General features: G+C 69.9%; 55 protein-coding genes (1 of these 55 running past the window's edge). 38 read left to right on the plus strand and 17 right to left on the minus strand.

The window, feature by feature from the left end; all coding sequences use genetic code 11:
* The coding region (locus tag HZZ10_RS09270) for an alpha/beta fold hydrolase (RefSeq protein ID WP_179913289.1) at positions 1 to 1,010 on the minus strand (1,010 nt) is incomplete at its 3' end.
* A 165-nt stretch (positions 1,011 to 1,175) separates the two neighbouring features.
* Between HZZ10_RS09270 and HZZ10_RS20045 the strand changes: the two genes are divergently transcribed.
* Complete coding sequence (locus HZZ10_RS20045; protein WP_179913290.1) at positions 1,176 to 2,372, plus strand: sensor histidine kinase; 1,197 nt, start codon at positions 1,176 to 1,178, stop codon at positions 2,370 to 2,372.
* Complete coding sequence (locus HZZ10_RS09280) at positions 2,369 to 3,037, plus strand: response regulator transcription factor (RefSeq protein ID WP_179913291.1); 669 nt, start codon at positions 2,369 to 2,371, stop codon at positions 3,035 to 3,037. The genes HZZ10_RS20045 and HZZ10_RS09280 overlap by 4 nt, the downstream gene beginning before the upstream one ends.
* 336 nt (positions 3,038 to 3,373) lie before the next feature.
* Here the strand turns inward: HZZ10_RS09280 and HZZ10_RS09285 are convergent, their stop codons facing one another.
* From HZZ10_RS09285 to HZZ10_RS09295, 3 genes are all read right to left on the minus strand, one after another.
* Complete coding sequence (locus HZZ10_RS09285; RefSeq protein WP_179913292.1) at positions 3,374 to 4,675, minus strand: MFS transporter; 1,302 nt, start codon at positions 4,673 to 4,675, stop codon at positions 3,374 to 3,376.
* A gap of 317 nt (positions 4,676 to 4,992) precedes the next feature.
* Positions 4,993 to 6,084 (minus strand): inositol-3-phosphate synthase, encoded by a 1,092-nt coding sequence (locus HZZ10_RS09290; protein ID WP_056134570.1) that lies wholly within the window; start codon positions 6,082 to 6,084, stop codon positions 4,993 to 4,995.
* Positions 6,081 to 6,764 carry a PadR family transcriptional regulator gene (locus tag HZZ10_RS09295; RefSeq protein ID WP_056136301.1) on the minus strand — a complete coding sequence of 228 codons (684 nt, stop codon included), beginning with the start codon at positions 6,762 to 6,764 and terminating at the stop codon, positions 6,081 to 6,083. The genes HZZ10_RS09290 and HZZ10_RS09295 overlap by 4 nt, the downstream gene beginning before the upstream one ends.
* A gap of 420 nt (positions 6,765 to 7,184) precedes the next feature.
* Between HZZ10_RS09295 and HZZ10_RS09300 the strand changes: the two genes are divergently transcribed.
* From HZZ10_RS09300 to rplI, 5 genes are all read left to right on the plus strand, one after another.
* Positions 7,185 to 9,875, plus strand: coding sequence for a transglycosylase domain-containing protein (locus tag HZZ10_RS09300; protein WP_179913293.1), 2,691 nt, complete (start codon positions 7,185 to 7,187; stop codon positions 9,873 to 9,875).
* Between the two features lie 275 nt (positions 9,876 to 10,150).
* Positions 10,151 to 10,438, plus strand: a complete 288-nt coding sequence (gene rpsF, locus HZZ10_RS09305) for a 30S ribosomal protein S6 (RefSeq protein ID WP_056134550.1) — start codon at positions 10,151 to 10,153, stop codon at positions 10,436 to 10,438.
* A gap of 62 nt (positions 10,439 to 10,500) precedes the next feature.
* On the plus strand, positions 10,501 to 10,998 hold the full coding sequence (locus HZZ10_RS09310) for a single-stranded DNA-binding protein (RefSeq protein ID WP_056134547.1): 498 nt from the start codon (positions 10,501 to 10,503) through the stop codon (positions 10,996 to 10,998).
* A gap of 86 nt (positions 10,999 to 11,084) precedes the next feature.
* The gene (gene rpsR / locus HZZ10_RS09315) at positions 11,085 to 11,321 is read left to right on the plus strand and encodes a 30S ribosomal protein S18 (protein ID WP_012868730.1); all 237 of its coding nucleotides are present in this window, start codon (positions 11,085 to 11,087) and stop codon (positions 11,319 to 11,321) included.
* Positions 11,322 to 11,338: 17 nt separating this feature from the next.
* Positions 11,339 to 11,788 carry a 50S ribosomal protein L9 gene (gene rplI, locus HZZ10_RS09320; protein ID WP_056134544.1) on the plus strand — a complete coding sequence of 150 codons (450 nt, stop codon included), beginning with the start codon at positions 11,339 to 11,341 and terminating at the stop codon, positions 11,786 to 11,788.
* Positions 11,789 to 12,196: 408 nt separating this feature from the next.
* On the opposite strand, the gene HZZ10_RS09325 is transcribed toward rplI, so the two are convergent.
* On the minus strand, positions 12,197 to 13,549 hold the full coding sequence (locus HZZ10_RS09325) for an MATE family efflux transporter (protein WP_179913330.1): 1,353 nt from the start codon (positions 13,547 to 13,549) through the stop codon (positions 12,197 to 12,199).
* Between the two features lie 329 nt (positions 13,550 to 13,878).
* On the opposite strand from HZZ10_RS09325, the gene dnaB reads away from it, so the two are divergent.
* The 3 genes from dnaB to glsA are packed head-to-tail and all read left to right on the plus strand — an operon-like array spanning position 13,879 to position 18,235.
* Entirely contained in the window at positions 13,879 to 16,482 is a 2,604-nt protein-coding gene (gene dnaB, locus HZZ10_RS09330; RefSeq protein WP_179913294.1) for a replicative DNA helicase, read from the plus strand.
* Between the two features lie 30 nt (positions 16,483 to 16,512).
* Entirely contained in the window at positions 16,513 to 17,181 is a 669-nt protein-coding gene (locus HZZ10_RS09335) for a hypothetical protein (RefSeq protein WP_179913295.1), read from the plus strand.
* 52 nt (positions 17,182 to 17,233) lie between these two features.
* Positions 17,234 to 18,235 (plus strand): glutaminase A, encoded by a 1,002-nt coding sequence (glsA, locus tag HZZ10_RS09340; protein ID WP_179913296.1) that lies wholly within the window; start codon positions 17,234 to 17,236, stop codon positions 18,233 to 18,235.
* 126 nt (positions 18,236 to 18,361) lie between these two features.
* On the opposite strand, the gene HZZ10_RS09345 is transcribed toward glsA, so the two are convergent.
* The 6 genes from HZZ10_RS09345 to HZZ10_RS09370 are packed head-to-tail and all read right to left on the minus strand — an operon-like array spanning position 18,362 to position 26,366.
* Complete coding sequence (locus tag HZZ10_RS09345) at positions 18,362 to 18,913, minus strand: hypothetical protein (RefSeq protein ID WP_179913297.1); 552 nt, start codon at positions 18,911 to 18,913, stop codon at positions 18,362 to 18,364.
* A complete protein-coding gene (eccCa, locus tag HZZ10_RS09350) occupies positions 18,910 to 22,845 on the minus strand; it encodes a type VII secretion protein EccCa (protein WP_179913298.1) in 3,936 nt (1,311 codons plus the stop codon). Before eccCa ends, HZZ10_RS09345 begins: the two co-directional genes overlap by 4 nt.
* The gene (locus tag HZZ10_RS09355) at positions 22,842 to 23,732 is read right to left on the minus strand and encodes a hypothetical protein (protein WP_179913299.1); all 891 of its coding nucleotides are present in this window, start codon (positions 23,730 to 23,732) and stop codon (positions 22,842 to 22,844) included. The genes eccCa and HZZ10_RS09355 overlap by 4 nt, the downstream gene beginning before the upstream one ends.
* Positions 23,732 to 25,045 carry a type VII secretion integral membrane protein EccD gene (gene eccD / locus HZZ10_RS09360; RefSeq protein ID WP_179913300.1) on the minus strand — a complete coding sequence of 438 codons (1,314 nt, stop codon included), beginning with the start codon at positions 25,043 to 25,045 and terminating at the stop codon, positions 23,732 to 23,734. The genes HZZ10_RS09355 and eccD overlap by 1 nt, the downstream gene beginning before the upstream one ends.
* On the minus strand, positions 25,042 to 25,554 hold the full coding sequence (locus tag HZZ10_RS09365; RefSeq protein ID WP_056134520.1) for an OCRE domain-containing protein: 513 nt from the start codon (positions 25,552 to 25,554) through the stop codon (positions 25,042 to 25,044). Before HZZ10_RS09365 ends, eccD begins: the two co-directional genes overlap by 4 nt.
* Positions 25,551 to 26,366 (minus strand): FHA domain-containing protein, encoded by an 816-nt coding sequence (locus HZZ10_RS09370; RefSeq protein ID WP_179913301.1) that lies wholly within the window; start codon positions 26,364 to 26,366, stop codon positions 25,551 to 25,553. The genes HZZ10_RS09365 and HZZ10_RS09370 overlap by 4 nt, the downstream gene beginning before the upstream one ends.
* 247 nt (positions 26,367 to 26,613) lie before the next feature.
* Here HZZ10_RS09370 and HZZ10_RS09375 point away from each other — a divergent pair, with 247 nt between their 5' ends.
* The 25 genes from HZZ10_RS09375 (at position 26,614) to HZZ10_RS09495 (ending at position 49,735) form a co-directional block, all read left to right on the plus strand.
* A complete protein-coding gene (locus HZZ10_RS09375; protein ID WP_056134513.1) occupies positions 26,614 to 26,958 on the plus strand; it encodes a hypothetical protein in 345 nt (114 codons plus the stop codon).
* Positions 26,959 to 26,970: 12 nt separating this feature from the next.
* Positions 26,971 to 27,279, plus strand: a complete 309-nt coding sequence (locus tag HZZ10_RS09380) for a hypothetical protein (protein WP_056134510.1) — start codon at positions 26,971 to 26,973, stop codon at positions 27,277 to 27,279.
* Between the two features lie 3 nt (positions 27,280 to 27,282).
* On the plus strand, positions 27,283 to 28,317 hold the full coding sequence (locus HZZ10_RS09385; RefSeq protein WP_056134508.1) for a DUF6177 family protein: 1,035 nt from the start codon (positions 27,283 to 27,285) through the stop codon (positions 28,315 to 28,317).
* Position 28,318: 1 nt separating this feature from the next.
* On the plus strand, positions 28,319 to 28,654 hold the full coding sequence (locus tag HZZ10_RS09390; RefSeq protein WP_056134503.1) for a hypothetical protein: 336 nt from the start codon (positions 28,319 to 28,321) through the stop codon (positions 28,652 to 28,654).
* Positions 28,655 to 28,665: 11 nt separating this feature from the next.
* A complete protein-coding gene (locus HZZ10_RS09395) occupies positions 28,666 to 29,031 on the plus strand; it encodes a DUF6507 family protein (RefSeq protein WP_056134501.1) in 366 nt (121 codons plus the stop codon).
* Between the two features lie 10 nt (positions 29,032 to 29,041).
* Entirely contained in the window at positions 29,042 to 31,957 is a 2,916-nt protein-coding gene (locus tag HZZ10_RS09400; protein WP_179913302.1) for a hypothetical protein, read from the plus strand.
* Between the two features lie 46 nt (positions 31,958 to 32,003).
* Positions 32,004 to 32,927 (plus strand): hypothetical protein, encoded by a 924-nt coding sequence (locus HZZ10_RS09405; RefSeq protein WP_179913303.1) that lies wholly within the window; start codon positions 32,004 to 32,006, stop codon positions 32,925 to 32,927.
* A 156-nt stretch (positions 32,928 to 33,083) separates the two neighbouring features.
* Positions 33,084 to 33,428 carry a hypothetical protein gene (locus HZZ10_RS09410; protein WP_056134513.1) on the plus strand — a complete coding sequence of 115 codons (345 nt, stop codon included), beginning with the start codon at positions 33,084 to 33,086 and terminating at the stop codon, positions 33,426 to 33,428.
* 12 nt (positions 33,429 to 33,440) lie between these two features.
* Positions 33,441 to 33,749, plus strand: coding sequence for a hypothetical protein (locus HZZ10_RS09415; RefSeq protein WP_056134510.1), 309 nt, complete (start codon positions 33,441 to 33,443; stop codon positions 33,747 to 33,749).
* 173 nt (positions 33,750 to 33,922) lie between these two features.
* Complete coding sequence (locus HZZ10_RS09420) at positions 33,923 to 34,237, plus strand: DUF6507 family protein (RefSeq protein ID WP_179913304.1); 315 nt, start codon at positions 33,923 to 33,925, stop codon at positions 34,235 to 34,237.
* 133 nt (positions 34,238 to 34,370) lie between these two features.
* The gene (locus HZZ10_RS09425) at positions 34,371 to 36,332 is read left to right on the plus strand and encodes an HNH/ENDO VII family nuclease (RefSeq protein WP_179913305.1); all 1,962 of its coding nucleotides are present in this window, start codon (positions 34,371 to 34,373) and stop codon (positions 36,330 to 36,332) included.
* 39 nt (positions 36,333 to 36,371) lie between these two features.
* On the plus strand, positions 36,372 to 36,917 hold the full coding sequence (locus HZZ10_RS09430) for a hypothetical protein (RefSeq protein WP_179913306.1): 546 nt from the start codon (positions 36,372 to 36,374) through the stop codon (positions 36,915 to 36,917).
* A 45-nt stretch (positions 36,918 to 36,962) separates the two neighbouring features.
* Entirely contained in the window at positions 36,963 to 37,283 is a 321-nt protein-coding gene (locus HZZ10_RS09435; RefSeq protein WP_308507543.1) for a DUF2185 domain-containing protein, read from the plus strand.
* A 142-nt stretch (positions 37,284 to 37,425) separates the two neighbouring features.
* Positions 37,426 to 38,349 (plus strand): hypothetical protein, encoded by a 924-nt coding sequence (locus HZZ10_RS09440; RefSeq protein ID WP_179913308.1) that lies wholly within the window; start codon positions 37,426 to 37,428, stop codon positions 38,347 to 38,349.
* Between the two features lie 121 nt (positions 38,350 to 38,470).
* Positions 38,471 to 39,955 carry a DUF2185 domain-containing protein gene (locus HZZ10_RS09445; protein WP_179913309.1) on the plus strand — a complete coding sequence of 495 codons (1,485 nt, stop codon included), beginning with the start codon at positions 38,471 to 38,473 and terminating at the stop codon, positions 39,953 to 39,955.
* 151 nt (positions 39,956 to 40,106) lie between these two features.
* Positions 40,107 to 42,317, plus strand: coding sequence for an NADP-dependent isocitrate dehydrogenase (locus tag HZZ10_RS09450; protein ID WP_179913310.1), 2,211 nt, complete (start codon positions 40,107 to 40,109; stop codon positions 42,315 to 42,317).
* A 178-nt stretch (positions 42,318 to 42,495) separates the two neighbouring features.
* Entirely contained in the window at positions 42,496 to 43,134 is a 639-nt protein-coding gene (locus tag HZZ10_RS09455) for a Type 1 glutamine amidotransferase-like domain-containing protein (protein ID WP_218928625.1), read from the plus strand.
* 496 nt (positions 43,135 to 43,630) lie between these two features.
* A complete protein-coding gene (locus tag HZZ10_RS09460; RefSeq protein ID WP_179913311.1) occupies positions 43,631 to 43,897 on the plus strand; it encodes a GlsB/YeaQ/YmgE family stress response membrane protein in 267 nt (88 codons plus the stop codon).
* A 153-nt stretch (positions 43,898 to 44,050) separates the two neighbouring features.
* Positions 44,051 to 45,325 carry a M18 family aminopeptidase gene (locus HZZ10_RS09465; protein ID WP_179913312.1) on the plus strand — a complete coding sequence of 425 codons (1,275 nt, stop codon included), beginning with the start codon at positions 44,051 to 44,053 and terminating at the stop codon, positions 45,323 to 45,325.
* Positions 45,326 to 45,422: 97 nt separating this feature from the next.
* The gene (pdxY, locus tag HZZ10_RS09470) at positions 45,423 to 46,265 is read left to right on the plus strand and encodes a pyridoxal kinase (RefSeq protein ID WP_179913313.1); all 843 of its coding nucleotides are present in this window, start codon (positions 45,423 to 45,425) and stop codon (positions 46,263 to 46,265) included.
* A gap of 57 nt (positions 46,266 to 46,322) precedes the next feature.
* A complete protein-coding gene (locus tag HZZ10_RS09475) occupies positions 46,323 to 47,099 on the plus strand; it encodes an alpha/beta hydrolase (protein WP_179913314.1) in 777 nt (258 codons plus the stop codon).
* Positions 47,100 to 47,149: 50 nt separating this feature from the next.
* Complete coding sequence (locus HZZ10_RS09480; protein ID WP_179913315.1) at positions 47,150 to 47,791, plus strand: nucleotidyltransferase domain-containing protein; 642 nt, start codon at positions 47,150 to 47,152, stop codon at positions 47,789 to 47,791.
* The gene (locus HZZ10_RS09485) at positions 47,788 to 48,177 is read left to right on the plus strand and encodes a hypothetical protein (protein WP_179913316.1); all 390 of its coding nucleotides are present in this window, start codon (positions 47,788 to 47,790) and stop codon (positions 48,175 to 48,177) included. The genes HZZ10_RS09480 and HZZ10_RS09485 overlap by 4 nt, the downstream gene beginning before the upstream one ends.
* A 93-nt stretch (positions 48,178 to 48,270) precedes the next feature.
* Positions 48,271 to 49,146 (plus strand): tetratricopeptide repeat protein, encoded by an 876-nt coding sequence (locus HZZ10_RS09490; RefSeq protein WP_179913317.1) that lies wholly within the window; start codon positions 48,271 to 48,273, stop codon positions 49,144 to 49,146.
* Between the two features lie 4 nt (positions 49,147 to 49,150).
* On the plus strand, positions 49,151 to 49,735 hold the full coding sequence (locus tag HZZ10_RS09495) for a 1-acyl-sn-glycerol-3-phosphate acyltransferase (protein ID WP_056134470.1): 585 nt from the start codon (positions 49,151 to 49,153) through the stop codon (positions 49,733 to 49,735).
* A gap of 5 nt (positions 49,736 to 49,740) precedes the next feature.
* Here HZZ10_RS09495 and HZZ10_RS09500 read toward each other — a convergent pair whose 3' ends face one another.
* Positions 49,741 to 50,805: an ABC transporter ATP-binding protein gene (locus HZZ10_RS09500; protein ID WP_179913318.1), complete on the minus strand. Its 1,065-nt coding sequence runs from the start codon at positions 50,803 to 50,805 to the stop codon at positions 49,741 to 49,743.
* Between the two features lie 113 nt (positions 50,806 to 50,918).
* Between HZZ10_RS09500 and HZZ10_RS09505 the strand changes: the two genes are divergently transcribed.
* From HZZ10_RS09505 to HZZ10_RS09515, 3 genes are all read left to right on the plus strand, one after another.
* Positions 50,919 to 51,593, plus strand: coding sequence for an ABC transporter permease (locus HZZ10_RS09505; protein WP_179913319.1), 675 nt, complete (start codon positions 50,919 to 50,921; stop codon positions 51,591 to 51,593).
* Positions 51,590 to 52,276 carry an ABC transporter permease gene (locus HZZ10_RS09510; RefSeq protein ID WP_056134467.1) on the plus strand — a complete coding sequence of 229 codons (687 nt, stop codon included), beginning with the start codon at positions 51,590 to 51,592 and terminating at the stop codon, positions 52,274 to 52,276. Before HZZ10_RS09505 ends, HZZ10_RS09510 begins: the two co-directional genes overlap by 4 nt.
* Positions 52,277 to 52,386: 110 nt before the next feature.
* Positions 52,387 to 53,409, plus strand: coding sequence for a glycine betaine ABC transporter substrate-binding protein (locus HZZ10_RS09515; protein WP_228087335.1), 1,023 nt, complete (start codon positions 52,387 to 52,389; stop codon positions 53,407 to 53,409).
* Positions 53,410 to 53,488: 79 nt separating this feature from the next.
* Here HZZ10_RS09515 and HZZ10_RS09520 read toward each other — a convergent pair whose 3' ends face one another.
* The 5 genes from HZZ10_RS09520 to HZZ10_RS09540 all read right to left on the minus strand — a co-directional run.
* Positions 53,489 to 54,085 (minus strand): hypothetical protein, encoded by a 597-nt coding sequence (locus HZZ10_RS09520; RefSeq protein ID WP_179913320.1) that lies wholly within the window; start codon positions 54,083 to 54,085, stop codon positions 53,489 to 53,491.
* On the minus strand, positions 54,082 to 54,654 hold the full coding sequence (locus HZZ10_RS09525; RefSeq protein ID WP_056134457.1) for a TerD family protein: 573 nt from the start codon (positions 54,652 to 54,654) through the stop codon (positions 54,082 to 54,084). Before HZZ10_RS09525 ends, HZZ10_RS09520 begins: the two co-directional genes overlap by 4 nt.
* 9 nt (positions 54,655 to 54,663) lie before the next feature.
* Positions 54,664 to 55,122, minus strand: a complete 459-nt coding sequence (locus tag HZZ10_RS09530) for a hypothetical protein (protein WP_056134454.1) — start codon at positions 55,120 to 55,122, stop codon at positions 54,664 to 54,666.
* 73 nt (positions 55,123 to 55,195) lie between these two features.
* Positions 55,196 to 56,395: a toxic anion resistance protein gene (locus HZZ10_RS09535; RefSeq protein ID WP_179913321.1), complete on the minus strand. Its 1,200-nt coding sequence runs from the start codon at positions 56,393 to 56,395 to the stop codon at positions 55,196 to 55,198.
* Between the two features lie 138 nt (positions 56,396 to 56,533).
* Positions 56,534 to 57,218, minus strand: the 3' portion of a protein-coding gene (locus HZZ10_RS09540) for an Abi family protein (RefSeq protein ID WP_179913322.1). The gene runs 176 nt beyond the window's last position; 685 of the gene's 861 nt are visible here — the last part of the coding sequence; the start codon falls outside the window, past its right edge; its stop codon occupies positions 56,534 to 56,536.

Genomic DNA, 57,218 nt, shown 5'->3' on the forward strand with positions numbered 1-57,218 from the left:
GCCGGGTGGGTCGCCTCCCAGGTGCGGAAGGTGTCGGCGATCTCGGGGGCGTGGGTGTGGTGCAGGTAGTGCTCGCCGTCGAGGGGGACCACGGTCCCGTCGTCGGCCTCGGCCGCCTGCTGCTCGTGGAGCGGGAGCCAGTCCGGGTTCTTCTCGTTGTGCGCCACCACGAAGAGCAGCAGCGGCAGGTCGGCCGGGAAGGTCGAGCCGACAGCCCGTTCGAAGTTCGTGGGGATGTGCGCCATCTCGTCGCGGTAGGTCGAGGAGAGGGAGTTCTTGTTGCTGAGCATGCGCATCTGCTCGCGCACGTGGTCGCTGTAGACAGGGCCGTCCGTGGCGTCGGAGCCGCGCGAATCGGCTGATGCCCTGGTGCCGTCGGAGCCCTCGGTGCCCTGAGCACCGTCGAGACCGTCACCGGCGACTGCCGACAGCACCCGCACCAGGCCGAGCGACTTCGCAGCGCCCATGAGGCCTGTCGGGAACCGTGTGTCCATCCCGGGCTGGCCCGGCACGCTCGAGTCGATCCCGACGAAGGCCGTCACCTCGTCCGGGTACCGCGTCGCATACTCGATGCTGTAGAGCCCGGCGATCGAGTGGCCCATGAGCACGTAACGGTCGACGTCGAGGGCCTGGAGCGCCTCGTGCACCTCCGACACGATGTTCTCCGTGGTGCGCGGCACGTCGGTGCCGTCGCTCAGGCCGTAGCCGAAGGGCTCGACGACGACCACCCGGTGGTCCTCGGCCAGGTCCGTGACGAGCGGGCCGAAGTCGAGCACCGGGGAGGCCGTGCCGAAGCCCGGCAGCAGGACCACGTCGAGAGGGCCGTCGCCGGTCACCTGGACGTTCATCTGCCGACCGTCGACCGTCACGGTCTGCCCGTAGGACTCGATGCGGTCCTTCTCCCGTCCTGTCGCGACCACGTTCACGACAGTCGTCGTCGCCAGACCGACCGCGAGCACGGCACCCACGGCCGTCACCGACAGCAGCAGTCTCTTCACAGGCTTCTTCACACGCACCTCTCCCGGGGCGCACCCTGCGCCCCACGGAACAGCATCGGCCGCCAGCGTCCTGGGCGCGTCAGTCCCGCGTGGACACCTGGCGTACCGCGCTCGTCGTACGTCGACGTCACTCCCGCGGGCGATCCGGTCCGAGGTGGGGGACGGGATACTGGGTGGGTGACCCAGCCCCGAGCGCCCCGACAGTCCGGCTCGGCCGCCCGGGCGCGAGACGTCGCTGCAGTCCTCGTGGTCGTCGTCTTCGGTGTCCTTCCCTTCCCCGACGAGGCCTTCAGAGCCGGCGGGCCCGTGCTGGCCGTCGCCCTGCTGCCCGTCCTGGTGCTCCCGTCCCGGCGCAGCCGACCCCTGCTCGCGCTCGCGGTGTCTGTCGGGTGCGTCGTCGTCGTCGCCCTGGCCGGGACCTTCGCCCCGAGTGCGCTGCTGGCCGTCGCGATCACCGCCTTCTCGGCGGCTGACCGCACCCGCAGGCCCGTCGCGGTCGTGAGCGTCCTCTCGGCAGCGCTCGCTGTCTTCCTGGTCGCGGCGGTGCCTCTCGACGGCGACCTGCTCGACCCCCGGGTCCTGCAGTTCGTGCTCTTCGTCGTCCTCGGCGGTGCCCTCGGCGACGCGAGCAGGTCGCGGCGCGAGGCCGAGACGTCGCGCCAGCAGGTCCTCGACGCCGTGACAGAGCGTGCCGAGCGAGCCGAGCGGGACCTGGACGACGAGGCCCGTCGACGCGTGACGGAAGAGCGTGTGCGGATCGCGCGGGACCTGCACGACGTCGTCGCCCACCAGATCGCGGTCATCAGTCTGAGCGCCGGGGTCGCGTCGTCGTCGATGGAGACCCGGCCCGAGCGGGCGCGCGAGGCTCTCACGACGATCCGGAGCGCCTCCCGGACCGTGCTGACCGACATCGGCGGGCTGATGGCCCTGCTGCGCGCCGACGACGCCGACGACCTCCGCGACCTGCACCCCCAGGCCGGGCTGGCCCAGGTCGACGAGCTCGTGGCGCGCTTCGCCGGCGTCGGGCTGCGGGTCGACCTGGACCGAGCGCCGGGCGTCGTCGAGACCGCCGCGCTCTCGCCCGTGAGCGACCACGTCGCGTACCTCGTCCTCCAGGAAGGTCTCACCAACGCCCACAAGCACGGGACCGGTGACTCGGCCGCCGTCGTGCTGAGGAGCAGGGGAGGGACCCTCGATCTCTCCGTCACGAACCCTGTGCGTCCCGGAGCCAGCCCTGAGAGCCTGGACGGTCATGGACTCCGCGGGCTCCGTGAGCGGGTCGCGTCGGTCCGGGGCCGCGTCGAGACCTCCCAGGCCGGCGGCCTGTTCAGGCTCGACATCTCCGTCCCCGTCGAGAGCAGGGCGGCGCTGTGATCACCGTCCTCGTGGTCGACGACCAGCCCCTGGTCCGCCAGGCGGTGCGCGACATCCTCACCGACAGCGGTGACATCGCTGTGGTCGGGGAGGCCGCCGACGGCCACGAGGCCGTGCGCGCTGTTGCTGCGACCTCCCCTGACGTCGTCGTGATGGACATCCGCATGCCGCACCTCGACGGGATCGCTGCGACAGCGCAGATCTGCGCGGGCCCGTCGGCCGGCACCACCCGGGTGCTCGTCCTGACCACCTTCGAGGACGACGAGTACGTGGTCGCTGCGCTGCGGGCCGGAGCCAGCGGTTTCGTCGGCAAGGGGGCAGAGCCTGACGACATCGTCCGCGCTGTCCGCACGGTCCACCTGGGGGAGGCACTGCTGTCCTCGGCCGCCACCACGGCGCTCGTGCGCAGGTTCGTGCAGCAGCACGTCCCCCGAGACGACGCGTGGCAGGACGACGGCCTCGACCGCCTGACCGGGCGCGAGCGCGAGGTGCTCCTGCTCGTCGCCGCGGGGCAGACCAACCAGGAGATCGCGACAGGCCTCGTCATCTCGACGCACACAGCCAAGACCCACGTGAACCGCATCATGACCAAGCTGGACGTCCGCGACAGGGCGCACCTGGTGATCCTCGCCTACGAGTCGGGGCTCGTGGCACCCCGGCGGTGACCCGGTGACCCGGCGGTGAGCCAGCGGTGCATCGTTGGCCCGTTGGCCCGTCGGCCCGGCGGCTCACGAGGTCGGTCTGACGCCCGCGAGGTCGTCCCGGAGACCTCGACGTCGTACCGACACGCCAGATCTGTCTGCCCGCGTCCAGTCCCCGGCGTGTCTGGACGACCTCGTGGCAGGAGGGACGACCTCGTGAGGCAGGTCGCGGCACAGCAGGGCAGGACACGGCACGGCACGGCACGGCACGGCAGGGCAGGACACAGCACAGCACAGCACAGCACGGCAGGGCAGGGCAGGGCAGGACACAGCACGGCACGGCAGGTGAGGTGGTGCGGGTCAGGCACCTGCGGGTGACGTCGGTCGGGGGGAGCGCAGCCCACGAGCCCCGAAGACCGCGGCCGTCGTGAGGTACCCGAGCGCGAGCACGGCGAACACCGGGCGCGAGTACCCCGAGTCCGGCAGCGTCACCGCCGCGATCGCCGCAGCCGCGATGAAGGCCGAGTTGTAGACGACGTCGTAGAGCGCGAAGGCCCGCCCCCGGAACTCGTCAGGGGTGTCCCGCTGCACGATCGTGTCGACGGCGATCTTCGCGCCCTGCGCGGCGAGGCCCAGCAGCGCGGCGCAGACCAGCAGGACTGGCAGCCGCACGGACGTCAGCAGCACCAGCTGCGCAGCCCCCGCCAGCAGCAGGCACAGCACGACCCACACCTGCGACCCCGTCCGCCGGGCCAGCACAGGGGTCGTCAGCACTGCAGCGCCGAAGCCGACCGCGGAGGCCGCGAGCACCGACGCGAAGACCGCGAGCCCCGCATCCGGGTCACCCGGGTCGGCCAGCAGGTTCCGCGACAGCAAGATGCTCGCCACGAAGGTGACCCCGTAGAAGAGCCTGTGCACGCCCATCACCGCGAGGGCCTGTGCTGGCGTGCCGATCTGCCCGAGCGCCCGCCCGCCCTCGACCAGCCCACGACCCAGACGGGCCAGGCGCTCGCGGACCACGTCGGCGTCCGCGAGCTCGCCCGGGCCCAGGCTGTCGGTGCCGAAGCGGGCCGCGACAGCCGCGGCGCACGCGAAGAAGACTGCCGCCGCGCCGAGCGACGCCGCGTCCTTCGACGGTCCCGCTGCCATCACGAGGCCGAGCAGGAGCCCGACCAGACCACCGAGCGCGGCGGCGCCCGCACCGAAGGTGGGCACCACGGAGTTGACGGTGAGCAGCTGCTCCCGCGGCACCACCCGCGGCAACGACGCCGCGAGGGCCGCCAGCACGAACCTGTTGAGCGACAGGTTTGCCAGGGCCAGGACGTAGACGACGGGACCGATGCCCCACAGCAGGACCCACACGCCGATGAGCAGCGTGACGCCGACCCGAGCGACGTTGACGCGGACGAGCACCTGGCGGCGGCGCCAGCGGTCCAGCAGCACCCCGGCCCACGGGCCGACCACGGTGAACGGGGCGAGCAGCACGGCGAAGGCCACGGCGATCGAGCCGGCCGTGCCCTGGCTCTCGGGGGAGAAGAAGAAGAGCGTCGCGAGCCCGACCTGGAACATGCCGTCGCCCGCCTGCCCCACGAGGCGCACGGCGAAGAGCCGTCGGAAGTCGCGGCCGCGGAGAAGGCCTGCGAGATCCTGTGGGACTGACATGCGGGCAAGCCTAGGGGAGACGAGAGAAGACCCGGGGCCTGGGTGAGGCTCGGGTCTTCGGGGGGAGGGGAGCGCGGGGTGACGGGCGTGCCTGGGCTTGGTCTGTCGGGTGCGGTATTGCGCTGTCTCTTCGGTCGCGCTGCCCCTGCGCTCCGCTACGGCCGGGAGCCCCAGGCGAAAAGCATGCCTGGGGCGCTTGGCCTGTCGGGTGCGGTATCGCGCTGTCTCTTCGGTCGCGCTGCCCCTGCGCTCCGCTACGGCCGGGAGCCCCAGGCGAAAAGCATGCCTGGGGCTCCCAACCTTCGCTGCGCTTCGGGTCAGCGCTCGTTGGTACCAGCGATGAAGGCCTCGAGCTCGACGCGGCCCTTGGTGTCTTCCATCTGGACCGGCGGCGACTTCATGAAGTACGTCGACGCGGAGAGGATCGGGCCACCGACGCCGCGGTCCTTGGCGATCTTCGCGGCACGGACGGCGTCGATGATGATGCCGGCCGAGTTGGGCGAGTCCCAGACCTCGAGCTTGTACTCGAGGTTGAGGGGAACCTCACCGAAGGCGCGACCCTCGAGGCGGACGTAGGCCCACTTGCGGTCGTCGAGCCAGGCGACGTAGTCCGACGGGCCGATGTGGACGTTGCGGTCGGAGGTCTTGCCACCGAGAGGTCCGTCGAGGTTCGACGTCACGGCCTGGGTCTTGGAGACCTTCTTGGACTCCAGGCGCTCACGCTCGAGCATGTTCTTGAAGTCCATGTTGCCGCCGACGTTCAGCTGGTACGTACGGTCCAGCACGACGCCGCGGTCTTCGAAGAGGCGGGCGAGCACGCGGTGCGTGATGGTCGCGCCGACCTGCGACTTGATGTCGTCGCCGACGATCGGGACGCCGGCGTCCTCGAACTTCTTGGCCCAGACGGGGTCCGAGGCGATGAAGACGGGGAGCGCGTTGACGAAGGCGACGTTCGCGTCGATCGCAGCCTGCGCGTAGAACTTCGCAGCCTTCTCCGAGCCGACGGGGAGGTAGCAGACGAGGACGTCAGCCTTGACGTCCTTGAGGGTCTGGACGACGTCGACCGCTGCAGCGTCCGACTCCTCGATGGTCTCGCGGTAGTACTTGCCGAGGCCGTCGAGCGTCGGGCCGCGCAGCACGTTGATGCCTGTCGGCGGGACGTCGGCGATCTTGATGGTGTTGTTCTCCGACGCCTGCGTGGCGTCGGCGAGGTCGAAGCCGACCTTCTTCGCGTCGACGTCGAAGGCAGCCACGAACTCGAGGTCCGAGATGTGGTACGGGCCGAACTGGACGTGCATGAGACCGGGGACGGTCTCGTTCTTGTCGGCGTTCCTGTAGAACTCGACGCCCTGGATCAGGGAGGTCGCGCAGTTTCCAACGCCAACGATGGCGACGCGGATGGCAGTCATCCTCGCTCCTTGCTGTCTGTGTCGCGACCGAGGTCGTCGACAACGTATGGATTGATCTGATCTGGTGCTGCAGGTTGTGCGTCCGCCGTCAGGCTGGCGCCCGGGGTCACCCCCGTGGTCCGGGCACGACGACGGTCGCGCTCGGTGTTGATGAGGCCGTCGAGCCATCGAACTTCACGTTCGACCTGCTCGAGGCCATGTCGTTGCAGCTCGAGGGTGTACTCGTCGAGCCTGTCCCGGGTCCGTGCGGACGAGTCACGCACGTTCTCCAGGCGCTCGTTGAGCCGGCTGCGCCGACCTTCGAGGATGCGGATCCTGGTCTCGGCGTCTGTCTGCCCGAAGAACGCGAACCTCACGTCGAAGCTCTCGTCCTCCCACGCGGCCGGACCTGACGACGCGAGCACGGACTGCAGGTGCTCCTTGCCGTCGGCCGTGAGCGTGTAGACGATGCGCGCCCGCTTGCCCGAGAGTGCGTGCGGGGGAGCCTCGTCCGACGCGGCACCGACGATGAGACCGCGTGTCACGAGAGACTTCAGGCACGGGTACAGCGACCCGTAGGACAGCGCCCGGAACGAACCGAGGACCAGGTTGAGGCGCTTGCGCAGCTCGTAGCCGTGCAGCGGGGAGTCGTTGAGGAGGCCGAGCACGGCGGTCTCCAAGACGGACGACTTGCTGCGCACAGACACCTCCTGGATACCCTCGTGAGCTCCCACGAGCACCCAAGACGGGACTCGATGTATCGGATCGATACATCGGAAGACTAGGCACATCGACACTGTCGCGCAAGGGTGGCTGTTCTCCGGCATGCCTTCTCCGGGCCGGCCCAGGCCGGGTGAACCCTGAGTCTGCGCGGCTGCCGCCGGATGTGAAGGAGACGGGGAACTGGTGGGCGGGCGTGGCACAGAACTGGGTCGGCGACGCCCTATCGCGTGAACTCGAACGGCCCAGCCTCTACAGTTCACGGTGGGCTCGTGCGCTCCCGCCCCACCGGTGAGGCCAGACGTCCCGCCGGGCGCGCCAGGTGCGCGGCCCACCAGCAGACCTGGACCGGCCCTCCGCCGCGGTCTGCTCACATCGACAGCCGTAGGAAAGGTCCGCGCGTGGCAAGCTCGACTGGACGACCTCAGCAGGGTCCGTCAGGCACGACGCCTGTCCGGGTCTCCGCGACCTCCCGTGCGACCGGGACCCCGGGCGCAGCACGCCCCGCCGCAGCGCCGGCTGCCGGCGCGAAGGGCGCGACCACGCCCCAGCGCGCCGCAACGAGCGCTCGCCCAGGCTCGATCCCGCCGGCGGCGGCAGGGAAGACCTCCCCGGCGAGGACCGCCGCGTCGGCGAGGACCAGTACCGCGACGAAGACCGGCGCAGCCACCACGGCCCGCACGTCCGCGAAGAGCGGCGCAGCTGCTGGGGGCAAGGGCGCTGCAGGCGCCGGCTCGGGCGGCAAGGGCGGTGGCGGCGGACGTCGCCGGTTCTTCAACTACCCGCGGTACGGCAAGGGCCCGATCCGCCGCTGGATCCCCTCGTGGCGCTTCGTGCTCGGAGCGATCCTCACGGGCATCGCCCTGGTCTGCGGCATCGTCATCGCCGCCTACGTGAGCCTGGCCGTCCCCACCCCCGACTCGGTGACCCTCCCCGAGAAGTCCACGGTCTACTACGCGACCGGCGAGCCCATGACGGTCTTCGCCGACCAGGACCGCGAGATCATCCCGGGCGACCAGATCCCGCAGCACGTGCGCGACGCCGCCGTGGCCGCCGAGGACCGCTCGTTCTACGACAACTCCGGGATCGACCCCAAGGGCCTCACGCGTGCCTTCATCGGCAACGTCAAGGCGGCCCTCGGTGACGGTCGGGTGACAGGTGGTTCGACCATCACGCAGCAGTACGTCGAGCGTTACTACACGGGCGAGACGACGACGAGCTACGCGGGCAAGTTCAAGGAGATGCTCCTCGCGGTCAAGATCGACCGGCAGGAGAAGAAGGAAGACATCCTCGCGAACTACCTCAACACCATCTACCTCGGACGCGGTGCGTACGGCATCCAGGTGGCGGCGACCAAGTACTTCGGCATCCCGGCCTCGGAGCTGACGGTCTCGCAGGGCGCGCTCATCGCCGGGATCATCCCGTCCCCGTCGAACTGGGACCCGCAGTCCAACCCCGAGAAGGCTCAGGAGCGGTGGAAGTACGTGCTCGACGGCATGCTCGCCGAGGGGTTCCTCACCCAGGCGGAGTACGACGAGGCCAGCGCGACCTTCCCCGAGACCATCCCCTATGAGCAGACCAACCGGAAGGAAGGTCCGCAGGGGTACCTCATCGACATGGTCGAGCGTGAGCTCGCGGCCCTGCCCGAGCCGATCACCCGCGAAGACCTCGACAGCGGAGGGCTGACCGTCCGCACGACGATCGACTACGGGATCCAGTCGATGGCCGTCGACTCTGTCAACGCCATGCCGCAGGACAGCGCGCCGAACCTCAAGAAGTCCGTCGTGACGGTGGACTCCACGACGGGCGGCTACCTCGCGGTCTACGGGGGAGCGGACTATCTCGCCTCGCAGTTCAACAGCGCGACGATGGACGTGGCGCAGGCCGGTTCGACGTTCAAGCCCTTCACGCTCATGGCCGCCCTCCAGGAGGGCAAGACGCTCAAGGACACCTTCGACGGGAACTCCCCCAAGGTCTTCCGCGACTACGACAACTACAAGGCGACGAACTTCGCCGACACCAGCTATGGGCGGGTCTCGCTCGAGAAGGCCACCCAGGACTCCATCAACACGGCGTACCTGGAGCTCAACGACGAGATCGGACCGCAGCTGACGGTCGACGCAGCCGTGGCCGCAGGGATCCCGGCCGACTCGGTCGACCTCGACCCTGTCCTGTCCAACGTCCTCGGCACGGCTTCGGTGCACCCCGTCGACATCGCCCGTGCCTACACGACCTTCTCGACCAACGGCGAGTCGCGCACCCCGCACATCGTCGCGACAGTCACCAAGAAGGTCGACGGCGAGGACGCCGTGGTCTACACGGCGAACACGACGGCCGAGCGCAAGTTCACGCCCGAGAACACCGCCGAGCTGACCTACGCGCTCACGCAGGTGGTCGAGAAGGGCTCGGGCAAGGCCGCCTCTGAGCTCGGCGTCCCGATCGCGGGCAAGACCGGGTCGACCAACGAGAACAAGTCAGCGTGGTTCGTCGGGTACACCCCGCAGTTCGTCACCGTGGTCTCGCTGTTCCAGTCTGGGCCCAACGGCGAGCAGGAGAGCATCACGCCCTTCGGCGGCTACCGGAACGTCACGGGTGCGACAGTGCCTGCGGACCTCTGGACCGACTACATGGGCAAGGTGCTCGCGGGACGTCCCGTGCTCGAGTTCCCCGAGCGGCCGTCACCCCCGAAGCCGACGGCCACACCGACGCCCACCCCTGAACCGACGACGGAGCCGCCAGCACCCACGACGGGTCTCGTCCCGGACGGGCTCGTGGGGAGCTCGGCCGACGCTGCCTCGGGTGCGATCGCGGCTGCGGGGCTGACCCCCTCGGTGTCCGAGCAGTTCGACCCGAGCGCGCCCGGGACCGTCATCAGCATCAACCCGGGTTCCGGGAGCGAGGTACCGCTCGGGTCGACGGTCGCGGTCGTCGTGTCGAAGGGGCCGGAACCGGCACCTGAACCGGCACCGTCGACCCCAGCGCCGGCGCCGTCTCCCGAGCCGCCTCCCGCGCCTGAGCCGACGACGGAGCCGGAGCCGGAGCCGTCGCAGCCAGGCGCTGACGACGGCGCCGGGCTGCTGCCTGGAGGGTGACGCGTCTGGTCGCGCGCACGGCCCGCTCGACCTCGGTCGGGCGGGCCGTGCGCGTCTCACGGGACGCGCAGGTGCCTCGCTCCTAGGTCCAGGCGGGGGTTCCCGGCGGGACCTCGGGCGGGTACCATTGGACACTGTTGTGTGCGTCCGGCTGCCCGCCATCGGGCAGGAGGCGCACACCGAGCGGCCGGGACTCGTCCCGGCCGTACGTACGCACTAACCCTCCTGTCACGGAAAGACCGTGACCGCTGAGTCCGTAGGAGGTGGGTTCACACATGCGTCAGTACGAATTGATGATCATCCTCGATCCCGAGATCGAAGAGCGCACCGTCGCTCCGTCGCTCGACAAGTACCTCACGGTCATCTCGACCGAAGGTGGATCGGTCGACAAGGTCGACATCTGGGGCCGCCGCCGTCTGGCGTTCGAGATCCAGAAGAAGACAGAGGGCATCTACGCGGTGGTCGACTTCACCGCCACGCCTGCGACTGCCAAGGAGCTGGACCGTCAGCTCGGCCTCAACGAGGTCGTCCTGCGGACCAAGATCCTGCGCGCAGACGTCTGAGCACACGCTGAAGCACCTGCACGACCTCGCACGACCCGCACGGAATCGAATGGAGAGAAGCAATGGCTGGTGACACCGTCATCACGGTGGTCGGGAACCTCACGGGCGACCCGGAGCTCCGCTTCACCCCGTCCGGGGCTGCGGTCGCGAACTTCACGATCGCGAACACGCCTCGGACCTTCGACCGCCAGAGCAACGAGTGGAAGGACGGCGACACGCTGTTCATGCGCTGCTCGATCTGGCGTGAGGCTGCTGAGAACGTCGCGGAGTCCCTCACCAAGGGAACCCGCGTCATCGCTCAGGGCCGACTCGTGCAGCGCTCGTACGAGACCCGTGAGGGTGAGAAGCGCACCGTCGTCGAGCTTCAGGTGGAGGAGATCGGTCCTTCCCTGAAGTACGCGTCCGCGAAGGTCACCCGAGCCCAGCGCTCGGGCGGCGGTGGCGGAGGCGGCTTCGGCGCCAGTTCTGGTGGACAGGCACAGGCAGACGACCCGTGGGCGACCGCAGGTCCGGCGTCGTCGAACAGCGCAAGCTCGTTCGCCGACGAGCCGCCGTTCTAGTCCCCACCCCGTAGATCGCCTCCGGTCTCGTCCCCGCGCCACGCGCGCGGACGTCTGGAGCACCCTTGAGTGAAGGAGCAACCGCAATGGCAAAGCCCGTTGTGCGTAAGCCGAAGAAGAAGTCCAACCCCCTGAAGTCGGCGAAGATCGAGACCGTCGACTACAAGGACACCGCGCTGCTGCGTAAGTTCATCTCGGACCGCGGGAAGATCCGCGCCCGTCGTGTCACCGGTGTGTCCACCCAGGAGCAGCGTCAGATCGCGCGTGCAGTCAAGAACGCACGCGAGATGGCTCTTCTCCCCTACTCGTCATCTGCACGCTGAGAAGGGGCTGAAGACACATGGCAAAGCTGATTCTTACCCACGAGGTCACCGGCCTCGGTGAGCCTGGCGACGTCGTCGACGTCAAGGACGGGTTCGCCCGTAACTACCTCGTCCCGCGCAGCCTGGCCACCCCGTGGTCCAAGGGTGCCGAGTCGCAGGTGACCGCGATCCGCAAGGCCCGCAAGGCCCGCGAGATCGCCACCCTCGACGAGGCCAAGGCCACGCGTGACTCGCTGCAGTCGAAGCCTGTCGTCGTCAAGGCGAAGGCCGGCAACGGCGGTCGCCTCTTCGGCGCCGTCACCACGGCCGAGATCGCTGACGCGGTCGCTGCCCTCGGTGGCGTCACCGTCGACAAGCGCAAGATCGAGATCACCCAGCCGATCAAGTCGACCGGAGACTTCTCCGTGTCGGTCCGCCTGCACCCTGAGGTGTCGGCGAAGATCGCTGTGAAGGTCGTCGAGGCCTGAGCATCTGACGAGCGCCCCCTCGGGGCGTGAGCCTGCAGCTCGTGCACGACGCGAAGGGCCCGGACCTCCTCGGAGGACCGGGCCCTTCGCCGTGCTCGGGGGCTGGCTGTCAGAGACCGACGACCCGTCGGAGCCCTGCCTCGACGGCGTCCATGAGGTTGCCCGGGAGGATGGTGCCGGTCGGGTCGATGTCTGTGCGGTCGACGGTCATCGGCTGCGACACGGTGACGACCGAGTCTCTCGGCAGACCGGAGGCCATGCACGTGAGACGCCGAGGTCGCACGCAGCACCTCCGGGTCGCACGCATCGTCACGAGGTCGTGCAGACACGCCGGATCAGGGTCTTCTGGGGCGGGTCCTGGCGTGCTCGTGCGACCTCGTGGTCGTCTGTGCGACCTCGATCAGGGAGTCAGGCGCCGGCGACCATCCAGCGGTCGGAGCGGGCGCGCAGGCCTGTCGTGACGGCGCGGGCGAGCATGAAGACGCCGGCGAAGGCGAGCCACAGCCACGCGAGACCGGCTGGACCCTCGGGAGCCCACGCGCGGACGGCGAGGGCGACAGGGGCGTAGACGACCACGGTGAGCATGCCAGCCCATGCGAGGTAGCGACCGTCGCCCGCGCCGATGAGCACGCCGTCGAGCACGAAGACCCAGCCGGCGAGCGGCATGAGCGCCCCGGCGACCACCATGCCGAGCGTGATGGCGACCCGGACCTCGTGGTCGGTCGTGAAGAGCAGCGCGAACCACCAGCCCCCGGCGGCGATGACCACGCCGATGGCCGCTCCGGCGCCGACCCCCCACTGGAGGGTGCGACGCAGGATCGCCCGGGTCTCGGAGACGTCGCCGGCACCGAGCCTGTGCCCGATGAGTGCCTGCGCGGCGATCGCGAGGGCGTCGAGGGCGAAGGCGGCCAGACCCCACACGCTGTTGAGCACCTGGTACCCGGCGAGGTTCACAGCCCCGAGGCCCGTCGCGACGAAGACCGTGAGCAGGATGGCGAGCCGCAGCGAGAGGGTCCGGACGAAGAGGGGTACCCCGGCGCGGGCGTTGGCGAGGATGCCTCCGGAGGTTGGGCGCAGCGAGGCACCGGCTGCTCGTGCTCCGCGGACCACGACGACCGTGAGCACGGCGCCCATCGTCAGCTGGGTGGCGGCGGTCCCCGCAGCCGATCCGGCGATGCCGAGCCCGAGCCCGTAGACGAGCACGACGTTGAGGACAGTGTTGGTCACGGCCCCGCCCACTGCGACGTACAGCGGGGTGCGGGTGTCCTGGAGGCCGCGCAGCACGCCTGTCGACGCGAGGACCACGAGCATCCCGGGGAGGCCTAGGCTCGACCAGCGCAGATAGGTCACCGCGTGCCCGGCGACGGCGCCGTCGGCGCCCATCGCGCTGATCGCCCAGGGGGCGGAGAGCCACAGCGCCGTCGCGAGGACGACACCGAGACCTGCGGCCAGCCACATGCCGTCGACACCGGACTGGAGCGCCTCGGCGCGGTGACCTGCACCGACCCTGCGGGCGACCGAGGCCGTCGTCGCGTAGGCGAGGAACACGCACAGCCCGACGAGGGTCAGCAGGATCGTCGACGCGACGGAGAGCCCCGCGAGGTGCGCCGTCCCCAGGTGGCCGACGACCGCGGAGTCGACGAGGACGAAGATCGGCTCGGCGACGAGCGCCCCGAGAGCGGGCACGGCGAGCGCGAGGATCTGACGGTCGAGGGGACGACGGGGTCCGCGGTGCTCACGGGGCGCAGCACTGTCCGCCACGTGGTCCCTCCCAGGGTCGAGGCATGGATATGTGGACAACGAATCTTCTCATCCACAGGCAGATCGGCGGAATTCCGGGGCTGAGAGCCTGATATTCGGCTGAGATCCGCGGTTGTCCCCAGTTATCCCCATGGTTATGCACACTGTGGATGACCAGCAGCCAGCACCTGAGGAAGTTATCCCCAAGGGTGGGGACAAACCTGTGGATGACGTGGTTGATCGAGGGACTGGAGGCGCGTACGGTGCAGGCGGCAACCACCGACGAAGACCCCGTGTCGGTGGCGAGGCGTAGACCTGAGACCTCGCCCGCACAGCAAGGACGGACCACCATGTCGATCGACGAGCTTGACACCGGCTACAGCTCTTCCAGCCAGGGCTCGGGGTCGTCAGGACCGGGGTTCGACCGCACCCCGCCCCAGGACATCGCCGCAGAGCAGAGCGTCCTCGGCGGCATGCTGATCTCGAAGGACGCCATCGCCGACGTCATCGAGCAGCTCAAGGGCACAGACTTCTACAGGCCTGCGCACGAGGCCATCTACGACACGATCCTCGACCTCTACGGCCGCGGTGAGCCTGCTGACGCCATCACCGTCGTGGCTGAGCTCACCAAGCACGGCGAGATGGGCCGCATCGGCGGGGCCCCGTACATCCACACCCTCATCTCGATGGTGCCGACGGCCGCCAACGCGGGCTACTACGCCCGCATCGTGCGCGAGCGGGCTGTGCTGCGCCGCCTCGTGCAGGCCGGGACGCGCATCGTCCAGCTCGGCTACGCGACCGACGGCGGTGATGTCGACGAGCTCGTCAACAACGCGCAGGCCGAGGTCTACGCCGTCACCGAGACCCGGTCCTCCGAGGACTACGCGGTGCTCGGCGACGTCATCGGCGGAGCCGTCGACGAGATCGAGGCCGCAGGCCACCGCGGCGAGGGGATGGTCGGCGTCCCGACAGGCTTCGCCGACCTCGACAGGTTGACGAACGGTCTGCACCCCGGCCAGATGATCGTGCTCGCGGCACGTCCGGCTATCGGAAAGGCGCTCGCGCTCGACACTCCGCTCCCGACCCCCACGGGCTGGACCACGATGGGAGAGGTCCAGGTCGGCGACCAGCTCCTCGCCGCCGACGGGACGCCGACTGTCGTGGTGGCTGCGACAGAGGTCCTTGTGGACAGGCCGTGCTACGAGGTCGTCTTCGACGACGGGACGACGATCGTCGCCGACGCCCAGCACGAGTGGTCGACGAGCGACCGTGCGTCCCGTCGCAAGCACGGCCTGCTCGGGACCGTGCGGACCACCGAGGAGATCGCGTCTTCGGTCCGGTGCGCGACGGCGGACCGCCGTGCGAACCACGCCGTAGTGACAACAGGAGCCCTTCAGCTCCCTGAAGCAGACCTTCCGCTCCACCCTTACGCGTTGGGCGTGTGGCTCGGCGACGGGCACTCGGCATCCGCCAGGTTCACGTCGGCCGACCCGGAGATCGCGATGCGCCTCGAGGGTCTCGGTCTCGTCGCCCAGCGTCGGACAGGTGCCGTCGGCCGTGCTGAGCTCTACACGCTCCAGCTTCCGGCTGAGGCGCCCGTCGCAGAGCGCCTGTGCGCTGTCTGCGGTGTCTCGTTCGTGCCGCGCACCTCGCAGGTCAAGACCTGCGGTCGGTCCTGCGGTGGCCGGGCGAGTGCCTACTCCGCGCCCATGCCGAACCCGACCTGCCCGGACTGCGGCGCCCCGAGCACAGGGCTGCGCCGTTGTCAGGACTGCCACAACGCCCGGGGGACCGTCGCCGGGATCCTGCGGACGCTCGAAGTGATGGACGACAAGCACATCCCTGTCTCCTACCTGCGCGGCAGCGAGGAGCAGAGGCGGGAGCTGCTCGCAGGGCTCCTCGACACCGACGGCACGGTCAACCCCACCGGCAGCCCACAGGTGACGGTGACCAGCCGCCGCCTCGCGGAGGACACCAGAGAGCTCGTGCACAGCCTGGGGTACCGGACCGGGTGGTCCGAGCGGACCGTCAAGGGCCGCTCCGTCCTCTCGTCGACCGCCTACACGATCACCTTCACGACGGACGACGACGTCTTCGCTCTCGAGCGCAAGAAGCTGGTGCACAAGGACCGTCGCCGTCCCTCGACCCCTCGGCTGCGGAGCAGGTTCATCGTCGACGTGCGCCCCGTGGCCAGCGTGCCGGTCCGGTGCGTCGAGATCGCGCACCCGGAGCACCTGTATCTCGCGGGCCGGTCGATGGTGCCCACGCACAACTCCACGCTAGGAATCGACATCGCGCGGTCGGCGTCGATCAAGCACGGGTTGACGTCTGTCGTGTTCTCGCTCGAGATGAGCCGCAACGAGATCACCATGCGTCTGCTGTCCGCCGAGGCGCGCATCCACCTGCAGAAGATGCGCAACGGCTCCATGGGTGAAGAAGACTGGCAGAAGCTCGCCGGGACCATGGGCAAGATCTCCGAGGCGCCCCTCTTCATCGACGACTCGCCGAACATGTCGCTCATGGAGATCCGCGCCAAGTGCCGACGCCTCAAGCAGAAGCACGACCTCAAGCTCGTGGTCATCGACTACCTCCAGCTGATGACGTCCGGCAAGCGCGTCGAGTCTCGCCAGCAGGAGGTCTCGGAGTTCTCCCGTGCGCTCAAGCTGCTCGCCAAAGAGCTCGAGGTGCCGCTCATCGCGATCTCGCAGCTGAACCGTGGCGCCGAGCAGCGCACCGACAAGCGCCCCGCGATGTCCGACCTGCGTGAGTCCGGCTCGATCGAGCAGGACGCCGACATCGTCATCCTGCTGCACCGCGAAGACGCCTACGAGAAGGAGTCTCCGCGCGCCGGGGAGGCCGACCTCATCGTGGCCAAGCACCGTAACGGCCCGACCGACGTGCTGACCGTCGCCTTCCAGGGGCACTACTCGCGCTTCGTCGACATGCAGGCGTGAACGCGGGGGATACCGGAGAAGGGCACAGGGTTGAGAGCTGTCCATCCGGCCGCACGTCGACTGGCGGCGGTCCTCGCCGTCGTCCTGGTGGTGGCAGGCGTTGTGGCCACGGCGGTCGGTCTCGTGCGGTGGCTCGAGCCGCTGACCGACCTGGAGGGCGGGGTCTCGGTGCCGGTCCAGGTGACAGCCTCTGACGGGGTAGGAGCCGACCTGCAGCTCCTCGTCGAGATGGAGCCCTACGACGACGTGCGGGTCGGCGGCATCCCGACGGGTGGTCTCCCGCACACCGACCACCGCACCTACCCGCTCGGTGTCGTGACGGTCTACGCTCCCGACGCCTCGACGAGCGAGAAGCTCCTGTCCCGAGCAGACGCGATGCTGCGCGGGATCGCCCTGCTCGTCGCGGCCCTCGCGCTCCGGCCGGTGCTCCGTGCCGTCGCCGCCGACCGGCCTCTGCGACGCCACGACGGTCGTCGCGTGCAGGTCGCGGCCCTGTGCGTGGTCGTCGGCGGCTACGTCGCACCGCTCCTGCCGTGGCTGGCCAGCGCGTCCGTGCTCACCAGGCTGGACGACCCCCACGGCCTCAGCGCGACGCCCGTGCACCACCTCGAGGTGTTCGTGGTCGCGGCGCTGGTGGTGCTCGTCGGTGCTGTGATGAGTGCTGGCACGCAGGAACCACGCGAGGTGTCGAGGGCCTGACCCGTCCGACGCTGTCAGGCCGGACCGCCCGTGGGTGTGTAGCGTCTGGCGGATGAGCCACGACGCGCAGGACCATGTCTCGACAGGACACCTCCCCGGGCGGGACGTGGTCGGCGAGGCCGTGCAGCGCGCCCACGAGGACTTCCGGTTGCTCGACGAGGGCGAGGTCATCCAGGACGTCCCGGCGCTCGCGGACGCCGACCCGGACCTCTTCGGGGTCGCGCTGGTCCACGTCGACGGCACGGAGCACACGGTCGGTGACTCCGGGCACAGGTTCACCATCCAGTCGATCTCGAAGGCCTTCGTCTACGCGCTGGTCTGCCAGGAGATCGGCCACGACGCCGTGCTCGCCAAGGTCGGGGTGGACAACACGGGTGTGCCCTTCGACTCGGTCCTGGCGATCGAGCACAACGAGGGCCACCCGATGAATCCGATGGTCAACGCGGGTGCGATCGCCACGACGGGGTTGGTCCCCGGGGCCAGTCGCGACGGCCGCTGGGGCTTCGTGCTCGACGGGCTGTCGCGGTTCGCGGGCCGGGACCTCGAGGTCGACGAGGACGTCTTCGCGTCGGAGTCTAAGGAGAACGAGCGCAACCTCGGTCTCGCGCACCTGCTCCAGGGCCACGACAGGCTCAGCGGTGACCCTGCGGAGGTCGTCGACACCTACACCCGGCAGTGCGCGCTGCTCGTCGACGCGCGCGACCTCGCGGTCATGGGCGCGACGCTCGCCGGTGGCGGTGTGAACCCGGTGACCGGCGTCCAGGTCGTCGACCCGTCGATCTGCCGGGACACGCTGAGCGTCCTCGCGTCGACCGGGATGTACGAGCGGTCGGGGGAGTGGCTCTTCGAGGTCGGGGCACCGGCCAAGAGCGGCATCTCCGGGGGCATCGTCACCGTGTCGCCGGGCAAGGGGGCCATCGGTACCTATTCGCCGCTGCTCGACGACGCGGGAAACTCGGTCCGTGGTCGCCGCGCCACGGCACAGCTCGCGCGCGAGCTCGGGCTCGACGTCTTCGCGTCACTCCCCGCGCCCCGGCACTCGTCGACCACCTGACCGGAGTGTCGGTGCGCCGCGTCTAGGCCGACTCGTCCTCCGGACCGTCTGCCGAGAGGCACCGACCGGCTGGACCGCTCTCGAGGAGGGCGGTCGGGCCGGTGAGGTCCCCAGGACCGCAGCTGCTCAGGACCGCAGCGCCCACCCGCAATAGCTGCGCCATGCGTGGACCGCCGCGCGGGTGCGCCGTCGGAGCGTGCGGAGGTCTTCCGGGACGCTGCCCGGCCGGGCGAGGGCGCGGTCGAAGGGGAGCCGCAGGACCGCTCCTGCTGGCGCCTTCTCGAGCGTGGCCCCGCGCTGCCTGCCGTACACCTCGGTCTGGACGACGGCGACGCGGGCCAGGAGCGCGCTGTCACCCTCGGCGATCGCCGCCGTCAGCCGCAGGGCGTCGGCGGTCCCGAGCGGGGTCGCGGGGGCCGCGACGGCGACGGCCACCTCACCCGACCGCAGCAGGTCGAGCGCGTCGGCTGCGGCGCAGACCCCGACGTCCCAGATCGCCGACTGCGGGTCGACCCGGTTGACCTCGTCCCCGCCGCATCGCTCGACGAGCCCGGTGCCGCCCGTGCCGAAGAGCCCTGGGGCACCGCGGGCGTCGTCACGGGTCGCCGCGAAGGCGAGCGCAGCGAGGGTGCTGGCCCCGGCTCCCGAGGTCACCGAGACGATCGCGAGGGTCCTCACGACTCGACCTCCGGGTCGCGGGCCACCTGGATGACGTGCGGGCGCCCCCCGCGGCGGATGAAGCGACCGCGCCCGGGCGGGAACCTCTCGGGGTAGATCCGGCTGACCAGCTGACCCTCGCTGCGCTCGCCCGACATGAGCAGGATCGAGCCGCCGGTGTCCCGGGTCACCTGGATCATCTGCGAGTACATGGCGCGGCTCGCCCCGGCGACGGGCCGGGTGAGCACGACGTGCAGACCGAGGTCGCGCGCGCTCGGCATGTACGGCATGAGCGGCGCGAAGGGATCCGCACCACCCGCCGAGACGATGTCGTAGTCGTCGATGAGCACGACGATGCGCGGCTCGCGGGCCCGCTCCTCGGGTGAGCGGCCGGGCCGCTGCTCGAGCTCGCTCGCGATCGACTCGGCGAGCCCGCGTGCCTGGGTCGCGTTCTTGGCGTGCGCGGCGAGGTAGTCGTCCTCGACCACGTCGGGCACGTTGCCCCGCGGGTCGACGACGGCGATCGCGAGCTCGTCGCTGCTGAACCTCTCGATGAGACCCTTCGCGATGGTGCGCAGCAGGGTCGTCTTGCCGCACCGCGAGTCGCCGAGGACCACGAGGTGCTGGTCGTCGCCGGTGAGCTCCCAGAGCGCGGCCTCCATGGTGTCCTGGCGCAGCCCGATCGGGACGACGTCGGGCTCGTCGAAGGCGTCGGGCAGCTCGGCGCGGTCCACGTCGAGCGGCAGGAGGCGGATCGGCGCGGCGGCCGGGCCGCTCCACGACTCTGCGGTCCGCCGGGCGAGGGCCTCGAGCTCGTCACCGACGGCGTCGTCGCCGACGACGTTGAGGACGGGCAGCGCGACCTGCGCGAGGTTCTTCGTGTCGAGGATCGCCCGACCCGGGGTGTCGGCCGAGAGCGTCGCGGACAGCTTGCGGTCGATGCTCGACTCCGCAGGGTCGTTCAGGCGCAGCTCGACGCGGGTGCCGAAGAGCGCCTGGTGGCCCATCCGCAGCTCGCTCCACCGGGTGAGCCCGACGACGAGGTGGATGCCGAAGCTCGCGGCCCTCGTCATGATGTCGGTGAAGGCTGTCTCGATCTCCTCGAAGTCCTGACGGATCTGCCCGTAGCCGTCGACGAGCAGCACGATGTCTGCAGCGTCGAGCTCGGGGATGCGGCCCGCGGCGTGCATCGAGCGCAGCTGCACCATCGAGTCGATCGAGTACTTCTTGAACACGGACTCGCGCAGCGCGAGCATGCCGCTGAGCTCTTCGACGAGCCTGAAGAGCCTGTCCCGGTGCGAGCGCGTCGCGACACCACCCACGTGCGGGAAGTGCTCGATGCGCTGGAGCCCGCCCCCGGTCAGGTCCATGCCGTACACGGCCACGTCGCGCGGGGTGTACGTGAGCGACAGAGAGGCCGCGATGGTGCGCAGCAGCGTGCTGCGCCCGGTCTGCGGAGCCCCGATGACGGCCACGTGACCGCCCGCGCGGGCGAGGTCGAGCCGCCACGGAGCCTGGGACTGCTGCGTCGGGTCGTCCTCGAGGCCGATGACCACGCTCAGCCCGGGGGTGCGCTCGCCGGCCTTCTCGAGCACCAGCCCGAGGGCGAGGCGGTCGGGGAGCGGCGGGAGCCACACGGGGCTCACGGCACGGTCGTCGTCGCGCACCCTGTGGACGGACTCGTCGACGAAGGTCCGGCTCGTGTCCGGGCGCGTCAGCGACGGGGTGGCAGAGGCCTGCTCCGTGCTGCCGGGGGTCGAGATCCCGTTGAAGGTGGGCAGCAGGAGCGGGCGCGCCTCGGTCTCGTCGTCGCGCGAGGCACGCTGGCCGTCGACCGGACCCGAGACGAAACCGGACCTGAAGCGCGTGTAGACGCTCGTGTCGACCTTGAGGTACCCGTAGCCGGGCAGCGCCGGCAGGTGGTACGCGTCGGGCGTGCTGAGCACGACCTGCGACTCGGGCTCGCTGAAGGTGCGCAGACCGAGCCTGTACGAGAGATACGTGTCGAGGCCGCGGAGCTTGCCACCCTCGATGCGCTGGCTCGACAGCAGCAGGTGCACACCGATCGACCGGCCGATGCGCCCGATCTGCAGGAACAGGTCGATGAAGTCGGGCTCGGCCGTGAGCAGCTCGCCGAACTCGTCGATGACCACGAACAGGTGCGGCATGGGAGCCATCTCGGGACGCTCGGCACGGAGCTGGCGGTAGTGCGAGATGGACGGGGAGGACCCGGCCTCCTTGAGCATCCGCTGGCGCCGGACGACCTCGCCCTGGATCGACGCGCGGGCGCGCGTGGTGAGCTGCGGGTCGTCGGCGAGGTTGTCGATCAGCCCGGCGAGGTGCGGGAGCCCCGCGAAGGGTGCGAAGGCTGCCCCACCCTTGTAGTCGACGAGGATCATCGAGAGGTCTTCGGGCGGGTGCGTCAGCGCGAGGGACAAGATCAGCGTGCGGAGCATCTCGGACTTGCCCGAGCCTGTGGCGCCGATGCAGATGCCGTGCGGGCCCATGCCCAGCTGCGCGCTCTCCTTGAGGTCGAGCCGCACGGGGTAACCCTGGTCGTCGGTCGCGAAGGGCACGTTGAGGAACTGCGCGGGCGACCGGGGACGCCAGAGCGTCTCGGGGTCGACGTCGTCGAGGCTGTCGATGCCGAGCAGCTCGTAGATGTCGAGAGTCCTGTTGCCCTCCTCGTCCTGGGTCGCCGAGAGCGAGAGGCGCATGGCGGCCATCGCGCGGGCTGTCGACTCGAAGAGCGGCACACCGGTCTGGTCTGGCTCGAGGCTGACGTCGAGGGCGTCGGGTGTCCCAGGGGAGGTGGTGAGCGTCCCGGTCACGGTCCCGGCAGCGTCGAGCGTGATCCGCACGTCGAGCTCGCTCGGCTCGTCGAGCCGGTCCGAGAGCAGGTGCACGACTGTCACGCCGAGCTCCTGGAGCGTCGCGCCGGCGCCGACAGGCAGGGTCGACGCGCGACGTCCGTGGTCGTCGACGACCACGAGGAGGCGAGACGGCTGGCTGCGCACAGACCCTGTCCGCTTCGAGGAGTGGGCGTGCTGGAGCCTGTCGGTCAGCGTGCTGCCGAGCACGTGCGCCAGGCTCGAGAGGTCGGGGGCGACCCTGCGGGCAGGGACAGGTCCGTCGAACAGCTCGGGGTCCTGGACGTGCGGGAGCAGGTCGAGCCCCTGCCAGTCCGCGCTGCGGTCGGGGGCGTAGGCCGCGGCGATCGAGAGGTCGTCGGGTCCGTGCTGCGCGGCGAGCTGGAGCAGCATGCTGCGGACCGTCGCGACGGTGTGCGCGCGGTCGCCCACGACAGCCATGACGGCCACGTCCCGCAGGTCGACTGTCACCGGCATGGCTTCGACCCGCTCGACCTGGTCGGCGATCAGCCGGGCCTCGGACAGCAAGATCGGGTCGTGAGGCTCCATCGGCGACGAGGCAGGCGGGACCGTGAGGTCGAACCACGGCACGGCGCCGGTGCCCACGCGCACGGTGAGGAAGTCGGCGTCCCGGCGCCGACGCTCCCACAGGCGTCGCGGGTCGCGGACGAGCGCCATGAGGGCCGAGGGCTCGGGGTGCATCACGGCGGCGTCGCGCCGGGCGTCGGCTGTGCGGGCGGCGAGGTCCCGGCGGAGCTTCTCGAGGTAGTCGAGGTAGAGCTCGCGCTTGGCGCGCTCCTGCTTGGCCGCACGGCCGCGCGAGGAGACCGCGAAGCCGATGCCGCCGACGATCGCGACGACGAAGACGAGCGCTGCGACGACCATGAACAACGGCTGCCCGTTGCGCATGACGACCATCATGACGACCGAGGTCATGGCACCGACGATCGGCAGGAGCATCTGGAGCGGCGTGCGGCCGCCCTGGTCGTCGCCGAGCGGGGGTGGGGGCGCGATCGACTCGGGCTCCGGCGCGGTGACCGGAACTGTGGTCCGGGTCGGGCGGTGGACGATCTTGAGACTCATGCGGCGCTCCCGCGGGTGTCGGCGCGTCGACCGGCCACGTCGACGACAGCAGCCGCCAGACGGAGCGCAGCGAGCGTGGTGGAGGCGCGGAGCCTGTGGCTGCCGACGGGTCGGGCCGCACCGTGCGCACGGTCGTAGGGGAGCGCCACGGCGGGCACAGGGAGCAGGCGGAGCATCTCGCCGAGGGCCGCCGTGCGCTCGCGGCGCACGTCGTCGACGGCCAGGAGCACCTGGACGCCAGCCTCCTCGACGGTGCGGGCGAGGTCGACCGCGCGCTGCAGCGAGGTCCTGTCGGCGGGGGTCGTCACGACCACGGCTGTGCTCGCCGAGAGCACCCGGCCGACTGTCGAGGCGTCGCGGACACCCCAGTCGGTGACGACGAAGTCGAAGAACCTGCCGGCCGGTGCGACGGCCTCCCACCAGCGGGAGTCGTCGGCGGGGCGCACGCCAGCCTCGGCCCCAGAGTCCGCGCCGTCGGATCCGGAGCCCGCGCCGCTGGCTTCGGGGACCGGTGCGGCCAGGTCGAGGCAGTAGAGCCCACCGAGGGTCTGCACCAGCCCGACCGTCGCGGCGTCGGAGCGGCGCGCGGCCCGGCGTGCCGTCTCGTCGGCCGGGGTGCTGGGCGCGGGCGTCGTGAGACCCGCGTGCCACAGCGCGGAGCGTGCTGTGCGGGACGCGTTGACCAGGAGGATCCGCTGGTCGCGGCGCGACGACAGCACAGAGGCCAGCAGACCACCGACGGTCGAGCAGCCCGAGCCACCAGCCACGCCCACGACCCCGACCCGGGTGCTGAGGGCGAGCGGCGCCCGCACGGCCTCGTCGAGCCTGCGCAGCTCTTCGGCGCGGGACGGCAGAGAGGCCACGAGGGTCGTCCAGGCGCGTCCCATCAGAAGGTCCCGACCAGGTCGGCGAACACGCCGAGGCGTGCGAGGACGAGGGGGACCAGCGCGAGGACGGCGATCAGCTCGACGATGTTCGCGAGGCCGCGCAGACGCGCCTTGAGGTACTCGCTCGGGTGCGACCCGACGAGCGCAGCGACCAGGACGGCGACGCCGAGCGCGACACCGACGGCCTGCTCGGGCTCGGTGCTGCCGAGGTCGACGAGGAGCGCGACCAGCGGCACCAGACCGGCGAGCATCAGCACGAGACGCTGGGGCGCGAGGGGGAAGACCCGGGTGCGCAGCAGGAGCACGACGGCGAGGCAGGCCGTGAGGACCCGCGTCGCGGTGTCAGGAGCCCCGGCGAGGACCCAGGCGCACGAGCCGACGACGACAGCCGTCGCGACCGTCGCCCAGGTGAGCGCACGGTGGGTCGCGTCGACGGCGCGGCGTGCGGCTGCCCGCGGGATGCGGTTGCCCTCGACCACACGGTCGTCGAGCCCGCTCAGCCCGCTCACGGTCATCGCGATCCCGGGCAGCAGGCCGAGCAGCAGCGTTCCGACCACGGCGACGACAGCCGCCGAGTGCAGACGCTCCCAGCCGAGGGCGTGCATGGCGGCGAGCGCGCCGACCAGCACCGTGCCGACGACCCCGCCGAGCCCGAGACCGACGTCCCGGGCGCCCGCGGCCCCGACCAGCCCGACGAGGAGGCTCGTGAGCCCGAACCAGACGATCGCCGACGTCCCGAGCGACCCGTCGGCGTGGTCGGCGCTCACCAGGAGCGCGGCGACAGCGGCACCGCCGACAGCACCTGCGGTGAGGACCACGGCCGGGCCGGTGAGGTGGCGACGGCAGAGCACGGACGCGACCACAGCCACGCCGGCGCACACCGCGAGCAGCGTGACCAGCGGGACGTCGAGCGACGAGACGGCCACCAGCGCCGCATAGGCGCCCAGGACAGCTGTGAGCACCGACGCGGCGACGACTCCCCACACGGGGCGCCACGCGTCGGCGCGGCTGTCGACGGCGTCCGCGACGACGTCGGTGACGTCGGCGACCTCGGGCGGCGGCGGAGCCTCGTCGACCCGCACGATGCGCAGCAGCGCACCGTGCTCGACCGACTGCTCGGCGAGGGTGAGCGAGGAGTCCAGCTGCTCGCCGACCCGCGTGACGAGGGCGACCGGGCGCGCCGAGCGTGCCTCGCCCTCGTCGAGCAGCACCAGCACGTCGGGCAGCATCGCGGCGACGGGCTCGTCGTCGGGGAGGACGAGGTCGGCCTTGCGGCCCTCGCCCTGGATCGTGACGCGGGTGTACTCGGTCACTTCTTCTCCTCCTCGACGACGCGCTGCGTCGCCGGGTCGATCGTCACGCCCGTGGCCGGGTCTGTGTAGTAGCCGGTCTCGGTGTCGAGGTACCAGTCGATGCGGGGGTCGATGAGGTTGCCGTCAGGGTCCTCGGCCAGGCCGGTCTCCCGGTCGACGAAGAACCCGGTCTGCGGGTCGATGAAGTTCCCGGACACCGGGTCCGCGAGGAACCCCGTCTCCGGGTCGAGCGGCATGTCCGGGGTCTCGGGGATCGGGTTCGCGGCGAGCGCGGCCCTGAAGGACGCCACAGCCTGGTCTTCCTTGCGGTTGTCGAGCAGGTTCACCACGAAGGAGAACCCGAGGCAGCCGACCCCGGCGACGGCGGCGATGACCACCGAGCCGATGAACCTGCGGACGTTCGTGTTGACCTTGCGGCGCTGCTCGAGCGCCCCGAAGGACAGCGCAGACGACAGCCGCTCGCGGTGCGTGCGGGTCGACTCGACGAGGATCCTGTCGCGGTCGGTCACTGGGGTGCCTCCGGTCGGGTGGGGTCGGCGACGTGCAGGGTGCGTGTGCCCAGCGCGATCCGCGAGCCGGCCGGGGCGGGCGTGCGCACGTGCGGGGTGAGCGGCGAGAACTGCTGGCCGGGCAGCGCCACGGCCGAGCCGTTCGCCGAGCCGAGGTCGGTGACCCACAGCAGCGGCCCGTCGAGCTCGAGGACGGCGTGGCTGCGCGAGATCGACCGGCCGATGTCCGGGATGCCCAGCAGGTAGTGCGTACCCGTCGGGTCGACGGGGCTGCGCCCGACGATCGTCGTACCGAGCACCGTGACGGTCGCGCCCTCGTCGGTGACCACGACGACGCCGGGGGTGCGGGCCGTCTCCTGCGCCATCCACGGGTCGGCCGGAGCCGGGGCCTGCTCGGCCGGGATCGGCACCGAGGAGGCGGGGACCACGAGCAGCGGGTCGCGGCCGCGGGCGAGGTCTGCGGTCAGCCCGCGGCCGGGGACGAGCGCCCGCGCGGACGGCATCGCGCTCGCGCGGTCGACGGTCCGCAGACGCGTGAGGCGCAGCCCCAGGCTGCGACCGGTCCGGACGCGGTCTGCCACGACGAGGAGAGCCACGACGGCCGCGAGGACGCCACCGACGACAGGGTGCAGCAAGAACCCCAGGCCGAAGGCGGCGGCGACGGTGAGCAGGTCGACGGCGGTGGCTGCCGCTCGACGCGCGCCCGCGGGCCTGACGTCGTGCAGGAGGATCGCGTGCGGGACGGCGCTGCGGTCGGCGACCGAGGTCCCGTCGTCGCGGTGCTGCTCGGCCACGGACGAGAAGGCGTGCATCGTCCACCCCTCTCGTCGGTCTGCTGCGTCTGCTGCTGTGGTCTGTCGTGCGGGCCGTGCCGTTCGTGAGGCGCGCACCTGCGGCCGCCTGAGCGTCCAGGCGCGGTCTGCCGGGCACGAACCTATCCTGCGCTCAGCCCCCTGTCCTCGTGTCCACAGGGGTGAGGTACCCAGTGAGAGGTACCCATCGCGGGACAGCGTGTCTCTGCTTACGGTATGGACGACCGCTCGACGACGGGAGAGAACCATGAAGTTCGCGATGGAAGCCGATGCGCTGCAGGTGCTCGGGCAGAAGACGGCGACCGAGTCTGACGACTTGGGTCAGCTGGTGCGGAACCTGAAGGAGGCTGCGGAGCCTCTGGAGTCCACGTTCAACGGTGTGGCCAAGGCGTCGTTCATCAGCTTCAAGGAGCGCACGGACGACATCTCCTCGATCCTCAACAACGCGTTGGTGGGGATCACGGAGTCGATCGGTGGTCAGAACCTGGCGTTCACGACTGCTGCTGACGAGGGTGCTGACCAGCACCGTTCTGCTGAGGGCTCCGCTGACTTCCAGGGTGCCGACACGTCCAAGTTCGCCCCCCGGGCCTAGAGGAGGATCGTCATGTCCAGCAACCAGATGGATCGGAACGACTACGACATCAGCTCGTCGCAGGCGGCTCAGTCGAACTTCGAGCGTGCTGCGGGTGCGCTCGAGGCGGCGCTGGCTCGTCGTGACATGGATGTCAAGAACGCGATGGCTGTGTACTCCGCCGACGGCGTGAGCGACAGGTATGCCGCGATGGAAGCCCAGTGGAACCAGGCCGGTACCGAGGTCAAGGGCATCATCTCCGCGATCCGCACGTCTCTGTCGGAGAACGACGAGATCGCCCGCCGCGGGCTGCAGCAGGCCGCCTCCTACATCCCGGACTGAGCCATGAACATCGTCCACCCTGTCGCCGACGAGTGGGGCGAGGACTACGCAGTCTTCGCCGCCTCTGCCGAGCACGTCGTCCTCAGCGAGCCGCTGGCCGCGTTCCTCGACTACGCCGTCACGGAGCGCCTGCGCCCCGTCCTGATGACGAGCACCGGGACGCGCCTGAGCCCTTTCGTGTCGCTCGCGATGCGCAGGGCGGGCGGGCTGTGGGCCGTGCAGAGCGCGGACGGTGCGACGTACGACGGGCTCTCCGGGTACAGGATCGACACGCTCCGTGACCTCTGGGAGCGTCCGGGCCAGGGGACAGAGCGTCTGCCGTCCTACACGACCCTGGCCACCACGCACGAGCAGCAGTTCCCCGGTGTGCTGATGTTCGACGTCTTCGCGCACCAGCGCGCTGCCTCGGACACCACTGTCGGGACCCTGTCGGAGGCGATGATCTCCGCGCTCGGCGGGTCGCCCCTCGAGCTGTGGGGTCCCTTCGAGCCGCTCGTGGACCGTTGGGACACGCGGGTCCTCACCGAGGTCGCCCGCCGCGAGATGCCTGCGACGGACGCGCTGCACGGCCTGAGCCGTGACGGCTCCTTCGTGGACCTCTTCGTCGGTCGCACCCGCCGAGGGATCCTCGAGCAGATCAAGGGTGGGGTCGCCCTGCGGCGCTATCCCGACCACATCGGTGGTCTGGTGCAGACGGCGTCGCAGGCTCTCGCGACCATCGCCGACGAGTTCCAGCCGACGATCGGCTTCGTGTCGCTCGCCGAGACGGACATCGGGACGTGGGTCGAGCCGGCTGCCAAGCGGCCGGAGGTCCCGCTCGCCGTGATCATCGGGCCGCGTGGTGTGCACGACCTCGACATCGATGCCGCAGCCCTGGCCGAGAAGCACGACATCACGATGCTCGGGCGCAAGCGCACACCGAGCCTGCTCGTCAGGTTCAGCAACCCCGACCAGGGTCTCTGGGCCCAGCTCGTCGCCTTCGCCCACGACCTCGGTGCCGAGCGCATCGCGGCCGCCACAGGACTCGGGAGGGTCTGACATGCCAACCGAGATCGTGCTGCTGAGCGAGGTCGAGCCGACCTCGGCCGTCATGGTGCGGGCCGCCGCCGTCGACCACCCCGACGGGACGTTCCTGGAGTACCGCGACGGTCAGATCCGCCAGTTCGTCGACGCGCAGGGCCGAGCCCTCCTGTCGATCTACAGGAGCCGACCCGTCCGGGAGCCCCGTGAGGCGGCCGACATCGTGATGAGGCCACCGACGGCCTTCGGTCTGTGGACCGACATGGCCGTCCCCTACGGGGACACGGGCGCCGGGCGGGCGCTCGCCGAGTCCATCGCCGCCGCCGTCGGCGGGACCATCGCCGACCGAGTCTGAGGGAGACGACCATGACGCAGTGGAAGATCGACCCCAGCGGGGTCCAGAGCATCCTCACGACGGTGAACACCGACGCGACCGAGCTGGGCACAGCCCTCTCCGAGGACAAGTTCCAGGCTGTCCTCGACGGGCTGACCTGGGGCGGGATGATCACGCAGGACGTCCCGACGGCCGTGAACGCGCTGTTCGCCGACCAGACCGCGAACCTCACGAACATCAACAACCGGATCAACGCCGGCACCGTGGGTGTGGCCAACGCGGTCATCGCCTACAACAACGGGCAGGAAGACATGTCCGCCACCTACCAGGCCGAGCTGCTCAGCTCCGCCGTAGACGGTGACTTCTCGTACTTCGTCGAGCACGGACACCAGGGCTGAGGACCACACCATGACGACGACACCCACGATGTGCGTGAACGACGGCGGGTTGATCAACCCCGACGCGTTCCCGGCACGCGCCAGCGACCTCGACACCGGGGCCATCACCGGCTCGGCGACGAGCATCCGTGCGATGGCCACGACCGTCCACGACGAGACCAGCTCGATCGACACGACGTGGGCCGGGCTCAGCGGCAGCTACGAGGCCCCCGAGCAGGAGCAGGTCTACGCCCTCATGACTCCGGCGGTCACCTCCGCCACCGAGCTCAAGACGGCCTTCGACGCGGCTGCTGGTCACCTCGACACCTACGCCGGGGTCCTCGACGGGATCAAGAGCCGTCTGTCGACCTTCGAGACGACCGCAGCGGACTTCCGCGCCGAGGTCATCAACGGTGTCGAGACGATCGCGGCCGAGAGCAACGAGGCGAACGTCGAGGACTACGCCGAGTGGGCCTTCCAGTGGGTGCCCGGGGTCGAGCAGCGCACTGTCACGGTGCCCTGGTACGAGGACAGCGCGACCGTCGAGCGCAACCAGAAGCTGCTCGAGGAGTACGCAGGGCTGCTGGAGGAGATCTCCACGGCGGCCACGCAGTGCGCCAACGACATCAACGCCCTGGTGCAGAACTCGTGCGTCGCACCCGTCGAGGCGATCCCCGCCGAGGCCTTCAACAACCCCGAGATGCCGATGCCGTGGGGCGAGTCCCGGGACGAGGACCGCAACTGCCCCGAGTCTGTCGGCCACGGCGCCGCGAACTTCGGCATCGGCATCGCCGAGGGTGCCGGGATGCTCGTGCTCGGGTACAACCCCGAGAACGGCGAGTTCTTCCAGGGCGAGGCCTGGGGCCAGGCCTGGGGCGGGCTCGGCAACCTCGCCGGCTCCCTCGTGCTCGCCACGACCCCAGCCGCCACGATCGCCAACATCATGGCCGCGACGGGCAACGGCAACGCGTTCACAGACTTCATGTACGACCGTCAGAAGGTGGTCGCCGGGACCGTCGGCTCGATGATCGGCTTCGACATCGAGAACCCCGACGACCCGTGGCACAAGTGGAAGGAAGACGGTGTCGCGACGGGCACCGAGTCGATCCTCAACGTCGGTACCTTCTTCATCCCCGGTGCCGGGCAGGTCGGCGCGGGCCTCAAGGTCGGCAGCGCGAGCGCGAAGGTGGCGAAGATCGCGGCCGTCGGCGCCGACTTCCTCATCCCCGGAGGCTCGTGGGTCGTCAAGGGCGGCGTGCGCGTCGCGACAGGTCTGAGCGACCTCCTCAAGGTCGCCGACAACGGCGTCCCCGGCCTCGGCGCGACCACCCAGGTCGGTGTCAACGGCGTCAAGCTCTCGCCGACAGCCCTCATCAACGCGATCGACGACGTGCCGGTGTCCCAGGCGACCCCGCCGCCGAGCTCGTCGATCGTCCCGAGCGGCGGCGGCCCCGGCACGACGGCACCGCCGTCGGTCCTGCCCGACGTGAGCGGCCCTGCCAGCCGGCCTGGCCCGAGCATCGACGACGTCGCCCCCGGTGGGCGCGGCCCCGAGCCGACGACGCCTGCCGACCCGGCACCTGCGGCTCCTGGGGCGCAGGACGGCACGCAGCCGCCGAGCGGTGGACGGCCGGAGCCGACGCCGGCCCCCGAGACGACTCCCGCACCCGAGGCTGGACCTCGTCCGGAGCCTGCTCCGGAGGCCGGGCTGACGCCCGAGCCTGCTCCTGCCCCGGAGGCTGGCCCGTCGCCCGCACCGGTCCCCGAGACCGGACCTGCGCCCGAGGGGACGCCGGCTCCCGAGGCCGGCCCCGCGCCCGAGGGGACGCCGGCTCCCGAGGCTGGGCCGTCGCCCGCCCCGGCTCCCGAGCCTGGAGCTGCGCCGGAGCCCGGCGTCGACCCGAACCCGGTGCCCGAGGCCGGTCCCGAGGCTGGTCCTGTCCCCGAGACGACCGAGCCTGGCGGTGCACCTGTGCAGCCCGCACCTGAGGCGGGGACACCTGCTCCCGATGCTGGTCCGTCGCCCGAGACCCCGCGTCCCGAGCCCACCCCCGGCGGTCAGCCCTACGACCCCGAGGCCCCGGTCCGCGACACGTCCGACCAGAGCCAGGCACCCGGTCGCCCCACCCAGGCCGACGTGGACGAGGCGCTGCGCAACGCGCCCGTCGACGAGCACGGTCGACCCGTCGACCACCGCGACGGAGAGCCGCTCCGTGGGGACAACGCCAACGGCTCGCGTGGCTGGCACATGAAGTGGGACCCGGACGGTCAGCAGTGGATCGCCGAGAACCCCGGCAACCCCACCACGCCCTCCGGCGTGCCGGAGTCCGCGCTCGGCCCTCAGGCCGGAGACACGGGCCTCGGGACCGTGGAGTCGCCGCGGGTCTACCACTACGACCACCCGGCCGCGCAGTTCGCAGACGCCCCGCAGCCCGACGCCCTCGACCTCACCGAGATCACACCCGGCGAGAAGTACACGGTCGGGACTGTCGAGCACATGCACTCCAGGTGGTCGGAGTACCTGGCCTCGCACACCGACGACGCGATGTCGTGGGACAGCTGGCGCGACATGTACGTCCGGAACATCGGGCACCTGCCGCGAGGCACGGCCTTCGAGCAGGCGTACTTCGACGTGAGAGACCTCGACGCCACCGAGTGGAGCCGGAACACCACGATCGACACCGCGTTCGAAGGCTCCGGCATCGACATCGACATCGACCGGAACTACGACGGGCTGAACCCGAGCGAGACTCTTGCGCTGGAGATGAAGTCGGGCAGCACGATCGACCCGGCCCAGCTCGCGAAGGACAAGAAGCTCGTCGCCGAGTACGGATGGGACGTCCACTACGTCTTCGGCAGCCAGCCGTCTCCGTCGACGATCCAGCAGCTCGCCGACGCCGGGGTGACCTACGAGGTCTTCCACAGCGTGCCTGTGGCAAGACCATAGACTGCACGCCAGACCCACGACCAGCAGCGATGACACGGAGGACCCAGTGACGACCGAGCAGGACGAGCTGTTCCAGGCGTGGCTCGAGGAGATGCACCCCCGGCTCGCCCGGTTCGAGGACCTGACCATGCCGGCCGGGTGGCCCGGGGGGTACAGCCGCGAGTCGCTCGTCGCCCTCGAGCAGCACATCCTCGACAGGTGGCCCGACAAGAAGTCGTTCCTCGACGAGAACGACACGGACTTCATCGAGGGCGCGACGCGGTACATCGGGGAGACGTACCTGCGCCTCGCGGGCGGGGGATGGTCGATCAACCACGACCCGGAGTTCATCTACACAGGGCGACCGGTCGTGCGGTTCGACACGGAGAGCCCCATGCCGGTCTCACCCGTGCACCTCATGACGACAATCCTCGCCCGGCGCACCGGGAACGTGCTGTCCCGGATCTGGGACGGTCAGACTGCCGCTGTCGAGCGGCGACGCGAGGCCGAGGGTCCGGGCTGGCAGCCGCGCCGCGACCCCGTCCCCGGCGTCGTCGCTGCTCAGGGCCCGTCGTCGTCCGAGCTCGACGCCTGGATCCAGCGCGTCCCGCAGCTGGTGGACTCCCTCAGGTCGCGAGCAGGCGCGCGTGCCGCCCGGCTCGACCTCACCCTGGCCTCGCTCGAGCCGCTGGGAGAGCTCGCGCTCGAGGACGTCGACGGAGGACGCCTGAGCCGCGAGACCTACGGGGACGTCAAGGCCTCGTACGTGGCGTACCTCGGAGCCGTGGCCCTGCGGGCGGCCGGAGGAGCCTGGGTCCTCGTGCCCGGGGAGCGCGACGACTCCAACCCCTTCGTCGGGCGTCCGTACGTCGAGCGCTTCGACGAGTCGGGCGACCGTCGCACCGCAGCCCTCGAGCCTGCTGTCGACAAGGTCGCGGTGTCCCGCGACGCCAGCGTGCTCAGCCGGATCGTCGGAGGGTACGCGGGCTGAGGAAAAGCTCCTCTTCTTCCTCCTCTTCTTCCTCCTCTCTGCCGCGATCTTCTCCCGCGCGGGCACTTCTCCCCATCGTGATGACGCGCGTCCTTTTCTAGGGTGACCTTGGCTGCCCACGTGAGGTGGCTCTGGAATTCGCAGGGGGAGAGAACCATGAAGTTCGCGATGGAAGCCGATGCACTCCAGGTGCTCGGGCAGAAGACGGCGACCGAGTCTGACGACTTGGGTCAGCTGGTGCGGAACCTGAAGGAGGCTGCGGAGCCTCTGGAGTCCACGTTCAACGGTGTGGCCAAGGCGTCGTTCATCAGCTTCAAGGAGCGCACGGACGACATCTCCTCGATCCTCAACAACGCGTTGGTGGGGATCACGGAGTCGATCGGTGGTCAGAACCTGGCGTTCACGACTGCTGCTGACGAGGGTGCTGACCAGCACCGTTCTGCTGAGGGCTCCGCTGACTTCCAGGGTGCCGACACGTCCAAGTTCGCCCCCCGGGCCTAGAGGAGGATCGTCATGTCCAGCAACCAGATGGATCGGAACGACTACGACATCAGCTCGTCGCAGGCGGCTCAGTCGAACTTCGAGCGTGCTGCGGGTGCGCTCGAGGCGGCGCTGGCTCGTCGTGACATGGATGTCAAGAACGCGATGGCTGTGTACTCCGCCGACGGCGTGAGCGACAGGTATGCCGCGATGGAGGCCCAGTGGAACCAGGCCGGTACCGAGGTCAAGGGCATCATCTCCGCGATCCGCACGTCTCTGTCGGAGAACGACGAGATCGCCCGCCGCGGGCTGCAGCAGGCCGCCTCCTACATCCCGGACTGACCTTCCTGGGCATTGGACGAGAAGTGACAGGTCTCGGCGGCGCGCTGGTGTGCGTGGACGCCGAGAACTGCGCGCTGCGCGACGCGGCGTAGACGGAACTAGCGGGGGGGGGGGCAGCTTGATGAGCACATGGAAGATCCAGAACGACACGGTGGCGACAGTCCCTCCGGGACGTGGGTGGTGACGTCGACAGGCTCGGCGCCGCGGTCACCGAAGACTCGTTGCAGGTCGTGATGGGAGGTGTGGCGTGGGGCGGCGAGCTCACGCAGCCCGTGTCGACGGCGGTGGGCGACATCTTGATCGAGCAGCAGAAGAAGCTCCAAGAGATCGTGAGTCGTGGCACGGCCGCGATCGTCGGGGTGTCGAACGCCGTGATCGCCTACAGCAACGGGCAAGAAGAGATGGCGGCCACGTTCCAGACCGAGCTCTTCTCCTCGGCCGAGTCTGGCGACCTCAGCTATTTCGCGCTCAACGGCTACCAGGGCTGAGGGCGAACCGATGAGCTGGACGCCGCCGCAGTGCATCGCCGACGAGGGCCTCGTCAACCCCGATCTCTTCGACATCCGTGCCGCGGACATCGACACCTCGACGATCTACGGGTCGGCGACCGCACTCCGGAGCATGGCCACGACCGTGCACGACGAGACGGCGGCGATGAGCTCGACGTGGTCCGGGCTGCCGGAGGGGTACGAGGCCCCCGAGCAGGAGCGGGTCTACGCCCTGATGAGCCCGGCGGAGCAGGCAGCTGAGGACTTCAAGACCACGCTCGACGCGATGGCACGCCACCTTGAGACCTACGCCAGTGCCCTCGAGGGGATCAAGCCGAGACTTGCGGCCTTCGAGGCGCGGGCGGCGACCTTCAGGGCTGAGGTGATCAACGGTGTGACGGTCCCCGTGCTCGAGGGTAAGGGTCCGGGCCTGGGCGACTACGCGATGGCGGGACTGCGGTGGGCTAGCCGTCTCGACCAGGACACGACTGTGGTGCCGTGGGTCGAGGACGGCGCGACGGTGGATCGCAACGACGCCTTCATGGAGGAGTTCCAGGCGTTCCGGGTGGAGGTCTCCACCGCGGCCGCACAGTGCGCGAACGACGTCAACGCATTGCAGGAGTTCACGCCTCTTGCGCCGCTCTCGCCCGGACCGCCGGCGCAGGTCGTGCCGGTCGGGCCAGGGGTCGACCCGGCAGTGTCGTCGCCTTGGGGGCAGGCACGGTCTGAGGAGCGGAACTGCCACGAGACCGTCGGCCACACGACGTCTTCCTGGGGTTCTGACGTGCTTGCGGACGGTGCCATGCTCGTCCTGGGTCGCAACCGCGAGACGGGAGGCTACTTCGAGGGGGAGGTCTACAGCCAGAGCTGGACGGGCATGGGGAGTCTGCTGTTCGCGACGTCTCTCTCGATGAACGTCAGCAACCGCGAGGCTGCGGCGCGGGCTGCGTCGGGGGAGAGCGACGACCCGGCTGACGCGTTCATGAACGAGCAGCTGAACCTCGCGAAGAGCGGGTGGGGCTCGATCATCGGCTACGACGGCAGCAGGCCGGACGACGTGTGGCACCGGTGGACGGACGACGGGCTTGCTACGGGTGTCGAGACGCTCCTCAATATCGGGACCTTCTTCATCCCCACGGGTGCAGCGATCAAGGCGACCGGCACCGGGGGCAAGGCGGCCCGCGTGGTCGCGGGTGCGGCCGATTTCGCTGTTCCGGGCGGCTCGTGGGTGGTCAAGACGGGTGTCAACGCGGTGACGACCGGGCCGCGTGCGCTGCACCTGGGGACCGGGGTGACGATGCCGAGGACGGCCGGGCTGATCGCTGCCGTGGACGGGTCTGTCCGGGTGGATGTCCCGATCCCCGGAGAGTCGGTCGTGCGGCGCGGGTCCGAGACGTGGCTCGCCGACCGGGCGCAGCCGGGTAAGCCCTTCGATCCGGAGACCAGCCGCCGGGAGACCGTCAACCAGAACCAAGCCCCGGTGCGACCCACGGGTGATGACCCACGGGCGGCGTATGAGCGAGCACCGGTTGACGAGGCCGGGCGTCCTGTCGATCACAGGACCGGTGAGCCTCTGCGCCCTGACGGGCCTAACGGGGAGCGTAGGTGGCACCTGAAGTGGGACCCGGACGGGAACGCGTGGGTCGCAGAGAACCCGGGTCCGGGTAAGACAGCTCCAGGGGACCTTCCTGCTCGGGGAGAGCCGAACAGTTACGGTTACGACGCGAACGGGGACAGGCTGCCGTACGCGAACCATCGACCGGAATACGGGCCCGACCAGGTGCGCGAGGTCTGGAAGGCCGCGCAGGACAAAGACGGTCGGGTGTTCGTCAGAAATCTCGAGGGCAAGCGTGTTGAGGTCCATTGGGACCCTGGAGAACCCGCGACCCTCACGTCTCCGGGGCGACCCGCAGCGTCGCGAACGGGCCTGTGGGACATGGGTCACATCGCGGAGAAGAAGTACAGTGACCTTCGAGACAGATATCTCTCTGGAGAGATATCAAAAAAAGAGTTCATCGCTGAGTATCAAGACCCGAAAAATTATAAGGTCGAGGATCCGGGGGTTAACAGGTCTCATGCGAATGAATCTCAGTAGTTGAGCTGAGGTCTGACTGGTTCGAGCTGGAGGTTGAGGATGGCCAGTGTCTGGTACGACGCAGGAAACAGTAATTTTGAGCAATTCACGGCGGCGTTCCCGGACGAAGGGCCGGTGGATTATGATGTCCTGATCCAGGCGCTGAGCAACGGGGATGTCGAGGCGCGGGTGGCGATCTCTGAATGGTTGCTGGATCGTGGGGCGAAGCCCTCTCGAGTAGGTGTTAGAAACGCCGCGACGGCTGCGCATGTCCTGGTGGATCAGGCGTGGCACGATTTCGAGCTCGAGGCCCCTCTGCTCCGCCGGCTTTTGGACCTCGGCGTTGACGTCAATGCGGTTGCGCCCCGCAGTGGCACCGCCCTGCAGCTGCTCTCCGGAAAGTTCAAATATTCCGACGAGGAACTTTCTCCGTTCTATGACGTGTTCTTCGAGCGGCCAGATCTGGATCTGCTGAAACCAGGATGGAGAGGTTTTTCGACCCTTCAGCTCGCAAGAAACGCCGAGGATTCGCGTGCTCTGCTGGTCACGCGCATGGAGCAGTACCTGACAGACCGCGGCATTGCGGTCCCCGAACGAGAGGTGTGAGTCGTGGCTGTCCCGGAGTTCATCCCGAATTCGGGTGCGTGCTTGGTGTCGAAGAATGTGGTGAGTGGTGCGGGCCGGGTGCGGTGGATGGTGCGCGAGAACTCTCAGGCCCCTGCCGACAACGGGTGGCGGATCTTCTCCCACATCGACACCTCGGACTATCTCGCCGATGCGTCGAACCTGCAGATCATCCCTTTCAACGACGCGTGCGCGATCGAGCCTGCGTTGATCGGGATCTACGACTTCCCTGTGGGGTCGGACCTGCAGCTGGTCGACGAAGGCGCAGGGATCAAGGTCGTAGACACGGCGTCGGGCCGGGAGATCCCGCCGGAGAACTTCTACGTGCCGCCGTCGATGCGGGCCTGAGGGTCGGCTGTCGAGACCGTCTGAGGAGGGCACCCGACACGGGGCCAGTGTGTCTTTGCCCAGGCGGGGCGGGCTGTTCAGGCCTCTGGCATCGTTGATGTCAGGTGGGATGTCAATGGGGTGTACCGACACGGAGGTTTCAGTGACGACCGAGCACGACGCCCTGTTCCGGTCCTGGCTCGAGGACATGCATCCGCGCCTGGCGCGGTTCGTGGACATCATCACGCCTGCTGGGTGGTCTGGCGGCTGTTCACGAGAGTCTCTCGTCGCCCTCGAGCGTCACATGCTCGACAGGTGGCCTGACGTCGCGTCCTTCCAGCAGGAGCAGGACACGGATTTCATCGACGGCGCGACGAGGTATATCGGGGAGACTTACCTCCGACTCGGCGGCGGCGGGTGGTTCGTCGACCACGACCCGAAGTTCGTATTCTCCGGCAGACCGTGCGTGCGCCTCGATACCGTGGACCCGCTACCCATCTCACCGGTGAACCTCATGGGTGCCGTGCTCTCGCGGCGCACGGGCGAGGTGCTCGCCCGTGTGTGGGACGGGCAGACGGAGAATCTCGCCGAGCGTCGGGAGGTCGAGGGCCCAGGTTGGGAGCCGGTGCGTGAGCCTGTGCCAGGCCTCTTCGTCGAGCGCCTGGGGTCTCCCGAGCTCGAGGCCTGGGTGCAGCGTGTCCCCGCTCTCGTCGACGTCGTCCGGTCTCGCGCAGGGTCGGAGCGTGCCCGGTCGCTCGACCTGTTGCCACTATCGCTCGAGGTCCTCGCCCAGGTTGCACTCGAAGACGCCGACGCCGGGCACCTGGCGGAGGGCGTGCAGGGCGACGCGCGGGCTGCCTACGTCGCGTATCTCGGGACGGTCGCGATAGGGGCTGCGGGAGGTTCCTGGGTCCTCCTGCAGAGGCCCGACAACCACGAGAACCCTTTCGTGGGTCGGCCGTTCGTCGAGCGGACCGACTCCGACGGCGACCGCAGGACAGCTCTGCCAGACGGGGCCGTCGACGCACTCCTCACGACGCGGTCCACCGATGTCTTCGCACGGATGCTCTGGGCGTACACGGTCTGACGGTGCGCGGCACCACGGGTTGGTACACCTGAGATGGCTGTCCATCGCGGCATTGCTCGCGAGAGGGGAGCAGCACCTGACCGACCGCGGTATCGCGGTCCCTGAGCGAGAGGCGTGAGTCGTGGTTGATGTTCCGGAGTTCATCCCTGGTTCAGGTGCGTGCCTGGTGTCGAAGAACGTGGCGACCAGGGCGGGTCGGGTGCGGTGGATGGTGCGTGAGGAGTCGTTCGACCCGGCGGACAACGGGTGGCGGATCTTCTCCCACATCGACACAGCGGAGTACCTGGCGGATGCCGCGAACCTGCAGATCCTCCCCTTCAACGACGTGTGCGCGATCGAGCCTGCGTTGATCGGGATCTACGACTTCCCTGTGGGGTCGGACCTGCAGCTGGTCGACGAGGGTGCCGGGATCAAGGTCGTAGACACGGCGTCGGGCCGGGAGGTCCCGCCGGAGAGCTTCTACGTGCCCGATGTCCCGGCCCCGAGGACGAGCTTCGGAGCGCCTCAGGACGCTGAGCGGGAGTCTGAGCAGGCGAACTCCCATGCTGGGCAGGCCGCGCCACCGAGGGATGCCACCGGCGCCCGACCGACCCCGCAGGCTCTCGTCGAGTGGGAGGAGCGCGTCCCGGAGCTCATCGCGGCGCTGTGGGCACGCGCCGGGAAGCATGCCGACCTCCTGGACCTGAGCGTGGAGTCGCTGGCGACCGTGGCCCACCTGGCCGTCGAGGACGCCGACCGGGGGTACATCCGCCCGGTCGACCACGGCACGGCCAAGGCCGCCTACGTGGCCTACGTCGGAGAGGTCGCGCTGCGGGCAGGTGGGGGAGACTGGGTGGTCATGTCGGTCGAGGACAGACCTCTCGACCAGGGCAACCGTCTGGTCGGGCGTCCCTTCGTCGAGCGTCGCGACGAGACGGGCGCGGCGCGCGTGATGCTGCCGGAACGCGCTGTCGACGCGCTCGTGGTGTCCAGGTCCGCCGACGAGCTCGTCGAGATCGTCCGCCGCTACGCCAGCGAGCGGGTGGAGGCGTTGACGCCTGTGGCCGACGCACGCCTGACCGGCGCCGACGAAGCACAGGTGACGCCGGAGCAGGCAGAACAGTTCCAGGAGTGGCTCGAGGCGATGCACCCGAGGCTCGCACGGTTCGAGGACTTCATCACCCCGAGAGAGTGGACCGGCGGGTACACCCGGGAGTCTCTGGCGGGGCTGGAGCAGTACGTCCTCGACATGTGGCCGGACCAGCAGTCCTTCGTGGACGCGGCTGACCTGGACTTCACCGACGGGGCTGTGCGGTACATCGGCGAGACGTATCTCCGGGTGGCCGGCGGAGGGTGGTCCGTCGACCACGACCCGACCTTCATCTACTCCGGCCGGCCCGTGGTGCGGTTCGACCGCGAGAACAGAACTCCCGTCTCGCCCTTCCACCTGCTGTCGACAGTCCTGAACCGCCGCAGCGGGAACGTCCTCACGAGCATCTGGGACGGGCAGGCGCGCCAGGTCGCCGAGCGCCGAGCGACCGAGGCGCCTGGCTGGCGTCCGCGTCGGGACTCCGTCCCGGGGCTGATGACCGAGGTGCCGCCGCCACCTCCCACGGCCGCTCCCTAGACGGAACTGCTGCCGAGCACGGCGCCGCCCGCGGAGACCGGCCGGCCACGCTGGGTGAGCGGTCGCTGCCGACCCCCCGCCCCGACCCCAACCCATGTATCTTGATATCAAGACAAGTTCGCCCAGAGCCACGCCAAGGAGCTGCCCGACGATGAGCAAGATCATCTACACGTACACCGACGAGGCCCCGATGCTGGCCACGCACTCGTTCCTCCCCGTCGTGAGCGCCTTCGCCGGCACCGCCGGTGTCGAGCTCGAGACGCGCGACATCTCGCTCGCAGGCCGCATCATCGCGGCCTTCCCGGAGCGCCTCACCGCAGAGCAGCGGATCGGCGACGCCCTCGCCGAGCTCGGCGCCCTCGCGACGACGCCCGAGGCCAACATCATCAAGCTGCCCAACGTCTCGGCATCGCTGCCGCAGCTCAAGGCGGCCATCGCAGAGCTCCAGGCCCAGGGCTACGACCTGCCCGACCACCCGGACGACCCCCAGACCGACGCCGACAAGGACGTCCGCGCGCGCTACGACAAGATCAAGGGCTCCGCCGTGAACCCTGTGCTCCGCGAGGGCAACTCGGACCGTCGCGCGCCGCTCTCCGTCAAGGAGTACGTGCGCAAGAACCCGCACCGCATGGGCGCCTGGACCCCCGAGTCCAAGACGAACGTCGCGACCATGGGCCACGACGACTTCTTCTCGAACGAGAAGTCTGTCGTCCTGGGCGCCGACGACGTCCTGCGCATCGAGCACGTCGACGCCGCCGGTGACGTCACCGTCCTGCACCCGGGCGTGAAGGTCCTCGCCGGAGAGGTCGTCGACGCGTCCTTCCTCGACGTCGCCGAGCTCCACGCCTTCCTGGCCGACGCGATCGCCCGCGCCAAGGCCGAGGATGTCCTGTTCTCGGTGCACCTCAAGGCGACGATGATGAAGGTCTCCGACCCGATCATCTTCGGCCACGTCGTCCGCGCGTTCTTCCCGGCCGTCTTCGAGCAGTACGGCGCCGACCTCGAGGCCGCTGGCCTCAGCCCGAACAACGGCCTCGGTGGCATCCTCGACGGCCTCGCCGCCCTGCCGAACGGCGACGAGATCCGCGCAGCCTTCGACAAGGGCCTGGCCGACGGCCCGCGCCTCGCCATGGTGAACTCCGACAAGGGCATCACCAACCTGCACGTGCCGAGCGACGTCATCGTCGATGCGTCCATGCCTGCCATGATCCGCACCTCGGGCCACATGTGGGGCCCGGACGGCAGCGAGCAGGACACCATCGCGGTGATCCCCGACTCGAGCTACGCCGGCATCTACCAGGCTGTCATCGACGACTGCCGCGCCAACGGAGCCTACGACCCGACGACCATGGGCACCGTCCCGAACGTCGGGCTCATGGCGCAGAAGGCCGAGGAGTACGGCTCGCACGACAAGACCTTCGAGATCCCCGAGGCCGGTACGGTCCGCGTGGTCAACCAGGCGGGCGAGGCTCTGCTCGAGCACGAGGTGCGTGCCGGTGACATCTGGCGCGCCTGCCAGACCAAGGACGTGGCCATCCGTGACTGGGTCAAGCTGGCCGTCAACCGCGCCCGCGCGACCGGGACGCTGACGATCTTCTGGCTCGACGAGAAGCGCGCCCACGACGCGAACCTCATCAAGAAGGTCGAGGCGTACCTGCCCGAGCACGACACCACCGGGCTCGACATCCGCGTGCTCGCACCCGCCGAGGCCACCACGCTCTCGGTCGAGCGCATCCGCCGCGGTGAGGACACCATCTCGGTGACTGGCAACGTGCTGCGCGACTACAACACGGACCTCTTCCCGATCCTCGAGCTCGGCACGAGCGCCAAGATGCTCTCGATCGTGCCGCTGCTCAACGGTGGTGGGCTCTTCGAGACCGGTGCCGGGGGCTCCGCCCCGAAGCACGTCCAGCAGCTCGTCGAGGAGAACTACCTGCGCTGGGACAGCCTCGGCGAGTTCCTCGCGCTCGCGGCCAGCCTCGAGCACTTCGCCGACGCGAACAGCAACGAGAAGGCCCGCGTCCTCGGTGCGACGCTCGACCGTGCCACCGGCACGTTCCTGCTCGAGAACAAGTCGCCGGGCCGCAAGCTCGGGACGATCGACAACCGTGGCTCGCACTTCTTCCTCGCGCTGTTCTGGGCCGAAGAGCTCGCGCAGCAGACCGACGACGCAGACCTCGCCGCAGCCTTCGGGCCGCTCGCGGCGTCGCTGCGCGCCGACGAGCAGACGATCGTCGACGAGCTCATCGCCGTCCAGGGCTCGCCGGCCGACATCGGCGGGTACTACAAGGTGGACGCTGCCAAGACAGACGCCGTGATGCGTCCGTCGGTCACCTTCACGAAGGCTCTCGCCTCGCTCTGACGCGGCTGATGCACCCGTGACGGGCCCGGGCTGGGCGAGCTCTTGACGAGCTCGCCCAGACCGGGCCCTGTGCGTTCGAGAGCTGTTCGGTCTGGGTGCGGCGGCGGGCGGTCAGCCACGACCCGGCCGTGCTCTGCGGTGACCGGCAGGCGTCGGTGGCGCGTGAGACGCTCGGAGCATGATCTCCGCTCTCCTCCTCTCAGCAGGCCTCGGCGCAGTCCCCGGATTCTTCGAGGCGAACGGCCGGCCCGCGTCGGGCGCGCCCCGCGTCGGCTTCGTCGCCGCGGCGACGAGCATCTACCCCTCGGCCCCGTGGGTCGACGCAGACCGCCAGGCCCTCACGGGCTTCGGGCTCGACCTCGTCGAGGTCGACCTGACGGTCCTCGACTGCGACGCTCTCGCCGCAGCGGTCACGGGCCTCGACGCGATCTACCTGGCAGGTGGCAACACCTTCGTGCTGCTGCACCACCTGCGCCGGTCAGGGCTGGACGAGATCCTCCCGCAGCTGCTCCACGACGGGATGCTGTACCTCGGTGCGAGCGCCGGTGCCGCGGTCGCTGGCTCGGATGTCGAGCCGCTAGGGCTCATGGACGACCCCGCGGAGGCCCCGCAGCTCGACTCCACGCGTGGGCTCGGCCTCGTCGACGCGGTCCTCCTGCCGCACGCCGATGGTCAGCTGCCGCCATACCCGTCGAGTCTCGTCGACAAGATCGTCTCCACCTATGGCCAGCGGTTCCCGATCCAGCGGATCCACGACGACCAGGCGCTGCTCGTCGTCGACGGCGTCGCGACGATCGTCCCGTCGCCGCTCGGCTGATCGGCGCTGGGCTGATCGGTGCTTGGCTGGTCGCCGCTGTGCTGGTGGCCCTCGCCCGTACGACAGCCAGGTGCGGGCTCGGGACGCAGACGACCGAGAAGGCGGGATGCGGGCTCGGCAAGCAGCGCTGTCACCTGCGGTGACCTGAGGGGCGCGGTGTGGTCACGCGCTGCGTCCCCAGCGTCGGCGGGTGTCTCACCGGCACGAGGTGTGGCACCCGCCGAACCCCGGAGGGCTGCCTGACTCTCGTCAGGCTCGACGCTATTCACAGGGGAATGGCACGCTGCGTCTCCGCGGCGTTGATATAGGTATAGCAGTGCCCTGAGGGGCGCGCATCCTGAACGGGGCCTGGGAGTCGTCTCACCCGCACGATCCGCAAGATACCAACAGAAACTGGCTGTGTGACGGTCGTCATCGTCGTTCACCGGGCGAACCTGGGAGAACCCTGGAACACTGGTTCACGGTTCAACCGAACACATTCTTTCTGGAGGTTGTCATGGGCATTCTTGGTTACATCGTCGTCGGTCTCATCTGCGGAGCAATTGCCAAGGCGCTGCTCAAGGACCGCGCTGTCGGCGGCTGGCTCGCCACGCTGATCCTCGGCATCGTCGGCGCCATCGTCGGTGGATGGCTCGGCAGCATCTTCCTCGACGTCGAGCTCGGTGGGTTCTTCGAGATCCGCACCTGGCTCCTCGCGATCCTCGGCTCGGTCGTCGTGCTCTTCATCTACACCTCGATCACGGGCAAGCGCACGCGCCGCTGACATCCAGCACAGCGTCACCCGCACCACCCAGGAGGGCCCCGCCGGACGGTGGGGCCCTCCTGTGCGTCCGGAGAGAACCGGCACCCCGGGCAGTCGCAGCGTCTGCACGCGGACGTGGGCAGGGAGCACAGTGCCGCGTGATTTGATGGATGGATGCAGACAGCAGCCGACTACGTCGCAGACCTCGCCGCCTTCATCGCGGCCAGCCCGTCCTCGTACCACGCCGCCGCCGAGGCGGCCCGCCGCCTGGACGAGGCCGGGTTCGTCCGTCTCGAGGAGACCGACGCCTGGTCCGCAGCCGAGCAGCGTGCCTACGTGGTCCGCGACGGCGCGATCATCGCGTGGGTCGCACCGGAGCAGGCCGGCCCCACGACGCCCTTCCGGATCCTCGGTGCCCACACGGACTCCCCGGGCTTCAAGCTCAAGCCGAAGCCGACCACCGGCTCGCACGGCTGGTTGCAGGCCGGGGTCGAGGTCTACGGCGGCCCCCTGCTCAACTCCTGGCTGGACCGTGAGCTCGAGCTCGCCGGTCGGCTCGTCACCGCGGACGGTCGTGAGGTCCTCGTGCGGACCGGGCCGTTCCTGCGGATCCCGCAGCTCGCGATCCACCTCGACCGCGACGCGAACAACGGTCTGACCCTCGACCGCCAGCGGCACACGCAGCCGGTCTACGGCATCGGCGACAGGTCGCAGGCCGACCTCCTCGGTCACCTCGCAGGCCTGGCCGGCCTGAGCGGCGACGAGGTCGTCGGCTACGACATCCTCACGGCCGACACCGCCGCCCCCGCGCGCTTCGGGCTCGACGAAGCCCTCTTCGCCGCGGGGCGCATGGACAACCTCACGTCGGTCTTCGCAGGTCTGCACGCCCTGCTCGGCGCAGCCCACGAGCCCAGCGCAGACCACGTCAGCGTGCTCGCGGCCTTCGACCACGAAGAGCTCGGCTCGGAGACCCGCTCGGGTGCGTCCGGACCGTTCCTCGACGACATCCTCACCCGCGTCGGAGCGACGCGCGGGGCGACCACGTCGCAGCGGCTCCAGGCCTACGCCGCGTCGTGGTGCCTCTCGGCAGACGCGGGCCACTCGGTCCACCCGAACTTCCCGGAGAAGCACGACCCGGCGAACCAGCCCGTCGCCGGGCGCGGTCCGCTGCTGAAGATCAACGCCAACCAGCGGTACGCGACCGACGCACACGGCGCCGCGCTCTGGGCTCGCAGCTGCGCGGCGGCCGGTGTGCCGTACCAGGAGTTCGTCTCCAACAACACGGTGCCCTGCGGCTCGACCATCGGACCCCTCACGGCCACCAGGCTGGGCATCCGCACGGTCGACGTCGGCGTCCCGCTCTTGTCGATGCACTCGGCCCGCGAGCTCGCGCACGTCGACGACCTGCACGGCCTCGCCGCTGCGGTCGGTGCCTTCTTCGCCGGCTGAGACCCGGGCCGGGGGAGCGACCCGGACACACGGCGGACGACTGACGTCAGCCGCACACACGACCCTGCCGGAGGGCAGGACCACGAGGAGCCGCACGGTGAGCACGATCGTCTCGATCCAGAGCCAGGTGGTGGCCGGCCACGTCGGCAACGCCGCAGCCGTGCCGCAGATGCAGGACGCCGGCTTCACGGTCCTCGCGGTGCCGACGGTCCTGTTCTCCAACCACCCGGGCCACGGGCGCTTCCGTGGTCGGGTCACCGACCCGACCCTCGTCGCGGACCTGCTGCTCGGCCTCGAGGAGCACGGGGTGCTCGACGACACCGTGTGCGTGGTGGGCGGATATCTCGGCTCTCGCGAGACCGGTGAGGCCGTCGCGGCCTTCGTCGACAGGGCGCTCGTCGCCGGCCCTGGGATCGTCTACGTCTGCGACCCCGTCATGGGGGACACCGGGTCCGGGGTCTTCGTCGCTCCGGGGGTGGTCGACGTCCTGCGCGACGAGCTGGCCCGCCGGGCGCACGTCCTCACCCCGAACCAGTTCGAGCTCGGGCTGCTCGTCTCCGGGCCGGCTGTCGCGGCACCGGGGGAGGGGACCGTCGACGACCTCGCCGCCGCCGCCCGGACCCTGATCGGGCCGGCGCAGCACGGCGTGGTGGTCACGGGGTGCTACCTCGTCGACACCGAGCCCGGCGTCATCGAGACCGTGGTGGTCGAGCGCGAGAGCGTGACTCGGGTGCCCTCGATCAAGGAGTCCGACGCCCCCAACGGCACAGGTGACCTCTTCAACGGTGCGCTGACCGCCGCGCTCGCCTCGGGTGCGACGCTGCTCGACGCTGCGCGCGAGGCCGCAGACGCCGTCTCGCGCGCGCTGCGCTGGACGGCCGAGCAGGGATCGCGGCACCTGCTGCTGCCGCCGACCGGGTGGGAGCCTGCCGCGCGCTGAGACCGGACCCTGTGGACGACAGGTCGTCGAGACCTCACCCGTCCTAGGCTGTCGTGCATGGCTCTCGTGACGTGCGACTTCTTCTCCGACGTGCTCGGTCTGAGCACCACCATGACGGTGGTGCTGCCGCAGCGCACCCACTCCCAGATCGGGATGGAGGGCACCGAGCGCGCAGGCGCGACGCCGACCCTCTACCTGCTGCACGGACTGAGCGACGACGCGACCACCTGGGCCCGCCGCACGTCGATCGAGCGGTACGCGACAGAGCTGGGCATCGCCGTGGTCATGCCGCAGGTTGCCAAGAGCTTCTACTCTGACGAGGTCTACGGCGACCCGTACTGGACCTTCCTCACCGAAGAGCTGCCCGGCCTCGCGCGGTCCTTCTTCCACCTCTCCGACCGCCGCGAGGACACCTTCGTCGCCGGCCTGTCGATGGGCGGCTACGGCGCGTTCCAGTGGGCGCTGCGCAAGCCGGAGCAGATCGCCGCAGCCGCCAGCCTGTCTGGCGCCCTCGACGTCGCGTCCCTCCACGAGGCCGTCCTCGAGCGGGGCGAGGGCTTCGAGGTGCTCCGCAAGGTCTACGGCGACACCTCCGTGCGGGGCACCGACTCCGACCTGCTGCACCTGCTGAGCACCGTCGACCCCGCGACCCTGCCCGCGCTCTACCAGATGTGCGGGACCGAGGACTTCCTGCTCCAGTCGAACCTCGACTTCCGCGACACCGCCGCGAGGCACGGCGTCCCGGTCACCGTCGACCTGCGCCCTGGCGACCACAGCTGGGGCCTGTGGGACACGACCGTCCAGGACGTCCTCGCGTGGTTGCCGCTGCGCTAGATAGTCGCACTGGGCGTACAATAGTGTCACCTACGACACGGAGGTGAGACATGCAGACCCAGCGTCCGATGTCGACCGTCACGCCCACGCTCGACGGCGATGTGCTCGTGGCTCTCGCCTCAGCGCCCGACGTCACCTTCACCACCGGGCAGATCGAGCGACTCCTGAGGCTCGGCGAGAGCTCCAAGGGATCGCTGACCGGGATCCGCAAGGTGCTCAACAGGCTGACCACCGAAGGAGTCGTCGAGCGTCAGCAGGTCGGCGGCACCATGGCGTACACGTTCAACTCTGAGCACCTCGCTGCATCGCCGATCCGCGAGCTCGCCAGACTGCGGGCGACCCTTCTCGAGCGCCTCGAGGAGACCACGACGGCGTGGGCTGTCCCACCCGTCTTCGGTGCGCTCTTCGGATCCGCGGCGCGAGGCCGCATGGGCACCGAGAGTGATATCGACCTTCTCCTCGTGCGCCCTGTCGAGGCAGACGAGGAGATGTGGGACCAGCAGGTCCTGTCGTTGACCGCTCAGGTGCGACGCTGGACCGGCAACGATGCAGACGTGCTGGTCCTGGACGAGAGCGAGGTCGTCGCGAACCCGGTCGACCCGGTGCTCGTAGAGGTCGCAGTCTCGGGGCTGCCCTTCGCAGGGCGGGCGACCTGGCTTCGTGGGCTGCAGGCCCGGCACGGGCGACGATGACGCCGCGCGAGACCGAGGCATCGCGAACGGAGATCGACGGTCGTTCGTCGAAGGCCGAGCAGTTCCAGCTGGCAGCGCAGATGGTCCGAGACCTCGACGAAGGCGACGGTGCGCTCGACGACGCAGTCGTGACCTTGTGCGTGCACGCTGGTATCGCGGCGGCAGACGTGCTCCTCGTGCGGACGACCGGGCGGTACTCCAAGGGCGCGAGCCACGCCGACGCTGCTGTCGCGCTCGCCAAGGTCGCGAGAGAACCGTCGAGAGCGCTGTCGACCCTGCTCCGGATGAAGACCAGAGCCGGCTACTCGGCGCAGCCCGTGCAACGCGCCCAGGTGGTCGCGGCCGAGCGGGCCATGGACCTGCTGATCAGGGCCATGCGCGCATGACCTCGACTGTCTCCCATCGGCCCTGACCTGGCTGCCCACAGATCACCCGCGAGGTGGTCATCGTCACATCTCCGGTCCCGTACAGTCGTCGCCATGGATCGCAGCCTCCCCCTCGACGCGCACCGCGGTGCCGCTGACGACGTGTCCCGTGACGCCGCCGAGGCGTACGGTGCCCAGGACTACCCGACGGCCGAGCGCGGCTGGACGCTCGCCCGCGACTACTTCGTCGCGAACGGCCACTCCCTCGAGGCGGCTGCCGCCGCCGTGGGCCTCGGAGACGTCTTCTGGGACACCGGACGAGGCGCCGAGGCGAGCGTCGCGTACGCCGAGGCGCTCGCGGTCTACAGGGCTGCCGGGCTGACCCGCCAGGTCGCCGGGTGCCTCATGAACCTCGGGCTCGCCCACGGTGCAGCCGAGCGCCTGGCCGAGGCTGAGACCGCCTACGTCGAGGCCCGCGAGACCTACTCGACCCTCGGTCTCGAGCGTGAGACCGCCAGCGCGAACCTCAGCCTCGGCGGGATCCTCGCGGCTGCGGGACGGTTCGACGACGCAGCCACCGCGTACACCGCGGCCCTCGCGTTCTACGAGAAGCACCAGCTCCGCTCACGCGTCGCCGACTGCGCGGCCGGGCTGGCGCTCGTGCTCCGCGAGACCGGTCACCTGGCCGAGGCCGACACGAGCTACACCGCCGCCCTGGACATCTACACCGAGCTGGACCTGGCGCGTCAGCGGGCTGACGCACTCGCGGGCCGCGGAGCGACCCGGCACGCCGCCGAGCGCCTCGACGACGCCGAGGCCGACTACACGGCAGCCCGCGCCACCTACAACGACCTCGGGCTCCACCGCCCGGCTGGCGCGTGCCTCGTCGCCCTCGCTGAGATCTACACGGCCGCAGGGCGTACCGACCAGGCCGACGCCGCCTACGAGCTGGCCCGGGGCGAGTACTCCGGCAGCACCGGGCCGCGGTGACCTGGTGATCCGCGAGCACGTCGCACGGGTCTACTGGTCGCTGAGCCGCTGGACGCTCAAGACCGAGCCGATCGACCGGGACGGGGCGGGCATCCTCGTCGGCGCACCGCACACGTCCAACTGGGACTTCATCCACATGCTGGCCATCACGGCCCGCGCGGGTGTGCCTGTGCGCTACCTCGGCAAGCACACGCTGTTCAAGCCGCCCTTCGGATGGCTGATGCGCGCCCTCGGCGGGATCCCCGTGGACCGCCGCGCTCCGGCAGGGCTCGTCGACGAGCTCGTCTCTCGTGTCGCCGCAGGGGAGAAGTTCTACCTCGTCGTGACGCCCGAGGGCACACGCAGCAAGGGCGAGTACTGGAAGTCAGGCTTCCTGCGGATCGCCCGCGAGGCAGGGCTGCCCGTCACGCTGGGCTACGTCGACCGGACGACCATGACCGCCGGCCTCGGGCCGACCTTCACCCCGAGCGGCGACGTCCGCGCAGACATGGAGCTCGTCCGGGCCTTCTACGCCGACAAGGCCGGTCACACGCCCTCGCGCCGGACAGAGCCGCGACTGCGCGAAGAAGACCAGCCCACCCAGGACTGAGCGCCTCAGCCCGCGATCGCGTCGCGGTGGTCCTCGGCGACGAGGCGCCTGAGCGACGCGAGCAGGTCGTCTGCGGTGAGCAGACCGACGGTCTCGCTGCCGTCGGTGACGAGCACGCCGCCGGTCTCGGAGACGGCGAGCTCGGCGAAGGCCTCGTCGAGGGACGTGCCGAGCGGGATCGACGCGAGCGTCGCCCCGGGGTGCACGTGCTCGAGCGGGCGCAGGTCGTCGCGCGAGACGTGCCCGAGGCCGAGCATGCGCATCGACCGACCGGCACCGATGAAGTTCTCGACGAAGTCGTTGGCGGGCTGGGACAGCAGGCGCAGGGGCGTGTCGATCTGCTCGATCACGCCGCCCTTGCTGAAGACCGCCACGCGGTCGCCGAGCTGGACGGCCTCGTCGATGTCGTGGGTGACGAGCATGACCGTCGTCCCGAGCTCGGACTGGATGCGGCGGAACTCGCTCTGCAGACGTCGGCGGCCCTCGGGGTCGACGGCACCGAAGGGCTCGTCCATGAGCAGGACGGGTGGGTCGACCGCGAGGGCGCGGGCCACACCCACGCGCTGGCGCTCGCCGCCGGAGAGCTCGTGCGGGAAGCGCTTGGAGTAGGTCTCGGGCGCGAGCCCGACGAGGGCGAGCAGCTCCTCGACACGCGCCTTCGTGCGCTTGCGGTCCCAGCCGACGAGACCCGGGACCGTGGCGACGTTCTGCGCGACGGTGCGGTGCGGGAACAGCCCGACGTGCTGGATCACGTAGCCGACACGGCGACGGAGCGCGACGGCGTCGGTGCTCATGATGTCCTCGCCGTCGAGGGTGATCCGGCCACCCGTCGGCTCGACGAGGCGGTTGACCATGCGCAGGGTCGTCGACTTGCCGCAGCCCGACGGACCCACGAGGACCAGCAGCTCGCCCTTGCGGACCTCGAGGTCGAGGTCGGTGACCGCGACGGTCTGGTTGCGGAACTCCTTGCGGACGTCCTCGAATCGGATGAGGACGTCGCCTGGCGCGACGCTCGACGCGCCGCCGCTCTTCGGGTCGGTGCCGTGGTGGGACGTCCGCGCGCTGCTCATGGCCACGACGCTACCGGGAAGTCCCGACAGCGGCGCGGGCTGGAGCGCTGGGGCGACAGAGGTCACCCTCGTTGCCCGCGCCGGTGTCGGCGCCACCCGGTACCGTCGGGCAGATGACTCCCGAGCAGCCGGCAAACCCGTGGCTGTCCTGGCAGTACGTGCAGGACAACTCGGACGAGATCCTCCGGTATCTCGGTGAGCACGTCACGCTCACGCTCCAGGCGATCGCCATCGCTCTCGTCGTCGCGATCCCGCTCGCCGCGCTCGCGCACGCGTGGCCCCGCCTCGCCGGGCCGCTCGTCGCGACGACAGGCGTGCTCTACACGATCCCCTCCCTCGCTCTCTTCGCCGTCGTCTACCCCTTCATCCGGGACCGCCGGACGACTGTGCTGCTGGGGCTGGTCCTCTACGCGCTGCTGCTGCTCGTGCGCAACACCCTCGTCGGTCTGCGCGGCGTCGACCCTGCGGTGACCGATGCGGCCCGCGGCGTGGGCTACGGGCGGTGGCGCATGCTCTTCACGGTCGAGCTCCCCAACGCGCTCCCCGCGGTGATCACCGGTCTGCGTCTGGCGTCGGTGAGCACGGTCGCCCTCGTGACCGTCGGTGTCGTCATCGGCTACGGCGGGCTCGGGCAGCTCATGTTCCGCGGCTTCACGAGCGGCTACCACGCGCAGATCATGACGGCGACACTGCTCTGTCTCGCCCTCGGCCTGACGATCGACCTCGTGCTCTACCTGGTCGGCCGGCTCGTCACACCCTGGTCACGAGCGGCGGTGAGCGCACGATGAACGAGATCGAGGCCGCGATCGCGTGGCTCAACGACCCCCTCAACTGGTCGGGGAAGGGCGGCATCCTCGCCCTGACCGGCGAGCACCTCGTCATGACGCTGCAGGCCGTCCTCCTCGCCTCGGTCGTCGCGCTGCCCCTCGGTGTCGTCCTCGGGCACAGCCGCCGCGCGGCGAGGCTCGGCACGTCGACGGTGGTCCTCACCAACGTCACGCGCGCCCTGCCGACCTTCGCGCTGCTGACCATCTTCGCGTCGACAGGTGTCGGCTTCGGCAACACCCCGACCGTCTACGCGGCGGCGATCTTCGCGCTGCCGGTGATCCTCGCGAACACCTACGAGGGGGTGCGCAGCGTCGACGCCGACATCCGCGACGCGGCCACGGGCATCGGCATGTCCGGCCCGCGGGTGCTGCTGCACGTCGAGCTCCCGCTCGCCCTGCCGCTCATCACCTCAGGGCTGCGGACAGCCGTCGTGCAGGTGATCGCGACCATCCCGCTGGCCGCCCTGGTGGGTGGCGGAGGCCTCGGCATCATCATCACGCAGGGCTTCGGCACCCAGCGCTACGGCCAGGTGCTGGCCGGCGGCGTGATCGTCGCGCTGCTCTGCCTGGTGGTCGAGGGGCTGCTCGCCCTCGGGCAGCGACTCCTCACCCCCGCACCGGTCCGAGCCCTGCAAGGGTCCTGACCGGCCCACAGACCGTTATCAGAGCGATACCGAATCCGCGCCCCGCCCGGTTGCCCTGCACCTGGCGTCGCGGTCCACTAGACCTTCGACCTCTCTACCCTGGAGACACCATGCGCGCTCGTCGCACGACCATGACCACGACCGCGGCAGCGCTGGGGCTCGTCCTCGTCCTCGCTGCCTGCGGTGACCCTGGCTCCTCGAGCGGCTCGGGCACCTCGTCGGCCTCGACGCCGACAGCCGCCTCGAACCTCGAGGTCTGCGACCCCGTCCCCGGCGACACCTTCGTCGGGCTCGAGGACGACAAGACCCTCCAGAACCCCGACAACATCATCCCGGCCGTCAACGCGGCCGCAGCCGGTGAGAACGCCGACATCGTCGCGACCCTCGACACGGTCTCGGCCGTCCTGGACACCCCGGCGCTCGTCGACCTCAACAAGGCCGTCGACGTCGACCGTCAGACCTCCCAGCAGGCCGCTGCGGACTTCATCGCGGCCAACGACCTCGGCTCGCCCGAGTCTGTCGGTGACGGCGCAGAGGTGATCGTCGGTGCACCGAACTTCTCCGAGGGCCAGACCCTCGCGAACCTCTACGTCGAGGTGCTCAAGGCCGCGGGCTACGACGCCAAGACGCAGGACGTCGGCAACCGTGAGCTCTACCTGACGGACCTCGAGTCCGGTGCGATCACCGTGATCCCCGAGTACGTGAGCACCCTGACCGAGTTCCTCAACGCCAAGGTCAACGGCGAGAACCCCGAGCCCGTCGCCACGACGGACCTCGACGCGACCGTCGAGGGTCTGACGACCCTCGGTGAAGAGGTCGGGCTGGTCTTCGGCATGCCGGCCGACGCCCAGGACCAGAACGCCTTCGCGGTGACCGCGGCCTTCGCCGAGGAGTACGGCATCACGACGCTGACCGACCTCGCGACCACCTGCGGCGACGTCGTCCTCGGCGGACCGCCGGAGTGCCCCGAGCGTGCGTTCTGCCAGCTCGGTCTCGAGGAGACCTACGGCCTCGAGGTCGGCGAGTTCGTCTCGCTCGACGCCGGTGGCAACCTCACCAAGGACGCCCTTCGCCAGGGCAACATCACTGTCGGCCTGATCCTGTCGAGCGACCCGTCGCTCGCGACCAGCTGACGGCTCGAGTCACCACCGAGGGCCCGGCCCGCACGTCCCGAGAGGGACGGCGGACCGGGCCTTCGTGCGTCCTGGCGGGTCAGGCGAAGCCGTAGGCCGCCTTGACGGTGCCGAGGGTGGGGTAGGGCTCGCCGTCGTAGCGCAGGTGCATGCGGCCGTCGTGCTGGTACACGGCCAGGACCGTGATGCTCGGGTCGCACGCGATGGTCGTGCCGCCGTAGAGGTTGACGGTCACCGACGACGTGCTCGGCAGGTAGAACAGCACCCGTCGCAGGCCGCGCGAGTGCCGCAGACCGAGCACGAAGCCGGGCATGCGGTCGTAGGAGACCAGCGGGCGCCGACCGGCGTCGAGCGGAGCGGTCTCGACGCTGCCCTGTCGCATGTCGTCGAGCTCCCACAGCACGTCCATCCCGGTCACGTCGCCGCCGACGACCACCTGGAGGGAGCCGATCGCGCTCTGGAACCTGCTGAGCGCGAGCATCGGCTGACGAGGCTCCAGGCGCCCTGTCCCGGAGACCCGGGGGATCGAGCGGGCCGGCGGCTCGGGCTCGTGGCTCGCCGCAGCCGGGGTGCCGATGCTCAGCCGGACGGCCGACGGCGCGGCGACCGCCGCCGAGGCGTCAGGGCGCCGCGGCGGGCGCCGACGGACGAAGGAGTCGAGCGGGGTGCCGCTCACAGGTCGAAGCCGAAGTTGTGCGCGACGTCGGCCACACCGCCCGCGAAGCCCTGGCCGATCGCCCGGAACTTCCACTCGTTCTGGCGGCGGTAGAGCTCACCGGCGACCACAGCGCTCGTCGCGCCGAGGTCTGCGGCCTCGACCGGGTAGCGGATCACCTCGGACCCGGCCCTGTCGAGGATCCGCACCACGCAGCCGCGGACGCTGTCGAAGGTGCCCGGCTGACGCAGGTCAGGGTTGACGTAGAGGATCAGCGCGATGCTCATGACGTTCGAGGGCACGCGCTGCAGGTCGACCTCGATCTGCTCGACGTCGCCGCCGGGCAGCGACCCGTCAGGCTCGTACGAGACGGCCTCGTCCGGGCTGAGCATCTGGTTGAAGAACACGACGTGCTGCGACGACACGGCGAGGCCGTCCTGGCCGCAGGCGATCGCGCAGGGCACGACCTCGGTCGCCGGTCCGTTGCTCTGCACGACGTCCCACGAGAACCCGACCGTGATGGTGGTCGCGGTCGGGATGTTGTGGGTGACGGAGGCGTTGGCGCCCTTGACGAGCGTGATGGCAGGCATGTGTGTGAGTCACCCAAACTTCTCGCGGAGGAACCGGCCGTTGATCTCGAGCTGCGCGTTGTCGTGCGCGTAGACCGCGGTGACCATCGAGTGCACCCGGCCGTCGAGGAGACGCAGCTGGCTGAGCAGCAGCTCTTCCCGCGTGGCGCGCTCGGCCCGCGACGCCAAGAACGCGTTCACGGTCGAGGGGATGTAGTCCTTGATCATGAACTCGATGGCGATCTGCTCGTCGAGGGTCGGCGGTGCAACGAGCGTGTGGTCGAGCAGCTCGTTGAGGTTGTCGAGCATCGAGAACAGCACGATCGACGCGGGGACCGGGAGCGCTGCGCCGCTCTGCTTCGCGGCGGCGAACAGCCCGCGCAGGTGCCCCTCCATGGTGTCGTGGAAGGGCACCTGCGGCTCCGGCTCGGCGGCCGGCGCCGGGGTGTCCGGGACGGGCTGCGACCGTCGTCCGAACAACCAGCTCATCGGTTCGTCCTCGTCGGTGCGTGCGTGGTGCCGACCCGCTGTGCGGCAGGCGGCGGGGTCAGGAGCGGATCGGTCAGGACGTGATCTCGGGGCGGCTCTGCGCCCGCTCGAGGTACGGCTGAGCCCGCTCGATCTGGCCCTCGAGGGACGTGATCGTCACGGCCATGCTCGACGCGGCCTCGGCACGGAAGGTGTCGATCGCGTCCATGGTCGCGAAGACGTCCTGGAAGGCCTTCTCGAGCTTGTCGATCTCGATGGTCGAGGCCGCGGCCTGGCGGTGGATGTCCGCCGAGGTCGTCTTGAGCATCTCGGCGTTCGAGGCGATGAGGTCGCTCGTCGTCCGGTTGAGCGCGGTGATCTGGTCGAGCACGAGACGCTGGTTGGTGAGCGCCTGGGCGACGATCACGGCTGTGCGTAGCGCGGAGAGCGTCGTGGTGCGGGCGCGGTCGACACCCTTGATGAGCTCGACGTTGTTGGCACGCACCATGTCCATCGCGAGGTAGCCCTGCGCCGAGACTGCGAGCTGGGTGAGGATGTCCTCGCGGCGCTGGCGGACGGCGAACAGCACATCAGAGCGCATGGCCTTCGCGGTGTCGGGGGCGGAGACCTCGACCTCGGCGATCTTCTTCTCGACCGCTGCGTCGAGGCCGCCGAGGAGCACGGCGTACTCGGAGAGCGTGCCCATGGTCGTCCAGAGGTTGACCTTCTCCTGCTCGATCGACGCGTTGTCCTTGCGGAGCTCGTCCTGGCCGGACTCCAGCGCGCGGGTGATCGAGTCGAGCTGCACCTGGGCCGACTTGTAGCGGTCGAAGTACCGGGCGATCTTCGAGCCGCCGGGGATGAAGCCGAGGATCTTGCGGGCACCGGTGAGGTCGGCGCGGTTGGGCGTGAGGTCTTCGACCTGGAAGCGGAGGTCGGTGAGCGTCTTGGCGACCCGGGCCTGGGCGTCGCCGGCGTCTCCGCTGCCCTTCGCCGCGGCGAGGGCCGACGCGGGGCGCTCGAGCATGCGGTTGGACGCGTTGGCTGCGCCCTGGATCTCGTCACGGCCCAGGGTCGTGATCTCGGTGATCTTGGCCTGGAGCTCGGGGCTGTTGGGCGTGAGGGTCGCGAGCTCGGCCGCGTAGGCGTCGGCGGTCGCGGTGAGCTCAGCCTTCTTGGCGTCCGGCACGGGCACCATGCCGCCGACCTGCTCCGGCTGGACCGCGGCGACGGGCGCCGGCGGCTGGAGCACCAGCGATGCTCCGGGAGGGGTCAGGGGGGTGCTCTCGCTCATGGGGACTCCGCTTCGTGGGCTCACTGGCTGAAGGCTGATCGACTCACGACTCTACCGCTTGACGCCGCGCCCCGACGGGGATCCGCATGGGTCCGTCTGCCCACGTCGGAGTGCGGGTGACCGACGGTCGGTGGCAGCTCAGCGAGGAGCAGGTGACAGGAATCCTGAGACGAACGGAGAGCCGCTCTCGAAGAAGTCGCGGACGCGTGCGGCTCGCTGGTCAGCTGGGTCGATCGCGAGGAGAAACCTCTTGATGGCGATCACCGCGGCGTAGGGACCTTGGGAGTCGAAGGCAGGCTCGTGACGTCTCGTCTTGCGCTGGACAGGAGTCTGCACGTCGAGGCGGCGGTGCCAGAGCTGCCCGTGGTGCGCGCAGGTGTTCCGCAGGACCGCGAGACTGTGGACGGTCGACGTGAAACCGCCCCAAGGAACGGAGTACGACGCTGCGACGGCTCGAGCAGCGCGGTCATCTACCAGGTACTCCAGGATCTTGGACATGGAACCGAAGGAGAAGACCTCGAGAGCGACCCAGACCGGGACGGCCGAGTAGTCGTCAGCCACGGCGTAGCGCGCGACCGTCGGACGGCGTGCCCGGCTCAGCTCCCCCTCGAGCTTGTCGAGGAAGGACGAGAGGTGAGGTGTGACCGCCAGGTAGCTCGCTGGGTCCAGGTAGAACGCCTGGTTCCCGTGCTGGTGGGCCAGGTGATAAGCGAACCGGGCACGGAGCGACCGCTCGATCACGCAGAGCGCATCCAGCAGCAGGGCGGACAGCTGCTCATCGTGATCGTGGGCGGCCACGACCGTCTCGAAGGTGGTTCCAGGC

This window comes from Sanguibacter inulinus, assembly GCF_013415325.1.
Taxonomy (GTDB): domain Bacteria; phylum Actinomycetota; class Actinomycetes; order Actinomycetales; family Cellulomonadaceae; genus Sanguibacter; species Sanguibacter inulinus.

Bases quoted from the DNA above. Each gene is read 5' to 3' on its own strand.
- HZZ10_RS09285 (WP_179913292.1), bottom strand. From the start codon at position 4,675: ATGTCAGTCCCACAGGATCTCGCAGGCCTTCTCCGCGGCCGCGACTTC.
- HZZ10_RS09290 (WP_056134570.1), bottom strand. From the start codon at position 6,084: ATGACTGCCATCCGCGTCGCCATCGTTGGCGTTGGAAACTGCGCGACC.
- rpsF (WP_056134550.1), top strand. From the start codon at position 10,151: ATGCGTCAGTACGAATTGATGATCATCCTCGATCCCGAGATCGAAGAG.
- HZZ10_RS09310 (WP_056134547.1), top strand. From the start codon at position 10,501: ATGGCTGGTGACACCGTCATCACGGTGGTCGGGAACCTCACGGGCGAC.
- rpsR (WP_012868730.1), top strand. From the start codon at position 11,085: ATGGCAAAGCCCGTTGTGCGTAAGCCGAAGAAGAAGTCCAACCCCCTG.
- rplI (WP_056134544.1), top strand. From the start codon at position 11,339: ATGGCAAAGCTGATTCTTACCCACGAGGTCACCGGCCTCGGTGAGCCT.
- dnaB (WP_179913294.1), top strand. From the start codon at position 13,879: ATGTCGATCGACGAGCTTGACACCGGCTACAGCTCTTCCAGCCAGGGC.
- glsA (WP_179913296.1), top strand. From the start codon at position 17,234: ATGAGCCACGACGCGCAGGACCATGTCTCGACAGGACACCTCCCCGGG.
- eccCa (WP_179913298.1), bottom strand. From the start codon at position 22,845: ATGAGTCTCAAGATCGTCCACCGCCCGACCCGGACCACAGTTCCGGTC.
- HZZ10_RS09355 (WP_179913299.1), bottom strand. From the start codon at position 23,732: ATGGGACGCGCCTGGACGACCCTCGTGGCCTCTCTGCCGTCCCGCGCC.
- HZZ10_RS09370 (WP_179913301.1), bottom strand. From the start codon at position 26,366: ATGCACGCCTTCTCGTCCGTGGCCGAGCAGCACCGCGACGACGGGACC.
- HZZ10_RS09375 (WP_056134513.1), top strand. From the start codon at position 26,614: ATGAAGTTCGCGATGGAAGCCGATGCGCTGCAGGTGCTCGGGCAGAAG.
- HZZ10_RS09380 (WP_056134510.1), top strand. From the start codon at position 26,971: ATGTCCAGCAACCAGATGGATCGGAACGACTACGACATCAGCTCGTCG.
- HZZ10_RS09385 (WP_056134508.1), top strand. From the start codon at position 27,283: ATGAACATCGTCCACCCTGTCGCCGACGAGTGGGGCGAGGACTACGCA.
- HZZ10_RS09390 (WP_056134503.1), top strand. From the start codon at position 28,319: ATGCCAACCGAGATCGTGCTGCTGAGCGAGGTCGAGCCGACCTCGGCC.
- HZZ10_RS09395 (WP_056134501.1), top strand. From the start codon at position 28,666: ATGACGCAGTGGAAGATCGACCCCAGCGGGGTCCAGAGCATCCTCACG.
- HZZ10_RS09400 (WP_179913302.1), top strand. From the start codon at position 29,042: ATGACGACGACACCCACGATGTGCGTGAACGACGGCGGGTTGATCAAC.
- HZZ10_RS09410 (WP_056134513.1), top strand. From the start codon at position 33,084: ATGAAGTTCGCGATGGAAGCCGATGCACTCCAGGTGCTCGGGCAGAAG.
- HZZ10_RS09415 (WP_056134510.1), top strand. From the start codon at position 33,441: ATGTCCAGCAACCAGATGGATCGGAACGACTACGACATCAGCTCGTCG.
- HZZ10_RS09425 (WP_179913305.1), top strand. From the start codon at position 34,371: ATGGCCACGACCGTGCACGACGAGACGGCGGCGATGAGCTCGACGTGG.
- HZZ10_RS09430 (WP_179913306.1), top strand. From the start codon at position 36,372: ATGGCCAGTGTCTGGTACGACGCAGGAAACAGTAATTTTGAGCAATTC.
- HZZ10_RS09450 (WP_179913310.1), top strand. From the start codon at position 40,107: ATGAGCAAGATCATCTACACGTACACCGACGAGGCCCCGATGCTGGCC.
- HZZ10_RS09455 (WP_218928625.1), top strand. From the start codon at position 42,496: ATGATCTCCGCTCTCCTCCTCTCAGCAGGCCTCGGCGCAGTCCCCGGA.
- HZZ10_RS09460 (WP_179913311.1), top strand. From the start codon at position 43,631: ATGGGCATTCTTGGTTACATCGTCGTCGGTCTCATCTGCGGAGCAATT.
- HZZ10_RS09465 (WP_179913312.1), top strand. From the start codon at position 44,051: ATGCAGACAGCAGCCGACTACGTCGCAGACCTCGCCGCCTTCATCGCG.
- HZZ10_RS09475 (WP_179913314.1), top strand. From the start codon at position 46,323: ATGGCTCTCGTGACGTGCGACTTCTTCTCCGACGTGCTCGGTCTGAGC.
- HZZ10_RS09480 (WP_179913315.1), top strand. From the start codon at position 47,150: ATGCAGACCCAGCGTCCGATGTCGACCGTCACGCCCACGCTCGACGGC.
- HZZ10_RS09485 (WP_179913316.1), top strand. From the start codon at position 47,788: ATGACGCCGCGCGAGACCGAGGCATCGCGAACGGAGATCGACGGTCGT.
- HZZ10_RS09490 (WP_179913317.1), top strand. From the start codon at position 48,271: ATGGATCGCAGCCTCCCCCTCGACGCGCACCGCGGTGCCGCTGACGAC.
- HZZ10_RS09500 (WP_179913318.1), bottom strand. From the start codon at position 50,805: ATGAGCAGCGCGCGGACGTCCCACCACGGCACCGACCCGAAGAGCGGC.
- HZZ10_RS09505 (WP_179913319.1), top strand. From the start codon at position 50,919: ATGACTCCCGAGCAGCCGGCAAACCCGTGGCTGTCCTGGCAGTACGTG.
- HZZ10_RS09510 (WP_056134467.1), top strand. From the start codon at position 51,590: ATGAACGAGATCGAGGCCGCGATCGCGTGGCTCAACGACCCCCTCAAC.
- HZZ10_RS09515 (WP_228087335.1), top strand. From the start codon at position 52,387: ATGCGCGCTCGTCGCACGACCATGACCACGACCGCGGCAGCGCTGGGG.
- HZZ10_RS09525 (WP_056134457.1), bottom strand. From the start codon at position 54,654: ATGCCTGCCATCACGCTCGTCAAGGGCGCCAACGCCTCCGTCACCCAC.
- HZZ10_RS09530 (WP_056134454.1), bottom strand. From the start codon at position 55,122: ATGAGCTGGTTGTTCGGACGACGGTCGCAGCCCGTCCCGGACACCCCG.
- HZZ10_RS09535 (WP_179913321.1), bottom strand. From the start codon at position 56,395: ATGAGCGAGAGCACCCCCCTGACCCCTCCCGGAGCATCGCTGGTGCTC.